Source organism: Micromonospora globbae, assembly GCF_003610785.1.
GTDB classification, from domain to species: domain Bacteria; phylum Actinomycetota; class Actinomycetes; order Mycobacteriales; family Micromonosporaceae; genus Micromonospora; species Micromonospora globbae.
In genome coordinates, this window is sequence record NZ_RAQQ01000027.1 from 1 (window position 1) to 57,188 (window position 57,188).

A 57,188-nucleotide genomic window follows, 5' to 3' on the forward strand; every position below is an offset into this window, starting at 1 on the left:
CCCTGAACCCCACAGATGCTCCAACACCTGCCGATGCCCGAACGTCAACACACCCGGCCTCGCCACCAGCACCCCCAACCCAACCAAGATCAGTTGCACTGAAGCCTAGAAACCACCCGGCGTGTCGCAGCGATAACGTCATGATCAACCGGAGGTGACCGGGGGGCCGGGGGCGGTCGGGGTGGTCGGGGGTGGGGTCAGAAGAACAGGCCGCGGCGCTGGAGGGACTGGCGCAGCCAGCCGTCGAGCTGGGCGGCCCAGTCCACCTGGTCGACCGTGGCGTGGTCGACGGTGAACCGGCCGAACGCGTCCCGCCCCTCGGTGAACAGGCCACCCCGCTTGTCCAGCTCCAGCACCACCTGCATCTGCCGCGGGTCGGCGATGAAGGTGACCTCCAGCTGGTTGATGGCCCGGGCGTACTGCGGGGCGGGGTGGAACTCGATCTCCTGGTAGAACGGCAGCGTCTGCCGTACGCCGTAGATGTGGCCGCGCTCCACGTCGGCCCGCGCGAACCGGAAGCCGAGCCGCAGCAGCGCGTCCAGCAGGCGCTCCTGGGCGGGCAGGGGGTGTACGGCGACCGGGTCCAGGTCGCCCTTGTCCACCGCCCGGGCCACCTCCAGCTCCGTACGCAGCCCCATGGTCATCCCGTGCAGGTGCTGCCCGTACAGCTCGGTGACCGGGGTCTCCCACGGCACGTCGAAGCGGAACGGGATGTCGTAGCGCTGACCGGGCTCCAGCCGGAACGCGCCCGTCACCCGCTGACGGTGGAACTCCTGGTTGGTGTCGTACTCGTTGTCGCCGCTCTCCACCTCGACGCGGGTGAGCAGCCCGAGCGCCACGTACTCGATGTCGACCTGGTGGTCGCCGCCCATCACCTGGATCCGGCCCTCGAGCTGGCCGCCCGGACGGCAGTTCGGGTTGGCCAGCACGGTTTCCACCGACGGGCCGCCGACGCCCATCGCCTGCATCAGCCGCTTGAAGACCACAACATCCTCCGTCGCCTCTACCGGGCCGGCCACGCCGGCCGGTCGCTGGCACCGTAACCGGGACGGGCAACACGACCCGTCCGACACACCCGCCCCGGCCGGCCGCGCCACGGCGATCCGACCGGATTCCTGTCGGGTCCCCGATCGCCTCACTCCCGTTTAACGCCCCGCCCGCCAAGCTGTGTGTCACCGGCACCACTGGGGCCGGGATGGCACGACACGGGGAGAGACGAGAGATGGCCCTGCAGATGACGGAGCACCGGATGCGCCCGGCCGCGGGCACGGACACGAACCCGGGCGCCGAGGTCGTCACCGACCTGGACGCCACCGACGAGCGTGGTGTCTCCACGGACCTGGTCCGGGCGTACCTCAACGGGATCGGCCGCACGAAGCTGCTCACCGCGGCGCAGGAGGTCGAGCTCGCCAAGCGGATCGAGGCCGGCCTCTTCGCCGAGGAGAAGCTCGCCACCTGCACCCCCGTCTCCCCCGAGCTGCGCGCCGACCTCGAACTGATCGCGGCCGAGGGCCGGGCGGCCAAGGACCACCTGCTCGAGGCGAACCTCCGGCTGGTGGTCAGCATCGCGAAGCGCTACACCGGGCGCGGCATGGCCTTCCTCGACCTGATCCAGGAGGGCAACCTCGGCCTCATCCGCGCCGTCGAGAAGTTCGACTACGCCAAGGGCTACAAGTTCTCCACGTACGCCACCTGGTGGATCCGCCAGGCCATCACCCGCGCCATGGCCGACCAGGCCCGCACCATCCGCATCCCGGTGCACATGGTGGAGCAGGTCAACCGGATGGTCCGGGCCCGCCGGGAACTGTCGGTGACGCTGGGCCGCGAGCCCACCGTGGCCGAGGTGGCCCGGGCCCTCGACATCCCCGAGTTCCAGGTCATCGAGCTGATCTCGTACGACCGGGAGCCGGTGAGCCTGGACCAGGCGGTCGGCGAGGACGGCGAGAGCGCGCTCGGCGACTTCGTGGCCGCCGTCGACCCGCGGGACGAGCCGGGGGACGCCTCGGCGCAGGGCGAGCTCCGCAACGAGGTCCGGATCGTCCTCGCCACCCTGTCCCAGCGGGAGCAGGCGGTCATCCGGCTGCGGTTCGGCCTCGACGACGGCCGGCAGCGCACGCTGGACGAGGTGGGTCGGGAGTTCGGCCTGTCCCGCGAGCGGATCCGGCAGATCGAGAAGGTCACGCTGCTGAAGCTGCGCGCCCCGGAGCGGGCGCAGCGGCTGGAGGCGTACGCCTGCTGACCAGGGCGTTGACGGCTTCGGGCCCCGGCGGTTCGCCGGGGCCCGTCGCGTGCGCCGGCGCGGCGGTGGTTGACCCGGCCGACGGGGTGGGCTAACAAGGCGTGACCGGCTCCACCGGCAGCGTGAGGGGACGCAGCATGAACTGGACGTTGGAAGTCGTGGTGGTACCCGTGTCCGACGTGGACCGGGCCAAGGCGTTCTACGCCGACCAGGTCGGGTTCACCGTCGACCACGACACGGCCATCGGCGGCCTCGGCCGGGTCGTGCAGCTCACGCCCCCGGGATCGGGCTGCTCCATCGTGTTCGGCACGGGGGTGATCCCGGAGATGACGCCCGGGTCGCTCAAGGGTCTGCAACTGGTGGTGCCCGACATCGAGCGGGCGCGCGCCGAGCTGGTCGGCCGGGGCGTACCGGTCAGCGAGATCCAGGTGCTGGGAAGCAACGCCAACCCCACCCCGCACCCCCTGGACAACGTCGGGTTCGTCTTCTTCTCGGACCCGGACGGCAACTCGTGGGCCGTCCAGCAGATCTCCAGCCGCGCCTGACCCGCCCCGCCGTCACAGGCGGCGAGGGCCGGTGTCGGGGCGGTCGAGGGCCGCACCGAGGCGGACGGTGGCGTGCAGCACCGACAGGCCGTCGGGCCGGGCGAGCACCGGGTTGAGCGTGAGCGCCCGCACCCGCGGCTGCTCGTCGGCGAGCCGGCCGACCCGCAGTAGCAGGTCGGCGAGGGCCGCGCGGTCCACCGGCGCGGCGCCCCGGTGGCCGCGCAGCAGCGGGGCCGCCCGCGGCTCGTCGACCAACTCCGCGGCGTCCCGATCGGTCAGCGGCACGGCCCGCCAGGCCCGGTCGCCCAGCAGTTCGGTGGCCACGCCGCCGAGCCCGAAGCCGACCACCGGCCCGAACGCCGGATCCTCGACCAGCTCGACCACGCAGGCAACCCCGGGCGGGACCATCGGCTGGACCAGGACGTCCGCGCCGAAGGCCGCGGCCATCTCGGCGTACGCGCGGCGGACCGTCGCGGCGTCCGGCAGGTCGAGCCGGACGGCGCCGAGGTCGAGCCGGTGCCGCAGCCCGTGCGCCGCAGCCTTGAGCGCCACCGGGAAGCCGAGCCGCCGCGCCGCGTCGACCGCCTCGTCCGGCGTACGCGCCGGCACCGACCGCACCAGGTCGATGCCGTACGCGGCCAGCAGGGCGGGCACGTCGGCACCCTCGGGACGCAGCGCGGCCTGACCGGCGGCACGGTCGACGCCGGGCAGTTCCGGCAGGGTGCCCGACGGGCGGCGCAGCCACTCCGCGTACCGGTGCACCCGGCCCAGCGCCCGGACCGCCTCCTCGACGCCCCCGTACGCGGGCAGCCCGGCCGGGGCGCGTCCGGCCAGCACGGTGGCGACGACCGGCTTGCCGGCGTCGAGAGCGGCGGGCAGCGCGGCGGTGACGTCGGCGTCGGCGGGCTGACCGGGCAGCGGCGGGGCGAGCGTCACGGCGAGCGCGTCGACCCGCTCGTCGCCGGCCGCCGCGGCCAGCAGGGCGGCGAGTTCGGACGCCGTGCCGTTCGGCCCGACGTCGCGGGGGTACCCGTCGGCCAGCGTCAGCCCCTGAGCGGCCAGCGCGGCGGCGGCCAGCCCGGTGAGCGCCGAGGAGTTGCCGACCACCGCGACCCGCGGACCGGCGGGCAGCGGCTGGTGGGCCAGGAGCACCCCGACGTCCAGCAGTTCGGCGACCGTGTCGACCCGGATCACCCCGGACTGGGTGAAGAGGGCGGCCACCGCGACGGCGTCCGGGCCGGCGGAGTCGCCCACGCCCGGTGGCCGGGCCGGCGAGGCGAGCGCCACCACCGGCTTCGTCCGCCCGATCCGGCGGGCCAGCCGGGCGAACTTGCGCGGATTGCCGAACGTCTCCAGGTGCAGCAGGATCACGTCGGTGCCGGGGTCGTCCTGCCAGTACTGGAGCAGGTCGTTGCCGGAGACGTCGGCCCGGTTCCCCGCCGAGACGAAGCGGGACAGGCCGAGCCCGCGCCGGTCCGCCTCGGCCAGCAGCGCCACCCCGAACGCCCCGGACTGGCTGAAGATCCCCACCCGTCCCGGCGGCGGCAGCGCCGGCGCGAGCGTGGCGTTCAGGCGTACGGCCGGGTCCGTGTTCGCCACCCCGAGGCAGTTCGGGCCGACCACCCGCATGCCGGCGGCGTGCGCGGCCCGGACCAGGGCCCGCTGCGCGGCGGCGCCCTGGGCGCCCGCCTCGGCGAAACCGGCCGAGATCACCACGAGGCCGTGCACCCCGGCGGCCGCGGCGTCGGCGACCACGGCGGGCGCCGCCTCGGGCGGCACGGCCACCACCGCCAGGTCCACCGGCACGCCGGCGTCGGCCGCGCGGGGGTACGCGGGCAGCCCGGCGACGGTCGCGGCGGTCGGGTGCACCGGGACCACCGTGCCGGTGAAGCCACCGTCGCGCAGGTGCCCGAGCACCGCGGCGCCGACGCCCTGCCCGGTGGCGCTGGCGCCGTAGACGGCCACGCCCCGCGGCGCCAGGAGTCGGGCGATCGAGCGGGCCTCCGTCCGGTGCTCGCGGCCACGCTGCACCTCGAGGGTCGCCTCGGTGGGCGCGATCGGGAAGGTGAGGTGGACCACGCCGTCGGCGAACTGCCGCTGCAGCTGGTAGCCGAAGTCGGAGAAGACCCGCAGCATCGCCCCGTTGGCCGGGAGCACCTCGGCCACGAAGTGCACGATGCCGACCCGGCGGGCCGCGTCGGCGAGGTGCTCCAGCAGCACCGACCCGATCCCCCGGCCCTGGTAGGCGTCCTCCACCACGAAGGCCACCTCGGCCTCCGGCGCCTCCGGCCCGAGCCGCTCGTACCGGCCGACGGCCACGATCCGCCCGCCGGCCAGCACGACGAGCGCCTCCCGGTCCCGGTGGTCGACGGTGACGAAACGCTGCAGGTCCCGCTCCGGGATCCGGGGGTACGGCGAGAAGTAGCGCAGGTAACGGGTGCGCTCGGAGAACCGGGCGTGCATGGCCACGATGCCCAGCGCGTCGTCGGGCCGGATGGGTCGCAACTGGACGGTGGTGCCGTCGCTGAGCAGCACGTCCACCGGCTGGTCCACGGTCGTCACCGGCCGCCCTCCCCCGGCCGGCTCAGTCGCGCGGGTCGTGCGGGTCGAGCCCGAGCAGCGGGAAGACCGTCTTGCGGGTGGCCGCGATCGACCGGTCCACCGCGGTCGGCTCGCCGCTGGGCTGCCACGGCTCGTACGCGGGGTCGACGTCGTCGGTCATCCGCAGCGGCACCTCCCGCCCGGGGCAGCGGGTGGCCGCCAGTTCCCGCCACGACGGCGGAGTCAGCGTCGCCGGGTCCAACGGCTCGCCGGTGGCCACCGCCAGCAGGTGCGTCCAGGCCCGCGGCACCGCCTCGACCAGCGCGTACCCGCCGCCGCCGGTGGCCACCCAGCGGCCGTCGCACAGCTCGTCGGCGAGCGCCCGCAGGGCGAGGTACGTGGCGCGCTGCCCGTCGACCGAGAGGTGCAGGTCGGCCAGGGGGTCGCGCCGGTGCGCGTCCGCGCCGCACTGCGTCACCAGCAGCTGGGGCCGGTACGCGCGCAGCACCGACGGGACGACGGCGTGGAACGCGCGCTGCCAGCCCGCGTCGTCGGTGCTCGGCGGCAGCGGCACGTTGACGGCGCTGCCCTGGGCGTTCGGTCCGCCGGTCTCGTCGGGGAACCCGGTGCCCGGGAACAGGGCGAGCGGCGTCTCGTGCAGGCTGACCGTCAGCACCCGGGGATCGTCCCAGAAGATCTGCTGCACCCCGTCGCCGTGGTGCACGTCCACGTCCACGTACGCGATCCGCTCCGCCCCGAGGTCGAGCAGGCGGGCGATGGCTACCGCCGGGTCGTTGTAGACGCAGAAACCGGAGGCCCGGGCCGGCATGGCGTGGTGCAGCCCGCCGGCCACGTTCACGGCCCGCCGCGCCTCGCCCCGCCAGACCGCCTCGGCGGCGGCGACGCTCGCCCCGGCGATCAGCGCGCTGGCCTCGTGCATCCCGTCGAAGATCGGGTTGTCCGAGGTGCCCATCCCGAACCCGGCGAACAGCGGGTCGGACGGCGCGGCGCGGACCGCCGCCAGGTAGCGGGGCTCGTGCACCCGCGTGAGCAGCGCGTCGTCGGCGGGTTCCGGCTTGACCAGGCGCACCCCGGGCCGGTCGAGGACGCCGAGTTCCCGGGCGAGCGCCATGGTCAGCTCCACCCGGACCGGGTCGAGGGGATGGTCACCCATGTCGTAGGCGAGCAGTGACTCGTCCCACACCACCACCGTGTCGTCGGACATGGGCCCATCGTCGCACGTGGACCGGTGGACGGCAGCGTACGTCCTGCTCACGCCCCGGGTGTCGGCCCGGTGGCCACCGGACGGTCCGGGTCGGCCACCCAGTTGCTCCACGAGCCGACGTACAGCGCGGCGTCCGGCCGGCCGGCGAGGTGCAGGGCGAGCACCGCCTGGGCGGCGGTCACCCCCGACCCGCAGTACGCCCCGACCGGTGTGCCCTCGGTCACCCCGGCGGCGGCGAACCGCTCCCGCAGCACCTCGGCGGCGGGGAAACGGCCGTCGGCGACGTACTCCGGCGCGGGCAGGTTGACGGCGCCGGGCACGTGCCCGGCGACCGGGTCGATCGGTTCGGTCTCGCCGCGGTAGCGCGCCGCCGCGCGTACGTCGAGCAGCAGCCCCTCGCCGGCGGCGAGCCGGGCCGCGGCGGCCGCGTCGAGCACGGGCAGCGCGCCGGGGTTCACCTCGACGTCGCCCGGCGCCGGCCGCGGCACCTCGGCGGTGGTGGGCAGGCCGGCGGCCAGCCAGGCCGGGTACCCGCCGTGCAGCAGGCGGACCGGACGGTGCCCGGCCCAGCGCAGCGTCCACCAGGCGCGGGCCGCCGCCATGCCGTCACCGCCGTCGTACACGACGACGGGGTGGCCGCTCCGGACGCCGGCGGCCCGCAGCGCGGCCTGCAACGCCCCGGGATCGGGCAGCGGGTGCCGTCCGGCGTGGCCCGGGGGTCCGCACAGCGCCGTGTCCAGGTCGACGAAGACCGCGCCGGGCAGGTGACCGACGGCGTAGTCGTCGCGTCCGGGCGGACCGGTGAGCCGCCAGCGGACGTCGAGCAGGGTGGGCGGGGTGGCGGAGTCGATCTCGGCGGCGAGCCGGTCGGGCTCGACGAGGAGATCCTCGGTACCGGACATGCCGTCCAGTCAACACCATCCGGGCAGCTGGCTCGCGTTTCGGCCTCGGTCGTTACAGCGGGGGCGCGGTAACATCGATCACTGGAGGGCCGCTGACGTGAAACACGACCTGGTCGACACGACGGAAATGTACCTACGCACCATCCTCGAACTGGAGGAGGAGGGTGTGCCGCCGCTGCGTGCCCGGATCGCCGAGCGGCTGAAGCAGAGCGGTCCCACGGTGAGCCAGACGGTCGCCCGGATGGAACGCGACGGGCTGCTGACCGTCGAGGGCGACCGGCACCTGACGCTCACCCCGCAGGGTCGCAGCGCCGCCGTCTCGGTGATGCGTAAGCACCGGCTCGCCGAGCTGCTGCTGGTCAACGTGATCGGGATGCCCTACGAGGAGGCCCACGACGAGGCCTGCCGGTGGGAGCACGTGATGAGCGACGCCGTGGAGAAGCGCGTCTACGACCTGCTCAACCGGCCGACCCGCTCGCCGTACGGCAACCCGATCCCGGGTCTGGAGGAGTTGGGCTCGCCGGGGCCGGAGGAGACCGCGGCGGCCGACGGCGAGCGCAACCTGGCCTTCCCCGGCCTGTCCGGGACGGTGGTCGTGCGCCGGATCTGCGAGAGCGTCCAGACCAACGCGGACGTGCTGCGCCAGCTGCACGCCGCCGGGGTCGACCCGGGCGCCACGGTGACGGTGGCCCAGGAGCGCGACGGGGTGTCGATCGACCGCTCCGGCGACCGGATCCGGCTGCCCCGCGAGGTCGCCTCCCGAGTCTTCGTCGCCGCCCCCTGACGGCGCACCGTCACAACGCCCTGGTGTTCACCGTCTTGGCCAGGGCGGTCAGCCCGGCCACGAGCTTCTCGGCCGCCGACCTGGCGGTGCCCTTCGGGGTGGTCCAGCGCAGGGTCGCCAACCGGCCGTCCGTGGAGAGCCAGCCCACCTCGGCCGCCGGCCCGTGGCCGCCGGCGGCGCCGGTGGTCCGCCGGTAGGCCTGCTGACCGAGCCCGGTGACCTTGCCGGCCGAGTCCGGCACCACGTCGGCCGCGAAGGTGGCCTTGTCCATCGACGTCTCGGTCACCGTGAGCGTCAGCTCGGGCAGGGTGGCCTGCCCGGCCCGCACCACGCAGGTGTGGGTGTCGCCCCGCTCGCTGGCCGCCGCCACGTCGAAGCGTACGTTCACGTGCTGTTCGATCACGGCGAAGTCGAGCAGCCGGCAGGCGCCGCCGGAGGACGCGGCGGGCACGTCGAGGGCGATGGGCGCGGGCGGCGGCAGCGCCACCGGCTCGCGCTCCGAGGCGCAGCCGGCGGTCAGCAGTACGGCCGAAGCGGCGAGCCAGGTCCGGGCGCGCACTCTCATCCCTCCACCTCGCCGGCGGGTGGCCCGCCGGATGTCCGTCGGACACCGTACGGGCAACCGGGCCGATGCGGAAGACCGGGAACCGCCGCCCGAGGGGACGGACGCCACACGACCCGGCGCAACCAGGGGCGTCGCCGCACGCGTCTCCTCCACATGGGTTCCCGATCTTCACTGCCGGGCGGCGGACGGGCCACGAACGCCTCCCCGCCGGCCGTCACCCGCCGCGCTCTCCTGGGCACCGGCGCGCTCCTTCCGCTGGCGGCCTGCACCACGGAGGCGACGCCCTCCCCCGGCCCGTCGGCCGCCTCTCCCGCCCCCACGGCCCCCTCGGCGTCCGCCCCCTCGGCGTCGGCGCCGCACGCCGGCCTCGTCGCGCTGGAGCGCCGGTTCGACGCGCGGCTCGGGGTGTACGCCCTCGACACCGGCACCGCCGCCACGATCGCCCACCGGGCGGACGAGCGGTTCGCGTTCTGCTCGACGTTCAAGGGGCTGGCGACGGCGGCCGTGCTGCACCGCCACCCGCTGTCGTACCTGGAGACCGTCGTGCGGTACACGCGACGGGACCTCATGGAGAGTTCCGCCATCACGAGGCGGCACGTGGACACGGGGATGACGCTCCGCCAGGTGTGCGACGCCGCGGTCCGCTACAGCGACGGCACGGCCGGCAACCTGCTGCTCCGCGAGCTGGGCGGACCGGCCGCGCTGACCGCGTACGTGCGGAGCCTCGGCGACACGGTGACCCGGATGGACCGGATCGAGCCGACCATCGTGGAGGCCACGCCGGGCGACCCCCGGGACACGACGTCGCCCCGGGCGATCGGCACCACCTACCGGGCGATCCTGCTGGGCGACGCGCTGGCCGACGACCGCCGCGCCTTCCTGCGCGACCTCATGGAACGCAACGCCACGGGCGCGGGCGCCGCACGCATCCGGGCCGGCGTGCCGCGGGGGTGGACGGTGGCCGACAAGACCGGGACCGGCGACTACGGCACCCTCAACGACATCGGCGTCGTGTGGCCTCCGGGAGCCGCGCCGCTCGTGATCGCGATCATGTCGAGCCGGGCCGAGCGGGACGCCGCCTACGATCAGGCCCTGATCGCCGAGGCCGCCGCGTACGTGGTCAGAACGCTGACCTGAGCGACACGACCACGTGGAACAGACCGACGTGCCGTAGGGAGAGAGTCCATGCCCGAGTCCGCGACGACTCACGTGACCACCGCAACGCCGCCGCCTCCGGTCCGGCGTCGTACCGCCAGCGTCTGGCTGCTCGTGACCGGCCTGCTCGTCGTACTCCTGGCGGGTGCCGCCCTCGTGGCGATCGAACCGCTGCACCGCCCCCTGCCGGCGCCGGCCGTCACACGGACCCTGCCCGCGTCCACGGTCGTCCCCGGGGCGGCCCCCGCGTTGCCGTGGCCGCAGGCCGGCCAGGCCGCCCTCTCCGTCGACGGGCTGGGCCCGCTCGGCACGTCGGGCGGCAACCGGCCGGTGCCGATCGCGAGCGTCGCCAAGGTGATGACCGCGTACGTCATCCTGACCGCGCACCCACTCGACCGCGGCGAGCAGGGACCGACGCTCACCGTCAGCGCGGCGCAGGCCGCCGCGTACCCGAGGGAACGGGCGCGCGGGGAGTCGCTCGTGCCGGTCGTCGCCGGGGCGGTCTTCACCGAGCGTCAGGCGCTCCAGGCCGTGCTGCTCCCGTCGGCCAACAACATGGCGCGGATCCTCGCGGCCTGGGACGCCGGGAGCGTCGACGCCTTCGTCGCCAAGATGAACGACACGGCCGCCGCGCTCGGCATGACCGACACCCACTACACCGACCCGGCCGGCCTCGACCCGGGCACCGTGAGCACGGCCGTCGACCAGGTGATCCTGGCGCGCAAGGCGATGGAGCTGCCGGCGTTCGCGGAGATCGTGGCGCAGAAGGAGGCCACCCTCCCGGTCGCCGGGACGGTCCGCAACTACAACTCCCTCGTCGGCCGCGACGGCGTCGTGGGAATCAAGACCGGATCCACCGACGAGGCGGGCGGCTGCCTCGTCTTCGCCGCCGTCGCCACGGTGGCCGGCCGGAAGGTCACCGTCGTGGGCGCCGTCCTGGGGCAGCCCGGCGCCGACACCCCCGTGCAGCTGGACCGGGTGTTCCGGGCGACCCGACCGTTGATCCGCACCGCGGTGGCCGCGATCGCGGAGCACCCGGTCGTGAAGGCCGGCGAGCCGGTCGCCACCGTACGGGGGCCGCTGGGCGCCGGCACGACCCTCCACGCGGCGCAGGACGTACGCGTGCTGGGGTGGCCCGGCATGCCGGTGCGGCTGGACGTCGACGTCCCTCCGGTGCCGCAACGGCTGCCGGCCGGGACGGAGACCGGCCGGATCAGCGCGGTCGCCGGTGAGGGCGCTACCGTGACCGTCGCGATCGAGAGCGGCGTACGCCTCGAACCGCCGTCCACGTGGGACCGCATCCGGCGGCACCGCTGAGCTCAGTCGTCGACGTACGGGCAGTGCCGGCAGCCGCGGCCGCAGCACGTACCGCGGCGGGCCAGGAAGCCGGCGGTCAGCACGAACAGCCCGCTGCCCGGGTCGAGGTAGCCGGCCTCCCCCGCCTCCAGTGCGGCGGCGTGCGCCGCGAGGATCCGCTCCCGGTCCGGGTGGTCCGCCGGCAGCCGTGACGGGTGCGGCTCGGTCAGCGGGCGGGCCGCCAGCGGTCGTCGTTCACCGGTCACCGCCGCAGTCTAGGAACAGCGACCCCGGCGCCCCGGGCCGGGCGAGCGGGGCGGGGCGAGCGGGGCGGAGCGAGCGGCGCCGGTTGGGCGGGGCCGGGCGAACGGCGCCGGTTCGGCGGGAAAATGCCGCGCCCGGTCGCGGCCGCCCCACTACGGTTCGCGACGTCCCGTGTCCGTGCCCACAGACAGGCCTCCCGGTGAGCCAGCACGTCGCCGATCCCCCGGCGTCACCCGTCGTCCGACCGCCGTCGCTGCTGCGCGACCGGAACTTCGTGCTGCTGTGGAGCGGCCAGACGGTCAGCGAGCTGGGCACCCGGATCGCCGGGGTGGCGGTTCCGCTGCTCGCCGCGGACACCCTGCACGCCAGCGTCTTCCAGGTGTCGCTGCTCACCTTCCTGGCCTGGCTGCCGTACCTGCTCGTCTCGCTGCCGGCCGGCATCCTCGCCGACCGGACCGACCAGCGGAAGCTGATGATCCTCTGCGACCTGGGCCGGGCCGCGCTGATGCTGTCGCTACCGGTGGCCGCGCTGGTCGGGCAGCTCACGCTCGGCTTCCTGTACGCGGTGGTGGGGCTCTCCGGCGTGCTCACCGTGCTGTTCACGGTCGCGTACAAGAGCATGCTGCCCGCGTTGATCCCGGCGGCGCAGCTCGTGGACGGCAACGCCAAGCTCACCATGAGCCAGGACGCCGCGGAGCTGGTGGGGCCGACGCTCAGCGGTGTGCTCATCGGGCTGGTGGGCGCCGCGCGGACGTTCCTCGCCAACGGGCTCGCCTTCCTGGTCAGCGCGCTGACCCTGCTACTGATCCGGCCCGGCCCGAGAGCGGGGTCCGCGACGGGACCGTCGTCGGGGCCGTCGTCGGGACCGGACCCGGCCGCGCCGGCGGAGCGGGTGCCGCTGCGGGTGCAGATGACCGACGGACTCGCCTTCGTCCGCCGCCAGCGGATCCTGCTGAGCATCCTCGCCTGCACGACCACCTCGAACTTCTGGGTGATGGCGGCCAGCTCGATCGAGGTGACGTTCATGGTGCGTGAGCTGCACGCCTCCTCGGTACAGGTGGGCGTGGTCTTCTCGGTCAGCGCCGTCGGCGGCCTCGTGGTCGGGGCTCTCGCCGCGCGGCTGTCGGCGTCGATCGGCTCGGCCCGGGTCATCTGGGTGTCGATGGCCACGCCCGGCCCCCTCTACCTGCTGATGCCCCTGGCGCGGCCCGGCTGGGGCGTACTCCTCTACGGCATCGGGCTGGCCGCCTTCTCCGCCAACGCCGTGCTGTTCAACGTGGCGTCGACGACCTACCGGCAGCGGATCACCCCGCCGGCCATCCTCGGCCGGGTCAACGCCGCGTTCCTGTGGATCTGCTTCGGGGTGATCCCGCTCGGCGCGCTGGTCGGCGGTGCCCTCGGCACGGCGCTCGGGCTACGTACGGCGCTGTTGGTCTGCGTGCTCGGCACGTGGAGCGCGTGCCTGTTCGTGGTGTTCTCTCCACTGCGGAGGATGCGGGACACGCCGGAGCCGGCGTAACGCCGCCGGACCGGCTCGCAGCGCCGGCGGAGCGTGCGTGTCGCTGCTGGACCGGCTCGTAGCTGCCGGACCGCGCATAGCGCTGGCGCTGCCGGCGGCGGGTGGTTCAGCCGAACCAGACCATCGACTGCCCGTGCCCCCGCGACCAGGCGAGCGGCCGGCCGTCGAGCGCGAGCACGTTGTGCAGCGCCTCGCTCGGCGGCTCCGGCAGCCCGTCGTACGGCAGCACCTCGGGGGCCTCGTTGGAGATCCAGTGCCCGGGCAGCTCGCGGACGACGTCGACGAACGCGTCCCGCCGTGCGCGGGGCACCTGGTAGAGCACCGAGGTGTGGAACACCACGAGCGTCGCGCCGGCCGGCGCCCGGGCGGCCAGGGCCGGCAGGTCGTCCACCAGGTCGCCGCGTACCAGCAGCGGCGGGTCGGCGGCGGCGATCCGGGCGGCGGCGCGCAGCCGCTCGCGGCGGTGGCTGTGCTCCGGCCAGACGAGGGCGTCCAGCCACGCCACGTCGGCGGGGTCGGTCACGTCGAGCGGGTTCAGGTCGAGACCGGCCCGCCACACCACCCGCGGCAGCCGGGTCGGGGGCATCAGGCCGGTGGCCGCGCAGTCGAGCACCGGCGTGCCCGAGCCGACCCGGTGGTCGCCGTAGCGGTAGGCGTACCGGTCGGGGTAGAGGCAGAGACCGGCAGAGGCGCCGACCTCCAGCAGAGCGAGCGGCTGCGGCAGGGCGGCGAGCACGGGCAGCAGGACGGCGCAGCGGCCGGCCTCGTTCGTCTGGGTCGCCCGGACGCGCATCTCCGCGGCGATCGCCGGCCAGTTCGCCACCGCGAACCCGCGGAACGCCGCCGGGTCGTCGACGGGGCCGCCGAGCAGCCGTACGACGCCGAACAGCAGGTTCGGTTGCCGCTTGCCGGGCGGCAGCTCGCCGAGCCGGGCGAGCAGCTCGTCGTCGCGGGAGACGGCGAGCGCCAGCCGTTCGTACGTGGGTGACACCCCGCGTAGCTCGCGGACGGCGAAGTCGACGTAGTCGGCGGCGATCGTCATGAGCCGATGATCGCCGATGTCGGCGCCGCAGGGCTGATCCTGACCCCGCGATCTTGCAGTTTCGGCCCGCGATTCGCGGCATGTGTCCCCGTTTGCCAGGGCAGAAAGTGCAAGATCGCGGAGGGGCCCGTCAACGGTGAGCCTGTCCTCTAGAGCCACCGGGTCAGGTTGAGCATGTTGCCGTCGGGGTCGAGCACATGCGCGACCCGCTGGCCCCACGGCATGTCGTTGGGCTGTCCGGGCACGGTGCCGCCGGCCGACTCGACAGTGGGCAGCAGCGCGTCGACGTCGGGAACCTCGGCGCTGAGGATGATCCGCACCGGCGCGCCGATCTGGGTGTCGTCCCTCTGGACGAGGCCGAGCACGGTCTCCCCGATCCGCAGCTCGACGTAGAACTCCGGGCCCTCGTCGGGCACGCGGAAGGTCTGCGTCGCACCGAGCACCGTCTCGTAGAAGGTGCGCAGGCGGGGAAGGTCGGGCGTGCTGACGACGGGCTGGATCGAGGGCATTCGCGTCTCCTGAGCGGTCGGTTGTCAGTAGGACCGACCGGAGACCCGGAACTCATCGGTGGCACCGCGTGCCGGACGGGCGATACGACTCGGAGGCAGTGAGTCGTCCCGTCGCCAGACGCGCGCTGCCCCGACCCCGTGACCGGGATCGGGGCAGCGTGTGGCGCGTACGTCAGCTGCAGCCGCTGGTGGAGCCGCAGCCCTCGCAGACGTAGCAGCTACCGGCGGGGCGCATCTTCGTACCGCAGGTGAAGCAGAGCGGCGCGTCGGCGGCCTTGCCCATCACGGCCTCCAGCAGTTCGGTGCTGGAACCGACCGACGGGGCCGGCTTGGCGGCGGCCACGTCGGCGGTCTCCTGCGCCGGCTGGGCGACCGGGCCGGTCTTCGGCTCCTCCGGCTTGGTCTCGACCGGGGCGGAGGCGGCCATCGCGGTGAGGTCCGCACCGTTGGCCTCCGCCTCCGCCTCGGCCGCGAGCTGGGCGGCCCGCTCCTTGGCCGTGAAGATGCCCAGCTCCGCGCGGCGCTCGTACGGCAGGAAGTCCAGTGCCAGCCGCCGGAAGATGTAGTCCATCACCGAGGCGGCCATGCGCACGTCCGGGTCGTCGGTCATGCCGGCCGGCTCGAAGCGCATGTTGGTGAACTTGCTGACGTACGTCTCCAGCGGGACGCCGTACTGGAGACCGATGGAGATGGCCACCGAGAAGGCGTCCATCACGCCGGCCAGGGTCGAGCCCTGCTTCGACATCTTGAGGAAGACCTCGCCGAGGCCGTCGTCCGGGTAGGACGACGCGGTGAGGTAGCCCTCGGCGCCGCCGACCGAGAAGGAGATCGTCTGCGACGGGCGCTTCTTCGGCAGGCGCTTGCGCACCGGGCGGTACTCGACGACCTTCTCGACGACCTTCTCCGGCTCGGCGGTCTCGGTGGTCTCCGTGGTCGCCTTGTTCGACTTGGCGACCGAGAGCGGCTGGCCGACCTTGCAGTTGTCGCGGTAGATCGCCAGGGCCTTGAGGCCGAGCTTCCAGCCCTCGAAGTAGATCTTCTCGACGTCCTCGACGGTGGCCTGCTCCGGCATGTTGACCGTCTTGGAGATGGCGCCGGAGATGAACGGCTGGATGGCCGCCATCATCCGTACGTGCCCCATCGGGGCGATCGAGCGCTCACCCATCGCGCAGTCGAAGACCGCGTAGTGCTCCGGCTTGAGGCCGGGGGCGTCCACCACGTGGCCGTGGTCGGCGATGTGCTCGACGATCGCCTCGACCTGCTCCTCGGGGTAGCCGAGGCTGCGCAGGGCGCGCGGCACGGTCTGGTTGACGATCTGCATGGAGCCGCCGCCGACCAGCTTCTTGAACTTGACCAGCGCCAGGTCCGGCTCCACACCGGTGGTGTCGCAGTCCATCATGAGGCCGATGGTGCCGGTGGGCGCCAGCACGCTGGCCTGCGAGTTCCGCCAGCCGTACTTGTCGCCGATCTTGTTACCGAGGGTCCACTGCTTCGTGGCCTCCCGCTGGATGGCGGTGGCCACGGTGCCGGCCGGCTTGATCTCGTCGTTGGCGGCCGCGTGCTTGCGCATGACCCGCTTGTGCGGCTCGGCGTTGCGGGCGTAGCCGTCGTACGGGCCGACGATGCCGGCCAGCTCCGCCGAACGGCGGTACGCGGTGCCGGTCATCAGCGAGGTGATCGCCGCGGCGAGCGAGCGGCCCTGGTCCGAGTCGTACGGCAGGCCGGAGGCCATCAGCAGCGCGCCCAGGTTGGCGTAGCCGATGCCCAGCTGCCGGTAGGCCCGCGTGGTCTCACCGATCTTCTCGGTCGGGAAGTCGGCGAAGCAGATCGAGATGTCCATGGCCGTGATGACCAGCTCGACCGACCTCACGAACTTCTCCACCTCGAAGCCCCCGTCGGCGCGGAGGAACTTCATGAGGTTGAGCGACGCCAGGTTGCAGGAGGAGTTGTCCAGGTGCAGGTACTCCGAGCACGGGTTCGACGCGGTGATCCGCCCGGTCTCCGGGCAGGTGTGCCAGTCGTTGATCGTGTCGTCGTACTGGAGGCCGGGGTCGGCGCACTCCCACGCGGCCTGGGCGATGGTGCGGAAGAGCTTCTTGGCGTCGACGGTGTCGATGACCGCGCCGTCGAGCCGGCCGCGCAGGTCGAAGGTGCCGCCGTTCTCCACGGCGTTCATGAACTCGTCGGAGACGCGGACGGAGTTGTTGGCGTTCTGGTACTGGACGCTGACGATGTCGGCGCCGCCCAGGTCCATGTCGAAGCCGGCGTCCCGCAGCGCGCGGATCTTGTCCTCCTCGCGCGCCTTGGTGAGCACGAACTCCTCAATGTCCGGGTGGTCCACGTCGAGGATGACCATCTTGGCCGCCCGCCGGGTCGCGCCGCCGGACTTGATGGTGCCGGCGCTCGCGTCGGCGCCCCGCATGAAGCTCACCGGGCCGGAGGCGGTGCCGCCGGAGGAGAGCAGCTCCTTGGAGGAGCGGATCCGGGACAGGTTCACGCCGGAGCCGGAACCGCCCTTGAAGATCAGCCCCTCCTCCTTGTACCAGTCGAGGATCGAGTCCATCGAGTCGTCGACCGAGAGGATGAAGCACGCGCTGACCTGCTGCGGCGACGGCGTGCCCACGTTGAACCAGACCGGCGAGTTGAAGCTGAACACCTGGTGCAGCAGCATCCAGGTCAGCTCGTGGGCGAAGATCTCCGCGTCGGCCGGGCTCGCGAAGTAGCCGTACTCCTCGCCGGCCGTCCGGTAGGTGGTGACCACCCGGTCGATCAGCTGCTTGAGCGACCACTCCCGCTCCGGGGTCCCCACCGCGCCCCGGAAGTACTTGGTGGTCACGATGTTCGCCGCGTTGACGCTCCACGACTCGGGGAACTCCACCCCGCGCTGCTCGAAGTTGATCGAGCCGTCCCGCCAGTTCGTCATCACGACGTCCCGGCGCTCCCACGTGACCTCGTCGTACGGGTGGACCCCCTCCGTCGTCCAGACCCGCTCGATCTTCAGGCCCGCGCCTGCCTTGCTCCGCGACCTGCTTGTCGTCACGCCGTCGCCCCCCTCGTCTGCGCGGTCACCCACCGCGCGTCCCAATCTGACAGAAACCGAAGAATCAGTGCGCGCGGGCGGCGGCCTCGACCGCGTCCGCCCCGCCGTTCTCGCGGGCGCGCGCCGCGGCCCGCAACGACTCGATCTCGCGCTCGAAGTCGGCGAGCGAGTCGAAGGACCGGTAGACGCTGGCGAACCGCAGGTACGCCACCTCGTCCAGGTCCCGCAACGGGCCCAGGATCGCGAGCCCCACCTCGTGGCTGGGGATCTCGGCGGCGCCCTTGGCCCGGATCGTCTCCTCCACCCGCTGGGCGAGCAGCGCGATGGCGTCCTCGTCGACGGGCCGGCCCTGGCACGCCTTGCGCACCCCACCGATGATCTTCGTCCGGCTGAACGGCTCGGTCACCCCACTGCGCTTGACGACCGCCAGGACGGCCTCCTCGACCGTGGTGAACCGCTTGCCGCACTCCGGGCAGGCGCGCCGCCGCCGGATGAGCTGGCCGTCGTCGGCCTCCCGCGAGTCGACCACGCGAGAGTCGGCGTGCCGGCAGTACGGACACCGCATCGCTGACCTCCTTGATCGCCCGCGCTCGACCCGAGCCGTTCCCGGGCAACGCGAGACCGCGGCGTCGCCATCGTCCGATGGCCCCCGCCGCGTCACTGTACGGGAGTGCGGTCGGTAGTCGAACCCAACCTATAGGCAACTTACGCCCATGTGACTACTACATCTAGGGGTCGACCGTATGCCCCCGGCGGACCCCGGTCAAGTCGACGGCGTGTCCCGCGTGTCACTCCCGATCCCGGTCGATCCCCGCCCGTCCGACCCGCCGTCCGACCCCGCCGGCACGCCGATCCACCCCCGTCCGGCCCGGCGGGCCGAGCCCGCCGACCCGCCGGTGAACCCAACGGGCGGACCGGCCCGTGGTTACCGCTTCGCCGGCCAGGCTCGCCCGATCGGCCGGTCCCGCCGACCACGAGCATTCGAACACGCGTGCCAACCGACGTACCATTTATCAGAACGGGAGTACGAACGTTTCGGTTTTCCCCGCGACACGCCGGTGAGAGGTCGTACAGATGTTTGAAAATGACCGATCTCACCTATACGGTCAGGAACAACCGGTCGCGGCGGGATCCGCCGCACCAGAAAGCACACCGGCATCACCGCACGCAACAGGGGGCGCCGGGGGCACCCAGCGCCGACAGGGAGGACGGACGTGACCGAGGACCGGGCCAGCCGGCCGAAGAACCCGCAGCAGCTCGCCGAGGCGGGTCCGCCGGCCACTCGGCGCCGGGGCACCGCGCGCACCCGGGCGGCGCAGCCCGCCGTACGCCCGGTCACCCCGGTGGTCAGCACCTTCCCCGATCCGGCGACGGTCGACCTGACCGCCCGGCAGCGGCGGATCCTGGAGTTCATCCGCACCTGGGTCGACCGGCACGGCTACCCGCCGAGCGTGCGGGAGATCGGCGAGGCGGTCGGGTTGGTGTCCCCGTCCAGCGTCGCCTACCAGCTGAAGGAGCTGGAGAAGAAGGGCTTCCTGCGCCGCGACCCCAACCGGCCGCGCGCCGTGGACGTCCGCGCCCCCGGCGACCTGGTCGACGACGAGCTGGCCCGCGCCCAGCGGCCCACCCCGGCGTACGTGCCGATGCTCGGCCGGATCGCCGCCGGCGGCCCGATCCTCGCCGAGCAGGCGGTGGAGGACGTCTTCCCGCTCCCCCGCGAGCTGGTCGGCGAGGGTGAGGTCTTCATGCTCCAGGTCAAGGGCGACTCGATGCTCGACGCGGCCATCTGCGACGGCGACTGGGTCGTCGTGCGGCAGCAGCCGACCGCCGAGTCGGGCGACATCGTGGCGGCCATGCTCGACGGCGAGGCCACCGTCAAGACCTACCGCCGCCGCGACGGGCACGTGTGGCTGATGCCCCAGAACCCGGCCTTCGACCCGATCCCCGGCGACGACGCGACCATCATGGGGCGTGTCGTGGCGGTGCTGCGGCGCATCTGACCACGGGCGGGTGGCCACGCCCGGTGGTCACCCGCACCGAGGGCTCCACGGGCGAACCCGCGCCCGCACGCGGCGATCAGTATCGGTCGCCCCGGTAGCCGCGGCCCCCACCCGGGTACTGGCCGTACGGGTCGATGTCGTCGTCTCGCCGGCGACCGCCCCGCTGGCCCCGATAGTCCGGCTCCGGCCCGGGCCCACCCCGTCGGGGCGGCGGCTCCGCACGGCCTCCGCCGTACACGCCACCGCCGCCGGGCTGGCCACCGCCGTAGACCCCACCGCCCGCGGGGCGCCCACCGCCGCCGGCAGGCCGCCCACCGCCACCGGCGGGGCGACCGCCGCCCGCCGGCCGGCCGTTGCCGCCGTAGACACCACCACCGCCGCTCGGGCGGCCACCGCCGCCGCTGGGCGGCCGCGCACCGCCGTACACGCCTCCCGTGCCGCCGGCCGGTCGACCGCCGCCGTAGACGCCTCCACCGGCGGGCGCGCCGCCGCGGGCCGGGCCCCCGGCGGGCGGAGCACCCCCGCGCGCCGGGCCTCCGCCGTACACGGCGCCGTTGCTCGGGGCACCGCCGTAGACACCGCCCCGCGGACCGTCGCTCACGGGAGCGTCGGCCTCCACGAAGCCGCTCGGCCGGTCGTCGACACCGTCCGGGCCGTCCGGATCCTCACCGGCCGCCCGCTTGCGGCGGGTCCGGAGGATGCCGAAGATGCCGATGCCGACCAGCACCACACCGATCACGCCGACCGCGGCGATCAGGTAGGTGATGTCCTGGAGACTCAGCTCGTCGAACCACGACCGGCCGGCCGCCTGCCCGCCCTCGTGGTCGTCGGCGATCGGCGCCGCCGTGCTCGTCGACGGCGTGTAGGCGAGGATGTTCACGTCGAGCTCGTCGTCGCCGAGCTGCGCGACGTCCGAGACGGTGAGGAAGGTCTTCCCGTCGGGCGTGTAGGCGATCGCCTCGCCGAACGGGTCGGACAGCGGGGTTACCCGCGGCTTGCCGGTGGTGAGCGCCCCGACGATGTCACCGCCGGTGACGTCGAACTCGAAGGCGTCGGCGTACGTGCGCAGCACCACCCTGCTGCCGTCCGGGGAGCGGGCCGCACCGGTGATCGCGACCCGGCCGAACGTGTTGAGCGGGTTGTCCGTCTGCGTCTTCGGCAGCGTGATCTCGCCGACCTTCTCCATCGGCACCGGCTCGGTGGCGCCGTTCTTGAGCGCCGCCGTCGGACGGTAGATCTCCGCCTTGCCCGAGATCACCTTCGTGATGATCAGCGGTAGCTTGTCGTCGCCGACCAGCAGTGCCTCGGCGTCGTGCGGCTTCCCCTCCGGGTACGAGAGGCGGTGCAGGACGGGCTCCTTGGAGCCGCTCACCGGCATGGTCCAGACCGCCACGCGCTTGCGGCGCTCCTCCGACATGGGGTTGTCACCGGTGTCGGCGATCCACAGCGTCTTGCGGTCGGGCGAGAGCGCCAGGTCCTCCGTGTCGAACGGGCCCTCACCGGAGTAGGGCACCGGATCCTTGGAGATCTTGCACTTGTTGTCCAGGTAGAAGACCCGCTTACGCGACTCGACCTCGGTGCCGTCGTTGATCACGATGTAGCCGCTGTTCGTCGCCACGAGCCCGGAGATCTCGCGCAGCCGCTCGTCGGTGATGGTGCACCGCTTCTTGCCGGGCTGCGGTTCGCCGGGAGCGGGAGCTGCCGGAGCGGGGGCCGCCAGGGCGGCGGCTCCGGTGAGTGCCACGGTGACGCCGACGAGCCCGAGGGCGACCGTGACCGAGGAAACAGCGCGGCGCATTGCGCAAGTGTCGCATGCCCGGGGTTTCCGGCGGGTCACGCCAGCCGGCTCAGGCCGGTACGCCGGCCGGGGGGCAACCCCGGCACGCCGGGCTCACGCCGGTGGTGTCAGGCGGGTACGCGGGGCTCACGCCGCCCGGGTCAGGCCGGCACGCCAGGCTCACGCCGGCGATGTCAGGCCGGCACGCCGGCCGGGGTCAGGCCCCGGCGACGGCCGCCTGCGCGTACGGGGCCAGCTCGGCGGCGAGCGGCTGGTTCACGCGCACGTGCAGCAGCGTGCCCTCGGGCAGGTGGGCCGTGCTGAGCACCTCGCCGAGGCGGTGCACCCGGGCGACCAGGTCACCCCGGTCGTACGGCAGCACCGCACGCACCTCCACCGCGGGCCGCGGCAGCCGCGTCTCGATGACGTCGCGCAGGTCGTCGATCCCCCGCCCGGAGCGGGCCGAGACGAAGACCGCCTCCGGCCAGAGCCGCTTCAGCCGCAGCAGCGTCTCCTCGTCCGTGGCGTCGATCTTGTTGACCACCAGCAGCTCGGGAAGCCGGTCGGCGCCCACCTCGGCGAGCACCTCGCGTACCGCCCGGACCTGCTCCTCCGGATCCGGGTGGGTGCCGTCGACGACGTGAACCACCAGGTCGGCCTCGGCGACCTCCTCCAGCGTCGAGCGGAACGCCTCGACGATCTGGTGCGGCAGGTGCCGGACGAAGCCCACCGTGTCGGAGAGCGTGTAGACACGCCCGTCGCTCGTGGTCGCCCTGCGGGTGGTCGGGTCGAGGGTGGCGAACAGCGCGTTCTCGACCAGCACACCCGCGCCGGTCAGGCGGTTGAGCAGGCTCGACTTGCCGGCGTTGGTGTAACCGGCGATGGCCACGGCCGGCACCGCGTTGCGGGAGCGGCGGGCACGCTTGGTCTGGCGTACGGTGCGCATGCCCTTGATCTCGCGACGCAGCCGGGCGATCCGCGTGCGGATCCGGCGCCGGTCGGTTTCGAGCTTCGTCTCACCGGGACCACGCAGACCCACACCGCCGCCGGCGCCGCCCACGCGGGCGCTACCGCCGGTCTGCCGGGAGAGCGTCTCGCCCCAACCGCGCAGGCGGGGCAGCAGGTACTCCAGCTGGGCCAGCTCGACCTGCGCCTTGCCCTCCTTGCTCTTCGCGTGCTGGGCGAAGATGTCGAGGATCAGCGCCGTACGGTCGACGACCTTGACCTTGGTCCGCTGTTCGAGGTTGCGCAGCTGCGACGGGGAGAGCTCACCGTCGCAGATGACCGTGTCGGCGCCGGTGGCGAGCACGACGGAGCCCAGGTCGTCGACCTTGCCCCGACCGATGTACGTCGCCGGGTCGGGACGGTCGCGCCGCTGGATGAGCCCCTCGAGCACCTGGGAGCCGGCGGTCTCGGCCAGCGCGGCCAGCTCGGTGAGGGAGTTCTCGGCGTCGGTCTGCGTGCCCTCGGTCCAGACGCCCACGAGCACCACCCGCTCCAGGCGGAGCTGGCGGTACTCGACCTCGGTGATGTCGGTGAGCTCGGTGGAGAGGCCGGGGACCCGCCGCAGCGCCTGCCGCTCCGACAGCTCGAACTCGCCGGTGGTGGCGTCGAGCTCCTCGTCCTCAACGGGGACGACGACGGTGTCCTGGTCGCGCAAGCCGATCTCCTGTCCGTTCTGCCGGTTACCGAGCAATCCTGACATGTGACAACGCGCGGCGCACCTGCGTTATGCCCGTGGTCGTACCCACCGGTAGCGGGGCCGGATGCCGGCCGAGCCGGGTGGGCGAGTAGAAATGCCAGTCGAGCCGCTCAGCGCTGACGGAGGAACCTGTGGCCATCACCCGACTTCCGAGTGCCGGATTCTCGATCACGATCCGGATCGCCGTACCGGCGGACGCGTCGTCGATCGGGCGGCTGACCACCTCCGTCGGGGAGGCCGGGGCGATCGTGACCGCGCTGGACGTGGTCGACTCCGACCCGACCAACGTGATCGTCGACCTCACCTGCGACACCGCCGACGCGAGCCACGCCGACCAGGTCGTCCAGGCGCTCAGCGCCCTCGACGGGGTGGACGTGCGCAAGGTCTCCGACCGCACGTTCCTGCTGCACCTCGGCGGGAAGATCGAGGTCAGCTCGAAGGTCGCCCTGCGGACCCGCGACGAGCTGTCCCGCGCGTACACCCCCGGTGTGGCCCGTGTGTGCCAGGCCATCGCCGAGAACCCGGCGGACGCGCGGCGGCTGACCATAAAGCGCAACACCGTGGCGGTGGTCAGCGACGGTTCGGCCGTGCTGGGCCTCGGGAACCTCGGCCCGGCCGCGGCGCTGCCCGTCATGGAGGGCAAGGCGGCGCTGTTCAAGCGCTTCGGCGGCGTGGACGCCTGGCCGGTGGTGCTCGACACCCAGGACACCGACGAGATCGTCTCTATCGTCAAGGCGATCGCCCCCGCGTACGGCGGGATCAACCTGGAGGACATCGCCGCGCCGCGCTGCTTCGAGATCGAGGCGCGGCTGCGTGAGGCGCTCGACATCCCCGTCTTCCACGACGACCAGCACGGCACCGCGATCTGCGTGCTGGCCGCGCTCACCAACGCGCTGCGGGTGGTGGGCAAGCAGCTCACGGACGTCCGGGTCGTGGTCTCCGGCGCCGGCGCCGCCGGCACGGCGATCATGAAGCTGCTGCTGCGTCAGGGCGTGGGCGACATCATCGCGTACGACCGGCAGGGCGCCCTGCACCGCGGCCAGACCGGGCTGAACCCGGCCTGGCAGTGGCTGGCCGAGAACACCAACAAGGAGAACTACTCCGGTGACCTCGCCGGCGCCATCCAGGGCGCGGACGTCTTCATCGGGGTGAGCGCCCCAAACCTGCTCACCGGCGAGGACATCGCCACCATGGCGAAGGACGCGATCGTGTTCGCGCTCGCCAACCCCGACCCGGAGGTCGACCCGCGGGAGGCGCGCAAGCACGCCGCGGTGGTCGCCACCGGCCGGTCGGACCAGCCCAACCAGATCAACAACGTGCTGGCCTTCCCCGGTGTGTTCCGCGGCATGCTCGACGCGCACGCGGAGGAGTTCACCGAGGAGATGGCGATCGCGGCGGCGCAGGCCATCGCGGACGTCGTCGGCGAGGACAAGATCAACCCGACGGTAATCGTGCCGAGCGTCTTCGACGCCCGGGTGGCCCCCGCGGTGGCCGCCGCCGTACGCGCGGCCGCGCAGAACCCGGCCGCGGCGCCCGCTCCGGCCGGTGACGCCGGCCCGGCCGACCTCCCCGAGATCGCCGCCGAAGCCTCCGCCACGCCGTAAATCCCGGGCCCCGCGCGGACCCCTCCCCGGGGGCCCCGGGCCCCCCGGGGACCCCTCCCCGCGATCTTGCACTTTCTGCCCCGGCAAAAGCCGCATTCCACGCGATCCAGGGGCCGAAAGTGCAAGATCGACGGGGTGACCCGGCGGGGTCAGGGCATGGGTCAGGGGTGCAGGGTTGGGGCGGTGACCTGGCCGGTGGCGACCAGGACGGCGGGGCCGGAGAGCCAGCAGGAGTCCTCGGTCACCGTCACCGTGAGGCGGCCCCCGGGCACGTCGACGGCGACGACCCCGGTGTCACGCCCCGCGTCGCGCAGCGCCACCGCGCCCACCGCGCACGCGCCCGTGCCGCAGGAGAGCGTCTCCGCCGAGCCCCGCTCGTAGACCCGCATCAGCACGTGCCCGTCGGCGCCCGCCACCGGCGCGCCGGGGGCGGTGAACTCGACGTTCACGCCGGCGGGGAAGACCGCGGCGTCCACCTCGGGCGCCCGGCCCAGGTCGAGCGCCGGCAGGTCCAGCCCGGCGGGCAGCGGGCACACGAGGTGCGGGTTGCCCACGTCCACGGCGGTGCCGGCCAGGGTGAGCCCACCGAGGGTGGCCGTCGACGCGTCGTACAGCCGGGGGCGGCGCATCTCGACGGCGACGTCCTCCCCCTCGATCCGGGCCCGCACCACGCCGGCCCGCGTCGCCACGGGCAGCGCGGCCTCCGAGGGCTCGGCCAGCCCGGTGTCGAGGAGGTAGCGGACGAACACCCGCGCGCCGTTGCCGCACATCTCGGCGAGCGAGCCGTCGGCGTTCCAGTAGTCCATGAACCACTCGGCCTCGCCGGCCAGCGCGGCTCCCTCCGGGTGCTTGGCGGCCCGGACGACCCGCAGCACGCCGTCCGCGCCGATCCCCCGCCGCCGGTCGCACAGCGCCGCGACCAGCCCCAGGGTGAGGTCGAGCGCGCCGTCCGGGTCGGGCAGGATCACGAAGTCGTTGCCGGTGCCGTGCCCCTTGGTGAACTCCACGCCCCCATCATCGCGCAGCGGACGTCGCCACCCGCACGGCCTCGGCCACCAGGCCGGGGTCGGCCGAGTCGAGCCAGTGGATCCGGGGGTCCCGGCGGAACCAGGAACGCTGCCGTCGGACGAAGCGCCGGGTGGCGCGGATCGTCTCCTCGTACGCCTCGGTCTCGGTCAGCTCGCCGGCGAGGAACCGCAGCACCTGCTGGTAGCCGAGCGCGCGGCTCGCCGTACGCCCGTCGGGCAGGCCCCGGCCGACCAGCTCGCGGGTCTCGGCGACCAGGCCGTCGGCCCACATCCGGTCGACCCGCCGGGCGATCCGCTCGTCCAGCAATTCCGTGTCGAGGTCCACGCCGATCTGCACCGACGGGTAGTACGGGGTGGGCTCCGGCAGCGACGCCGTGAACGGCGCCCCGGTCAGCTCGATCACCTCGAGCGCCCGGACGATGCGCCGGCCGTTGCCGGGCAGGATGCCCGCGGCGGCAGCGGGGTCGGCGGCGCGCAGCCGCGCGTACAGGGGGGCCGGGCCGACCTCGGCGAGCTCCCGCTCCAGCCGCTCCCGGATCGCCGGGTCGGTGCCGGGAAACTCGAACTGCTCCAGCACCGCCCGGACGTAGAGCCCCGAGCCGCCGACCAGCAGTGGCACCCGCCCCCGGGCCAGGATGCCGTCGACGGCCGCGCGGGCGAGCCGCTGGTACTCCGCGACGCTGGCCGGCTCGGTGACGTCCCAGATGTCCAGCAGGTGGTGCGGCACCCCCTCCCGCTCGGCCGGGGTGAGCTTGGCGGTGCCGATGTCCATGCCCCGGTAGAGCTGCATCGAGTCGGCGTTGACCACCTCGCCGTCGAGGGCGTGCGCGAGGGCGATGCTCAGCGCCGACTTGCCCGCCGCGGTCGGCCCGACCACGGCCACGACGGTGCCGGTCATCCGCGGGTCCAGGTCGCCACGAGGTAGGCGACGCCGTACGGGGCCGTGTGGTGGAGCAGGTCACCCCGCCAGTCGCCCCCCGCCGCGCGGGCGGCGGCGGCGAGCACCTGCCAGGTCGCGCGACCCGCCACCCGCAGCTCCGCGGACAGCGCCGGGTCCAGGTCGAGGAGGGCGTCGGCGTCCGCCGCGGCCAGGGCCGCCGCCACCGATTCGTCGTACGCCTGCGCGCGCGGGTCGTGGTAGCCGGGCGCCTTCTCGCCCCGGCAGGCCGTCCCGTCCCCCATGGCCAGCAGCGCGACCCGCGTGCCGCGCTCCGACACCCGCGCGGCGAGGTCGCGCAGCCCGGCCCCGGCGGTGTCGGCGGCGACCTGGGCGGCGGCGACCGGCACCCGCACCTCGTGGCGGGCGAGCAGCCAGGCGCCCAGGGTGAGGCTCAGCGGCAGCACCGCGCCCCGGTCCGGCTGGCCCGGGCTCAGGGGGACGGCCAGGTCGACACCCCACGGCTGCAACGAGCCGGTGGCCGGCGACGGGACCCAGCCGGTCTCCGGCCCGTCCCCGACCAGCACCACGGTGTCCGGTCCGGCGGACAGCAGCCGGGCCACGGCGGCGTCGCAGGCGGCCCGGAGGTCGTCCAGCTCCGGTGCGGCGGCACCGGCCACCTCGGGCACGAGCAGGGGCGGGTGGGGGCAGACGGCGGCGGCGACCAGTGGCACCCGTTCACGGTAGCGGGACACCCCGGTGCGTCCACGCGCCGATCCGGTCACCCGGGCGGTAGGACACCGTATGGTCACGGTCGGCGATAGGCGCTCGACGGGGACGGGGTCGTACCTGTGACAATGCCGGGGAGAAACTTGGCTGCGCCGTGGCGGCGCTCGGGGGACGGTTCCCCCGACGCCGGGAGAACGAGGATGGGCACATGAGCGACTGGACTGCCTTCGGACGGGTGGACGCGGACGGCACCGTGTACGTCAAGACCGCCGAGGGCGAGCGGGTGGTCGGATCCTGGCAGGCCGGAGCACCGGAGGAGGGGCTGGCACACTTCGCGCGCCGCTTCGCCGATCTGGTGACCGAGGTGGACCTGACCGAGGCCCGTCTCAACTCGGGCGCGGCGGACGCCGGCCACTCGCTGAGCACGATCCGCCGGATCCGGGCCTCCCTCGCCGAGGCGCACGTGGTCGGCGACATCGACGGGCTGGCCGCACGGCTGGACCGGCTCGCGGCCCTGGCCGAGGAGAAGGCCGGCGAGGCCCGCGCGGCGCGGGACGCGGCACGCGCCGAGGCGCTGGCCCGCAAGACGGCGCTGGTCGAGGAGGCCGAGAAGCTGGCCGCCGAGTCGACGGGCTGGAAGACCGCCGGGGACCGCCTCAAGGAGATCCTCGACGAGTGGAAGACCATCCGGGGCGTCGACAAGAAGACCGACGGCGAGCTGTGGAAGCGTTTCGCCGCCGCCCGCGACGGCTTCACCCGCCGCCGGGGCGCCCACTTCGCGTCCCTGGACGCGCAGCGCAAGCAGGCGCAGGCCGTCAAGGAGGAGCTGGTTACCGAGGCGGAGAAGCTGAAGGACTCCACCGACTGGGCGGCCACGGCCAACCAGCTCAAGGACCTGATGTCGCGCTGGAAGGCGGCGCCCCGCGCCTCCAAGGAGGCCGAGCAGCGGCTGTGGGAACGGTTCCGGGCCGCGCAGGACGAGTTCTTCACCCGCCGCAGCGAGGTGTTCTCGGCGCGGGACAACGAGCAGCGCGCCAACCTGGAGCGCAAGCAGGCCCTGCTCGCCGAGGCCGAGGCGCTCGACGTCGAGGGCGACCCGAAGGGCGCCCAGGCGAAGCTGCGGGAGATCCAGGCCCAGTGGCACGAGGCGGGCCGGGTGCCCCGCGAGGCGGCCGCCGGGCTGGAGCGCCGGCTGCGGGCCGTCGACGAGAAGGTCCGCGAGGTCATGGACTCGGCGTGGCGGCGTACGTCCAAGGAGGACAACCCGCTGCTCGCCCAGATGCGGGCGCAGGTCGCCGAGGCGGAGGACCGGCTGGCGCGGGCGCAGGCCGCCGGCGACGCCCGGCGGATCCGGGAGGCCGAGCAGGCCCTCGCGACGAAGCGGCAGTTTCTCCAGCTGGCCGAGCAGTCGGGCTGACCCGAGGTGTGGGAGCCCCGGTCCCGGACGGGACCGGGGCTCCGTCGTCTCCGCGCCCGGTTCGAGGGCCCAAGATCGTGCACGATCCACGAAGTAGTGGCCTCCGCGCGCTGGCGAAGGCACTACATCCTGCTTACAGCGCGATCTTGCGCCGGCGGGTCAGTGCGCGGCGCAGCCCGAGGTGGGTGCGGGCGTGGCGGCCGGCGCGCCGATCGTGGGCAGCCCCAGCAGCACACCTGGCGTACGGGGCGTACGCCCCGCCTCGGCGGCGTCGCCGGCCCGGGTACGCCGGTGCGACAGCGGCTCGCCGTCGGCGTTGAGGTGGTGCGGGGCGGCGTACGTGACGGTGGTGTGCACGACGTCGCCGGGGCGGATCTGCCCGGCGAGGGAGCCCGCGTCGAAGTGGACGAGCCGTCCGTCCCGGGCCCGGCCGGACATCCGCCCCGTCCGCTCGTCCTTGCGGCCCTCACCGACGGCCACGAGCACCTCGACGGTCTCGCCGACCAGCTTCCGGTTCTCCGCCCAGGTGATCTCCTCGACGCAGGCGATGAGCCGCTCGTACCGCTCCTGCACGACCTGCTTGGGCAGCTGGCCGTCCATCGTGGCGGCGGGGGTGCCGGGGCGCTTGGAGTACTGGAAGGTGAAGGCCGAGGCGAAGCGGGCCTCGCGTACCACGTCGAGGGTGCGCTCGAAGTCGGCCTCGGTCTCGCCGGGGAAGCCCACGATGATGTCGGTGGTGATGGCCGCGTCCGGCATGGCCGCCCGGACCTTCTCGATGATCCCGAGGTAGCGCTCGGCCCGGTACGACCGGCGCATGGCGCGCAGCACGGCGTCGGAGCCGGACTGCAACGGCATGTGCAGCGAGTGGCAGACGTTGGGCGTCTCGGCCATGGCGGCGATCACGTCGTCGGTGAAGTCCTTCGGGTGCGGGCTCGTGAACCGCACCCGCTCCAGGCCGTCGATGTCGCCGCAGGCCCGCAGCAGCTTGCCGAACGCGAGCCGGTCGCCGAACTCGACGCCGTAGGAGTTGACGTTCTGCCCGAGCAGGGTCACCTCCAGCACGCCCTCGTCGACCAGCGCCCGCACCTCGGAGAGGATGTCCCCGGGGCGGCGGTCCTTCTCCTTGCCGCGCAGGGAGGGCACGATGCAGAACGTGCAGGTGTTGTTGCAGCCCACCGAGATCGACACCCAACCGGCGTACGTCGACTCGCGGCGGGTCGGCAGCGTCGAGGGGAAGACCTCCAGCGACTCGAGGATCTCCACCTCGGCGGCGGTGTTGTGCCGGGCCCGTTCGAGCAGCACCGGCAGCGAGCCGATGTTGTGCGTCCCGAAGACCACGTCCACCCAGGGCGCCTTGCGGACGATGTCGCCGCGGTCCTTCTGGGCCAGGCAGCCGCCCACGGCGATCTGCATCCCGGGGTGCTTCTCCTTGACGGGGCGCAGATGACCGAGGTTGCCGTAGAGCCGGTTGTCGGCGTTCTCCCGGACCGCGCAGGTGTTGAACACCACCACGTCCGGGTGCTCGTCGGCCTCGGCGGCCCGGACGTATCCGGCCTGCTCCAGCAGCCCGGAGATGCGCTCCGAGTCGTGCACGTTCATCTGGCAGCCGTACGTCCGCACCTGGTAGGTACGCGGGCTGCCCGCCGCTGCGGTAGTCATGACCAGGACAGCGTATCCGGGCCCACCGGATCGACCGGAACCGAGGAGGAGCCGTGTGCCGGAGCATCAAGACCCTGCGTGAGCCGTACACCGAGCAGGTGACCGACGAGGACGTCCGGGCCGCGGCGTTGCAGTACGTCCGGAAGATCTCCGGTTTCCGTACGCCCGCCGCGCACAACGCCGCCGCGTTCGAGGCGGCGGTGGCCGCCGTGGCGGAGGCCACCGCGACCCTGCTCGACCAGCTCGTCGTGCGCGGGGGCGCGGCGCCGCGCGCCGGTCAGGCCGCCGCGAGCGCCGGCGCGACCGTGTCGGGGGCCCACCGGGAGCGGTGACACTGGGACCAGCCGCGGCAGCCGGGGTCGGCCTCGGTGCAGAGGCGCTGGTTGCGCAGCTCCTCGCCGTCGTCGGTCTCCCGCACGTCGAAGTGCACCGGCCGGATGGTGCCGTCGGGGGAGACGAGCAGGTGCCGGCCGGCGTCGAGGGTGTCGTCGCGCAGCAGGCAGTTGCGGTCCAGCAGCCGGGCGAGCGCGGCGATGCTGGCGTGCTCGGAGAGCTGGTCCGGCACGCCGTAGCAGTCCACGATCGTGGCGAACTCCCCGGGCGCCTGCCAGACGTCGCAGACCACCGCGTACGCCGGCAGGCGAGCCGGGTCGGCGATCGCGAGGGGCATCACCACCCGGCCGAGCGCCTCGGCCAGTGCCGGGTAGACCTCCACGGGTCGTACCTGGTCGATTCTCCAGTTCCACAGCTCGGTCATGCCGCCTCCTCGCTGCGTTCGTCCCACCGGCCTCCGGATCGGGCCTTACTGACGATGGTGCGGTGCATTTGACCTCAGCCGGGGGCAAGTTACCGGTCTGTGACCATTCCGGGCAAATTTTCCCGCCCCCACATCGCTGGGAGTAGCGGGAAAGTGACAGTTTATCGGGTATGGTGCCACAAATCACGCAGCGGGATCCCCGGGCGCGGCGCGTGCGCCCCGCCACCCGTCCCTCAGCGGACGACCACCAGGTGCTCGCCGCGGGGCAGGAGTTCCCCCACCACCGGCGCGCCCGGCAGCTCCCCGGCCACCAGCAGCCCGCCGGAGGTCTGCGCGTCGGCCAGCAGCAGCCGTTCGTCCTCCCCCACGGCACCGAAGTCGGTCCACGGGGTCACCCAGTCCAGGTTGCGGCGGCTGCCGCCGCTCACGTACCCGTCGCGCACCGCCTCGCGGGCTCCGGCGAGGTACGGCACCCGGGCCGCGTCGATCGCCACGGTCAGCCCGCTGGCCCGGGCCAGCTTCGAGGCGTGACCCAGCAGTCCGAAGCCCGTCACGTCGGTGCCGCAGCGGATCCCCGCCGCGACCGCGGCGCGGGCGGCGTCCCGGTTCAGGGCGCTCATCGTGGCCACCGCCTCCGGGAAACGCTCACCGGTGGCCTTGTGCCGGGTGTTCAGCACCCCGACGCCGAGCGGCTTGGTGAGCGAGAGCGGCAGCCCGGGCCGGCCCGCGTCGAGCGTGATCAGGTCCTCGGGGCGGACCACCCCGGTGACCGCGAGCCCGTACTTGGGGCCGTCGTCGTCGACGCTGTGACCTCCCGCCAGGTGGCAGGCGGCGTCGCGGGCCACGTCCTGCCCGCCCCGCAGGACCTCCCGCGCCAGCTCCATGGGCAGCACGTCGCGGGGCCAGCAGAGCAGGTTCAGGGCCACCAGCGGGGTGCCGCCCATGGCGTACACGTCGGAGAGCGCGTTGGCCGCGGCGATGCGCCCCCAGTCGTACGCGTCGTCCACGACGGGGGTGAAGAAGTCGGCGGTGCTCACGACGCCGGTCCGCTCGTCGAGGCGGACCACCGCGGCGTCGTCACCGTGGTCGAGTCCGACCAGCAGGTCCGCGTCACCGGTGGCGGGGCCGAGACCGGAAACCATCGCCTCCAGCTCGCCCGGCGGGATCTTGCAGGCGCATCCGCCACCGCGGGCGTACCGGGTGAGGCGTACCGGTTCGGTCATTCCCCCATGATCGCCCCGATGGGCGCAGAGCCGCCACCATCACGCGCCCGTTTCGGGGTCGAAATCGGACTCTCCGCACCCGGCACCGTGGGTGTTACCGCTCCGTGACCAACCGAGTTGCATTCCGCCACAACCGGCCGCCTACAGTTGCCCAACCAGGGGTCGACAGACCCGATCCGCGAGACGACAGGGACGGTGGACGACGTGACGACGGGCGAACCGCTCATCGTGCTGGACTCGGTCAACAAGTGGTTCGGGCCGCTGCACGTGCTGGACGACGTCTCACTCTCGGTCGGCCGCGGTGAGGTCGTCGTGGTGATCGGCCCGTCCGGCTCCGGCAAGTCGACGCTGTGCCGGACGATCAACCGCCTGGAGCCGATCAACTCGGGCACGATCACCTTCGACGGGCAGCCGCTGCCGGCCGAGGGCAAGGCCCTCGCGAAGCTGCGCAGCGAGGTCGGCATGGTCTTCCAGTCGTTCAACCTCTTCGCGCACAAGACCATCCTCGAGAACGTCACCCTCGGCCCGATCAAGGTCCGCAAGGAGAAGCCGGCGGCGGCCCGCGAGCGCGCCATGGCGCTGCTCGACCGCGTCGGCATCGCCAACCAGGCGGACAAGTTCCCGGCCCAGCTCTCCGGCGGTCAGCAGCAGCGGGCGGCCATCGCCCGCGCGCTGGCCATGCAGCCCAAGGCGATGCTCTTCGACGAGCCCACGAGCGCCCTCGACCCCGAGATGGTGGGCGAGGTGCTCGACGTGATGACCTCCCTGGCCCGCGACGGCATGACGATGGTCGTCGTCACCCACGAGATGGGCTTCGCGCGGCACGCGGCCAACCGGGTCATCTTCATGGCCGACGGCCAGCTGGTGGAGGACGCGCCGCCGACCGAGTTCTTCGCCAACCCCCGCAGCGAGCGGGCCAAGGACTTCCTCTCCAAGATCCTCACGCACTAGGCGTCCACCAGGAGCGCGCCGTCCCCCGGCGGGTTTCGTCCAAGAAGGAGATGAGTATGCGTATGAAGCGCATGGCGGCGGTCGCGGCGGCCGCCACCCTGGCCCTCGGGCTGGTCGCCTGCGGCGACAACGGGTCCGACGAGGGCACCGGCAGCGGCGGGGAGACCAAGTCGTTCGCCGCCGGCAGCACCATGGAGCGGCTGAACAAGGCCCAGGCCATCAAGGTCGGCACCAAGTTCGACCAGCCGGGCTTCGGCCTCAAGGGCCTGTCGGGCAAGCCGGAGGGCTTCGACGTCGAGGTCGCCAAGATCATCGTCAAGGAGCTCGGCATCCCCGAGGACAAGATCGAGTGGGTGGAGACCCCGTCGAAGGTCCGTGAGGACGTCATCGTCAACGGCACCGTCGACTTCGTGGCGGCCACCTACACGATCAACGACAAGCGCAAGGAGCGCATCGCCTTCGCGGGGCCGTACTACGAGGCCGGCCAGAACATCCTGGTGAAGAAGGACGACACCACCATCACGGGCCCGGACTCCTTCAAGGACGGCACCAAGAAGGTCTGCTCGGTGACCGGCTCGACCCCGGCCGAGGAGATCAAGAAGTACGTCAAGGACGTCGCCACCCAGTTGGTGCTCTTCGACACCTACGACAAGTGCCGGGACGCCCTCAAGGGCGGCCAGGTGGACGCCGTCACCACGGACAACGTGATCCTGCTCGGCTACATCGCCAAGGACGAGGCGTCCTTCAAGCTGGCCGGTGAGAACTTCACCAAGGAGCCGTACGGCATCGGCGTGAAGAAGGAAGACACCGACTTCCGTAACTTCATCAACGACACGCTGGAGAAGGCCTACTCCGACGGCAGCTGGAAGAAGGCCTGGGACGACACCGCTGGCAAGTTCGGCGCCGAGCTGGGCGACCCGCCGGCCGTCAACCGCTACTGATCTGACCCGTTGATCTGGAGGGTGGGGAGGAAGTCCGACCCGTGAGTGTGCTCATCGACAAGTTCGACGTCTTCGCGGGGGGCTTCTGGCTCACCCTCCAGATCTGCGTACTCGCCGCGATCGGCGCCCTGATCCTGGGCGCCGTCGTGGCGGTGCTGCGCATCTCCCCGGTGCCGCCGTTGCGGGCGGTCGGCACGGCGTACGTGACCGTCTTCCGGAACATGCCGCTGACCGTGGTCATGTTCTTCGCGGCGTTCGGCCTGCCGGCCCTCGGCTCGAACGCGGACTTCCTCCGGATCCCCGGGCTCGATGCGATCTTCACCCGGCTCGGCACCGACCTGCCGTACTTCCGGTTCGCGCTGATCGCCCTCGTGCTCTACACCGCGGCGTTCGTCTGCGAGGCGCTGCGCTCCGGCGTGAACGCCGTTCCCGCCGGCCAGGCGGAGGCCGCCCGGTCGCTGGGCCTCACCTTCGGTCAGAACCTGCGGTACGTGGTGCTGCCGCAGTCCTGGAAGGCCTCGGTCGTGCCGCTCGGCTCGGTGATCATCGCAATGATCAAGAACTCGGCGCTCATCGGCTTCTTCGGCGTCGTCGGCGACCTGTCGGCGACCGCCGACCAGCTCACCTCGGCCGAGGGCTACGCCTTCGTGCCGGTCGCCATCGGCATCTCGATCGGATACCTGATCATGACCGTTCCCCTCGGCGCCCTTCTGGACCGGATCGAGAAGCGGCAGGCGGTGGCCCGATGAGCCAGCAGAACAGCGTCCTCTACGACGTTCCCGGCCCCCGGCAGCGCCGGATCACCCTGATCAGCAGCGTGGTGGCCGCCGTCCTGGTGCTGGTCGGCGTGTACTACCTGATCTACCGTCCGCTCGACGAGAAGGGCCAGTTCACGTCGGAGCTGTGGGGCCCGCTCGTCGACCCCGGCAACGAGAACTTCTCCCTCGTCTGGGACCGGATCGGCATCGGCCTGAAGAACACGCTGATCGCCGCGGTGCTGGCCATCATCTCCTCGCTGGTGGTCGGCACGCTGATCGCGGTGCTGCGGATCCAGCTCAAGAGCCTCACGCGGCGCCGGTTCACCGGGCTCGCGACGCCCGTGTCGTACCTGCTGCGCGGCCTGAGCGTGCTGCTGTCGGCGGTCACGCGCTTCTGCGTCGAGGTGTTCCGCGGCCTGCCCGTCGTGATCACCATCTTCTTCGTGGCCCGGGGCTTCCCCGAGTTCGGGATCACCTTCGACACGCTCTGGTACCTGGTCATCGGCCTGACCATCTACAACTCGGTGGTCATCGCCGAGATCCTCCGCTCCGGCATGGAGGGCCTGCCGGGTGGGCAGGCCGAGGCCGCGGCGGCGATCGGTCTCTCACCGTTCCAGACCACCCGGATGATCCTGCTGCCGCAGGCGTTCCGGATCATGCTGCCGGCGCTCATCAGCCAGCTCGTGGTGGTGCTCAAGGACACCTCGCTCGGCTTCATCATCAGCTACGAGGAGACCCTGAACATCGGCAAGCAGATCATCGGCGCCCTGGACAACCCGATCCAGGTCTACGCGGTGATCGCCGTGCTGTTCATCGCCGTCAACTACTCGCTGTCGAAGCTGGCCCAGTACGTCCAGCGCCGGCTCTCCCGCGGCCGGAGGACCGCCGGCACCCCGGCGCAGAACCCGCCGCCGGCGGCGCTCATGTCCCAGGCCGAGAGCAGCGGCCAGGGCGTCTGACCCGGACCGTACGACGAAGGGCCGCCCCCCGGTCGGGGGCGGCCCTTCGTCGCGGTCGGCCTCAGCGGGCGATCTCGGTGACCCGGGACTCGCGGACCACGGTCACCCGGATCTGACCGGGGTACGTCAGCTCCTCCTCGATCTGCTTGGCCACGTCCCGGGCCAGCACGGCCGCGCCGATGTCGTCGACGTCCTCCGGCTTGACCATCACCCGGATCTCGCGGCCCGCCTGCATGGCGAAGACCTTCTCCACGCCGAGCTTGCCGGCCGCGATCTCCTCGATCCGCTCCAGCCGCTTGACGTACGCCTCGAGGCTCTCCCGCCGCGCGCCCGGCCGGCCGCCCGAGCAGGCGTCGGACGCCTGGGTGAGCACGGCCTCGACGGTCTGCGGCGGCACCTCGTTGTGGTGCGCCTCGATGGCGTGCACCACCTCTTCGCTCTCGCCGTACTTGCGGGCCAGGTCCGCGCCGATGATGGCGTGGCTGCCCTCCACCTCGTGGGTGAGCGCCTTGCCGATGTCGTGCAGGAACGCCGACCGCTTGATGAGGGGCACGTCCAGGCGCAGTTCGGCGGCCATGACGCCGGCGATGTGGGCGGTCTCGACGAGGTGCTTGAGCACGTTCTGCCCGTACGACGTCCGGTAGCGCAACCGGCCGAGCAGCGTGACCAGCTCCGGGTGGATCTCGGTGATCCCCACCTCGACGAGCGCGTCCTCGGCGGCCCGGCGGCAGAGCTGCTCGACCTCCTGCCGTGCCAGGTCGTAGACCTCCTCGATCCGGTGCGGGTGGATGCGCCCGTCGAGGACGAGCTTCTCCAGGGTGAGCCGGCCGACCTCGCGGCGGACCGGGTCGAAGCAGGAGAGCAGGACCGCCTCGGGGGTGTCGTCGATGATGAGGTTCACCCCGGTCACCGACTCGAAGGCGCGGATGTTGCGCCCCTCCCGGCCGATGATGCGGCCCTTCATCTCGTCACCGGGCAGGTGCAGGACGCTGACCACGCTCTCCGCGGTCTGCTCGCTCGCCACCCGCTGGATGGCGTCCACCACGATGTGCCGGGCGCGCTCCTCGGCGGTGCTGCGGGCGTCCGCCTCGATGTCGCGGACCAGCAGCGCCGCCTCCCGCTTGGCCTGGGACTCGATGGCCTCGATCAGCTCGGCGCGGGCGGCCTCGGCGGTGAGCCCGGCCACCCGTTCCAGCTCCCGGCGGCGCCGCTCCTCCGCCTCGGCCAGCTCGGCCTCCCGCTGGTCCAGCGCGGCCTCCCGGGCCGCGAGGGCGGCGCTGGCGGCGGTGAGCTGCCGCTCCCGCTCGGCGAGCCGCTCCACCTCCTCGGTGTGCAGCCGTTCCCGCTCGTCCATCCGGGCGGCCCGCCGCTCCACCTCGGCGGCCTGCTCACGGGTGGTCGCGGCCAGCACGGCCACCTCCCGCTCGCCGCTGCGCCGCGCGGTCGCCCGCAACTGCTCCGCGTCGGCCTCGGCCTGCTTGTGGGCCCGCTCCAGGATCGTGTCGGCCTCGGCGCGCGCGTCGTCGAGCATCCGGCGAGCCTCGGCCCGGGCGGCCTTCGCCTCCGCCTTCGCGGCGGCGGCCTCCGCGCGTGCCGCCGCGGCCGCCGACTTCGCCACGTCGATGGTGCTGTTCGCCTCGTCGGCCGCACTGCGTAACGCGGCGAGGGACTGCTCCTGCCGGTCCTTCTCGGCGATGAAGGCCGGGTCGGCCGCCGCGGGGGCCGTGCCGATGCGGCGCAGCGTCCGGAGGCCGACCACCATCGCGCCGGCGACCACGAGGGTCAGGAGCAGCACGGCGACGAGCAGTACGGTGTCGAAGGCGCTCATGCCCGGACTCCGCGCGGACCACCGGTGAACCTGTGCCGTCCCGCCATGGCCGCCTCCCCTGAACGTCGGCGCCGCAGGGACCGTGCCGACGGCACGCTCCTGCGGCTCTGGACGCCCGACCGGAGCGACTGGCCGTGGGTAGCTTTCTCCGTCGGCGGTGCCCTGGTTGGCATCGTCGACGGCCGGGTGCAGTTGTCGCGCCGGCTCCGGACCGGCCTGTCCGGAGCTGGTGCCAGAGGCCGTCTGAACGGCCAAAGTGATGCTGTTCTGTTACGCGATCTATGTTGTGCGCTTAGCCTGCGCTGGTCGGGCAATGTGAGCCTGTATGGCGAGGCTAGGTCTCCGGGGGCGGTCTGGTCAAGAACTCATGATCAAACCCCCCGAACGGAGAGAAGTTGCGCCGTCACCGAGGGCTCAGCAGGACGCGGACACGGCAGGACAAAGTCCCCAGCGAGTGAGGTGCCTCGGCCGCCGGGGCCGGCGGCGCTCCGGGCCGGCACGGCCTCACGCGGGCCGACGGACCAGGCCCACGGCCTCACGCGGGCCGACGGACCAGGCGCACGGCCTCACGCGGGCCGACGGACCAGGCGCACCCCCTCACGCAGGCTCACGGCGTCACGAAGGTTGACCGTGTGCCGGCCACTCGCGGAGGGGCCCGGGGTCAGTGGGCGCCCGCGGCGCGGGCGGCGACGACCAGCGCCGCGTTGTCGGGGGCCGGGGAGCCGTCCGGCATCCGGAGCGTGTCCTCGAGACCGATGCGGGTGTGCAGGCCCCGCCGGACGGCCTCGGCGAGCACCTGCCAGGTGGCCGGGCCCTCGGCGTGCAAGAGGACCGGAGGCGTCGCGCTCCCGGCCGCCGTGCCCGGCGCCTCTGCGGCCGTGGGGGCCAGCGCGGCGAGGACGCGTGCCGCGTCGGCCAGCGCCACCGTCGGCTCCTCGGCCATGCACTCGACGAGGATCCTGCCGGCCGGCACCCGCCAGCGCCGGTACGCCTCGACCGCCTCCACCGTCCAGAGTCCCGCCTCGACCATCACGCCCCGCTCGTGCAGGGCGGCGGCCACCGCCTCGGCGCCCTCCTCGTGGGCGTTGACGGACGCGAAGTCGGGCAGGTGCGTCCAGGCCCGGACGGCGGCCACCCGGGCGGCCGGGTCCGGCTCGATCCACGCCCCGGTGCTCACGCCCACGGGCAGCCCCGGGCGGGCGGCCCGGACCGCGACGATGGCCTCGGCGATCACCTCCGGACGCAGCGACTCGACACCGCCCTCGCCGCGCGGGTGCACGTGCACGGCGGCCACGCCCAGCGCGGCGCAGCGGGCCGCGTCGGCGGCCAACTCCGCCGGAGTCAGCGGCACGGCGGGATGCTCGTCGCGGCCCCGCCCGCCGTTGAGACACGCCTTCAGCACCTGACAGCTCCTTCCGGTGGGCGGGGCGGTCCGCAGGGGTGCCGCGCCCGGCGGTCACCCCGCCAGCCAGCCCGCGGCTGGCCCGACGCGACCCCAGGCGGGTCACCCCCACCCGGCCCACGCCTCCCCACACAAGCCGGGCCGATTACGCCACCAGCCGGCCCGCGCATCCCCCGACAAAGCCAAGCCGGTCACGCCACCAGCCGGCCCACGCCTCCCCGGCGCAAGCCGGACGGATGACCCGACCGCCCCGCCCCACGAGCCACCCGGCGCGTGGTCAGCCGCCCGCTCGGCCGTCGCGTTCCAGCTCGTTCTCCGCCTCGGCGAGAGCGTCCGCGTCGATCTGCTCGGCGAACTCGGCCGCCTCGGCGCTCTGCGCCGCGAGCGCGTCCTTCACGGCCCGGATGGCCACACCGGGCGGGTAGCCCTTGCGGGCCAGCATGCCGACCAACCGGCGGAAGACCGCGTCCGGCTCACCGCGGACCGTCCGCAGCTTGCGGTCCACGAGCGCGCGGGCCGTCTCCGCCTCGGTCTCCTCGCTCAGCTCACCGAGCGCCTCGCTGGCCGTGTCGCCGTCCACGCCGCGCCGGCGCAGCTCGTCGGCGAGCGCCCGGCGGGCCAGGCCGCGCCCGGCGTGCCGGCTGCTCACCCAGGCCCGGGCGAACGCGGCGTCGTCGATGATGCCGACCTCGTCGTAGCGGTCGAGGACCTGGGCGGCGACCTCCTCGGAGATGCCCCGCCGGGCGAGGGCGCCGGCCAGTTCGGCCCGCGTACGCGGCCGCACGGCGAGCTGCCGCAGACAGATCTCACGGGCCAACTCGGCCTCGTCGCGAGGCGGGGCGGGCGCGGCGTCCGGGTCGGCCTCCGTGGCACCCCCTCGGCGACCACGGCGGGGCCGGGGCGTGGTGGCGTCACCCGGGCGGGGTGGGCTGGCGTCCCAGCCTCGCCCCGTCCGGGCTCGTCGTCCTGCCATGGATCAGGTCAGAAGTCGACCGGCGGCAGCTCCGGGCCACCGGCCGCGTCGCTCGCGGCGACCCCGACGCCGAGCTTCTCCAGGATCTTCTTCTCGATCTCGGCGGCCACGTCCGGGTTCTCGCGGAGGAACTCGCGGGCCTTCTCCTTGCCCTGGCCGAGCTGGTCACCGTCGTACGTGTACCAGGCGCCGGACTTGCGGATGATGCCCTGCTCGACGCCCACGTCGATCAGCGAGCCCTCGCGGGAGATGCCCTTGCCGTACATGATGTCGAACTCGGCCTGCTTGAACGGCGCGGCCACCTTGTTCTTCACGACCTTGACGCGGGTGCGGTTGCCGACCACGTCGGTGCCGTCCTTGAGACTCTCGATCCGCCGGACGTCGAGCCGGACCGAGGCGTAGAACTTCAGCGCCCGACCACCGGTGGTGGTCTCCGGGCTGCCGAACATCACGCCGATCTTCTCGCGAAGCTGGTTGATGAAGATCGCCGTGGTGCCGGTGTGGTTGAGCACACCGGTGATCTTCCGCAGCGCCTGGCTCATCAGCCGGGCCTGGAGGCCGACGTGGCTGTCGCCCATCTCGCCCTCGATCTCGGCGCGCGGCACCAGCGCGGCCACCGAGTCGATCACGATGATGTCGAGGGCCCCGGAGCGGACCAGCATGTCGGCGATCTCGAGTGCCTGCTCGCCCGTGTCCGGCTGGGACACCAGCAGCGCGTCGGTGTCGACACCGAGGGCCTTCGCGTACTCCGGGTCGAGCGCGTGCTCGGCGTCGATGAAGCCGGCGATGCCGCCGGCCCGCTGCGCGTTGGCCACCGCGTGCAGCGCGACCGTCGTCTTACCGCTGGACTCGGGACCGTAGATCTCGACCACCCGGCCCCGGGGCAGACCGCCCACGCCGAGCGCCACGTCGAGCGCGATGGAGCCGGTCGGGATCACGGCGGTCTGGATGACCGGCCGCTCCCCCAGACGCATCACCGAGCCCTTGCCGAACTGCTTGTCGATCTGAGCGAGAGCGAGGTCGAGTGCCTTCTCCCGGTCTGGCGCTGCCGCCATCGTTGCCACCCCTGCCTTCGCCGGCGTCTTTGCTGAGCTTCGCGTCACGCGGACACGCTAGGCGCTGGGTCCGACAGAAAACCAGCCGACGGGCCGCGAGCTGTGGACGAGCACCCCGCTGTGGACAATAGCCGAACAGGTGTACGACTCGGCAAGCGACACGCGGATCGGCGGAAATCGCTGCTCAGCGTAGTCGCGCCGGCACCCGGTCGGGATAGGCCGCGCAGACCGCCCGCCACACCACCTGCGTCTCCTCACCGGCGGCGAGGGCCTGCGCGATGGTCCGCCCGCCGAGCTGCGAGAGCACCTGGTCGGCGGCGATGCTGGCCGCGTAGCCCGGCCCGAACGCCTCCTCCAGCCGCGCCCAGAAGTCGGTCAGCCGCACGTTCAGTCCTCCTCGTCCGGTGCCCCCGCCGGCACCGGCCGCAACGCTAGCGCCACCAGGGGCACCACGGCGACCGCGGCGAGCAGGGTGAGGACCGGATAACCGGCGGCCCGCATGACAAACCCGCTCACGGCGGCCGCGGCCGCGCCGGCCAGCCCCATCATCAGGTCGGAGAAGCCCTGCACGCTCGGGCGCACCGACGTCGGCACCGACTCCGACAGCAGCGTCGAGCCGGCCACCATCGTGCCGGACCAACCCAGCCCGAGCAGGACCAGACCCACCGAGAGCCGCGGCGTGTGGTGCCCGGCCGTACCGGCGACCGCGCACGCGGCGAGCAGCAGCGCGACGCCGCCGAGGATCACCGCCCGCCGGCCGAGCCGGTCGGTGAGCCACCCCACCACCGGGGAGAGCGCGTACATCCCGGCGATGTGCAGGCTCAGCACGATGCCGACCACCCGCAGCACGTCCGCGTCGCCGTGCGACTCACCGAGCCGGACCGGCGTCATCGACATGACCGCCACCATCACCACGTGACCCACCGCCACCGCGGCGATGCCGAGCCGGGCGGCGGCGCGGACGCGTACCACCTGCCACGCCGCCCGCATCCCGTCGCCGCGCCGGTCGCGCGGAGCCGGCGCGGCGACGGCCTCCGCGGGCGGGGTGACCTCGGGCGCGGCGCCGGCCTCCACCGGGGCGGGGGCCGCCGCGAGCCGGCGCGCGGTGAGCAGTGGGTCGGGCCGCAGCAGGGCGAGCAGTACGCCGGCGACCAGCACGAACGCGACCGCGCTGAACGCGAACGGGCCGGCCAGCGGCGGCAGGCCCCAGCCGGCGGTGGTGCGGTCGGCGAGCGCCGCGAAGTTCGGCGCGGCCACCGCCCCGATGGTGGTGGCCCAGACGACCAGGGAGAGCTGGCGGCCCCGGCGGGCCGGCTCGGCGAGGTCGACGGCCGTGTAGCGGGCCTGGAGGTTGGCCGTGGTGCCCCCACCGAAGAGCAGCATCCCGAGGAAGAGCAGCGGCACCGACCGGTTGACCGTCGCGAGCACCACCAGCACCGCGCCGACCGCGCCGGCCAGGTACGCGAACGCCAGCCCCGGCCGGCGGCCGTGCCCGTTCATGATGCGGGTGACGGGCACCGCCAGCACCGCACCGCCCACCACGGCGGCGCTCTGCGCCAGGCCGGCCATGGCCGTGCCGGCGACCCGCTCGGCGAGCAGCGCCCCCACCGCGATGCCGATGGTGACGCCGATGCCGCCGACGATCTGGGTGCCGAAGAGCAGCCGGAGGGTACGCCGCTGGATGGGCGCGACGTCCGGGCGGACCGGGGTCGACGCGGTCAGGTCGGTGGCCATGCGGGCTCCTCGCGGTAAGGGATGCCGAGGGCCTCCATCCTTGCGCAGCCGTCCCGGGCGGCGGCACCCCGTTTCGCCGAGGGGAGAAGCCCGTCAGGTGGCCAGCGCGCGGGCGGCCACCGTGAGGTCTTTGACCAGCCCGTCGTACGCCTTGTCCTGGTCGTCGGCGCGCAGCACCGCCGACGGGTGGATGGTGGCGAGCAGCTGGGCCGGCGGGGTGTCGGCCACCTTCCCGGCGCTGTCCACCGGTACCCGCTGGAAGTCCTCCGGGTGCTGGGCGGACGCCGGCCAGGGCATCAGCTCCCCGCGCTGGCGGGTCACCCGGAAGGTCGGGCCGAGCAGCGCCTTGGCCGCGGTGGCGCCCAGGACGACGACGATCTCCGGGTGCAGCCGGGCGAACTCGGCCACCAGCCACGGCCGGCAGGCGGTGATGTGCACGCGGTCCGGGGTCTGGTGGATGCGCCGCTTGCCGCGCAGCTCGAAGCGGAAGTGCTTGACCGCGTTGGTGAGGTAGATGTGCGCGGGATCGAGGCCGGCGTCGTCGACCGCCTTGCGCAGGAGCCGCCCGGCGGGCCCGACGAAGGGCAGGCCCTTCTGGTCCTCCATGTCGCCGGGCTGTTCGCCGACGAAGACCACCCGGGCGCTCGCGTCGCCCCGACCGAAGACGGTCTGGGAGGCGTCCCGGTACAGCTCGCAGCCGCGGCAGCCGGCGGCCGCCGCCCGCAGGTCGTCGAGGGTGTCCGCGTCGGGCGGGATGAACCGCTGGGCGCCGGGGGCGCTCTCGGGCTGCTCGGCCATGCCGACTGTTATATACCCCTTCGCGGATCGGTGCCGGGTACGCGACGACCGGCACCGCCCCGGGACGCGGGATCAGTAGCCGCCACCACCGCCGCCACCTCCGGACATCAGCGCGATGATCACGATGATGATCACGATCACCGCCACCGCGATCGCGATCCAGATGCCTCTCCTGGTCCTCGACGACGCCATGGCCGCTCACCTCCGGCGCGCGGCATACCCACACCACCCGCGGTCACGCCCCGCCCCTGGTCCCCGCGATCTTGCACTTTCCGCCCCGGCAACAACGACATTCCGGGGCATTGCGCGGGCACAAACTGCAAGATCGCGGAGGTCAAGGGGGGCGCGGGGGTCAGGCTGTCAGGGTCGGGGGTGGGGTGGGGTTCGCGGCTTGGGACAGGGCTTCGGCCAGGGGTCCCGTGTCGGCGTCGGTCAGGGGGCTCACGGTGATCCGCAGCCCGGGCCCGGCGGCGATGCGGTAGAGCGCGCCGGGCGCCACCGACCAGCCGGCGTCGCGCAGGGCGGTCACCGCGCTGGTCTCGTCCGGCACGGGCACCCAGACGTTGATCCCGCTGCGCCCGTACGCCGTGACCCCCCGCTCGGCCAGCGCGGCGAGCAACGCGCCCCGCCGCCGCTCGTAGCTCTCCGCCGCGCGGTCGACGAGGGCGGCGACCTCCGGATCCCGCCACAGGGCGAGCAGCAGCCGTTGCAGCACCGTGGACACCCAGCCGGCGCCGACCCGCGCCCGGCCGGCCACCCGGGCCACGGTGGTCTCGTCCCCCACGAGGACCGCGAGGCGCAGGTCGGGGCCGAAGGGCTTGCTCGCCGAGCGGAGGAAGGCCCAGCTCCCGGTCGCCCCGGCCAGAGGGTGCAGGGGTACGCGGGCCAGCTCGGCGGCGTGGTCGTCCTCGATCAGCAGCAGCTCCGGCCAGCCGGCGAGGAGGTCCCGCAGCGCCGCGGCGCGGGCGGCGGAGACGGCCGCGCCCGTGGGGTTCTGCGCCCGGCTGGTCACGATCAGCGCGCGGGCGCCCGCGGCGAGTGCGGCGGCCACCCCGGCCACCATCGGACCCTCGTCGTCGACGGGTACGCCGATCGGGCGCAGCCCGAGCGCCGCGACCAGGTCGAGCAGGTTCGCCCAGCCCGGGTCCTCCACGGCCACCGCGTCACCGGGCCTCAGGTGCGCGCCCAGCAACCGCTCGATGCCGTCGAGCGCCCCGCCGGTGAGGGTCAGCTCCCCGGCCGGTACGGCGTCGGCGGCCAGCCGTGCGCGGGCGGCCTCGGCCAGCTCGGGGAGCACCCCGGCGCCGGAGTAGCTGACCGGCGGGCCGGCCTCGGCGGCGAGGGCGGCCAGGTGCGGGCCGAGCGAGGGCAGCAGGCGCGGGTCCGGCTCGCCGGCGGAGAGGTCCCGCAGGCCGGGCGCGGGCGGCGGTCGCAGCGCCGAGCGGCGGGCCGCCACGGGCGGGCGGGGACGGACGCGGGTGCCGTGCCGGCCGGCGGTGGCCACGAGCCCGCGCTGGCGCAGCTCCTGGTAGGCGCGGGCCACGGTGGCCGGGCTGACCGCCAGCTCGGCGGCGAGCGCCCGTACCGGCGGCAGGGCCGCTCCCGGTGGCAGGGCGGCGGTACGGATGCCGGACTCGATGCTGGCCGAAATCTCGGCGGCCGTCGCCCCGGTGACCTGATAGCGTGCTGACACAAATCAGGGATTGTACTAGAACAAAGGGCGACGCGATGACCACCACCCCTGACGCCGAGCGCACCACGTACCCCCCGACCGGCCGGACGACGGCGAGCCGCTCCCGCGACCGGATGAGCTACGACCGCGCCGCCGCACACGCCGTGCTGGACGAGGCGTACCACTGCGCGCTCGCGTTCACCGTCGACGGCGAACCGCGCGTGCTGCCCACCCTGCACGTCCGCGTCGGTGACACGCTCTACCTGCACGGCTCCACCGGCAGCCGTCCCCTGCTCGCCGCCCGGGGCGCCGGCCTGCCCGTGTGCGTGTCGGTCACCCTGCTCGACGGTCTCGTCCTCGGCCGCTCCCAGTTCCACCACAGCGCCAACTACCGGTCGGTGGTCGCGCACGGCACGGCCCACCTGGTCACCGACGAACGGGAGAAGGCCGACGTGCTCACCGCGCTGGTCGAGAAGGTCGCCGCCGGGCGCAGCGCGGACAGCCGCCCGCCGACCCGCAAGGAACTGGCCGAGACCGCCGTCCTGGCGCTGCCGCTGCGCGAGGTCTCGCTACGCGCCCGCACCGGGGGCGTACGCGAGGAGGAGGCCGACCTCGCCCTGCCGTACTGGGCCGGCGTGGTGCCGCTGCGGCTGACGGCCGGCGTGCCCGAGCCCGACGCCGGCGTCCGCGCGCCGCTGCCCGCGTACCTGCGGACGCCGCCCTCGCCGTGGCACGACCCGGCGGTGCTGCGCGGGGAGCACGTCGTGCTGGAACCCCTCGACCTCGCCCACGCCGACGAGCTGCACGCGGCCACCGCCGACCCGGAGGTCTGGCGGCACCTCGGCAACCGGCAGCCGGTCGACGCGGCCGAGACGCGCCAGATCGTCGCGTCGGCCCTGGCCGCCCACCACCGGGGCGAGCGGGTGCCGTGGGTGCAGCGCTGCGCGGTGACCGGCGCGGTGGTCGGCACGACGTCGTACTACGAGGTGGATCCCGAGCGCCGGTCGGTGGCCATCGGCTACACGTTCCTGGGCCGGCCGTGGTGGCGCAGCGGCATCAACACCGAGGCGAAGCTGCTGCTGCTCACCCGCGCCTTCGAGGAACTGGGCGCGGTCCGGGTGGTCTGGCACACCGACATCCGCAACGAGCGCTCGCAGCGGGCGATCGAGCGGCTCGGCGCGACCCGCGAGGGGGTGCTGCGGCGGCACCGGCAGCGCCCCGACGGATCGTGGCGGGACACCGTGCAGTACGCCATGACCGTCGACGAGTGGCCGACGGCACAGGCCGCCCTGCGGGAAAGGCTTCGCCCGGCGGCACGGGTGGCGTGATGATGTCCGGCGTGCTGGGGATCACCGACATCGGAACGTACGTGGTGGGCACCGTGGCGATCGTGCTGCTGCCCGGGCCCAACTCCCTCTTCGTGCTGTCCACCGCCGCCAAGCGCGGGGTGGGCGCCGGCTACCGGGCCGCCGGTGGGGTCTTCCTCGGCGACGGGGTGCTCATGTTCCTCTCCGCCGCCGGGGTGGCGTCGCTGCTCAAGGCGTACCCCCCGCTGTTTCTCGTGATCAAGTACGCCGGCGCCGCGTACCTCGGCTACGTGGGGCTCACGATGCTCCGCGGCGCCTGGCGGCGCTGGCGCGACCGCAACGACCCCGGCACGCCGCGCCTCATCGACGCCGCGCAGCCCGCGGAGCTGCGCAGCCCGTTCCGCAAGGCGCTCGTGATCAGCCTGCTCAACCCGAAGGCGATCCTCTTCTTCGTCTCGTTCTTCATCCAGTTCGTCGACCCGGCGTACCCCTGGCCGGTGCTCTCCTTCGGCCTGCTCGGGCTGATCGCGCAGGTGACCAGCGCGCTGTACCTCACCGCGCTGATCTTCACGGGTACGTTCCTGGCCGCGCAGTTCCGCCGGCGCCGGCGGCTCGCGGCGGGCGCCACCACGGGGGTGGCCGCCCTCTTCCTCGGCTTCAGCGTCAAGCTCGCCACCGCGAGCATGTGACCGGCCGGGCGGCCCCGCACGGGTCAGGTGCCGTCGCCTCCGCCGCCGCCCACGCCGGCGCTGCCGGCGGTGCCGCCCAGGCCGAACCCCGGCGGCACCGGATCGTCGGGCGGTCGGCTGACGTGCGCGGACTCCGTGATCTGTGCGGACCAGTCCGCGTGGGCGGCGGTCGCGGCGTGCCGGTTGATGGCCTCGCGTAGCCAGCCGTCCACCGTGGCCACCCAGTCCCGCCGGTCCGCGCCCGCGTGCCAGACGCGGAACCGGCTGATGCTCTGGTGGGTCACGCCGGCCAGCGCGAGCCGGCGGTCCATCCAGAGGATCACCTCCAACCCCGCCGCGTTGGTCACGAAGACCAGTTCGAGTTCGGTGATGGGGCCCGCGTAGAGCGGGGCGACCCAGTAGCCGATCCGCTGGTGCAGCGGCAGCGTCTGCTCCACGCCCGGCAGCCGGGCGTCCACGAGGCCGGCCTGGCGCAGGCTGAAGCCCAGCGTGTCGAGTGCCGCCAGCACGTGCGCCTGGGTGGGCAGCGGGTGCACGAACACCGGCACGAGGGCACCCTGGTCGAGCTGCGGTTCGATGGCCACCTCCGTCCGCAGGCCCATCCGGAGGCTGAGCAGCGGCACGCCGCCGAAGACCGTCACCGGGGTCTCCCAGGGCACCGGGAACTCGAACGGGATGGTCCGGCCGCGTCCGGCCCGGAGCACGAACGCGCCCGTCAGCGCCGCCTCGTGGAACTGCACGAGGCGGCGGGGCGCCGACGGGTCCTCCGACTCGGCGGTGGTCACCAGGCCGAGCCGGACGTGCTGCACCGGCACGTCCACGGAACCGGCGGTCACCGTCACCCGGCCGGGCAGCTTCAGGCCCGGCCGGGTGCTCGGATTGGTCAGCGCGGTACGCACGGTCAGGCCGGTCCAGCTGGACTCCGGCGACACACCCGTGAACCGCACCGGACCGCCTCCCGCCGTGAGATCGCCCCTCGCGGACCGGTTCCCCGATCCGCGAGGCACCTCAACTGTCGCGGAGCACCGGCCGGCTCACCACGACTTCGACGAAGCGAAAACACCCCTCCGCTTCAGCGCAGCCGACGTCCGCGCGGCACCGGGTCGGTCTCGTCGTCGAACTCGCCGATGACCTCCTCCAGCAGGTCCTCCAGCGCCACGAAGCCGACCGGTCGGGCCGGGCCGCCACCGTTGCGCACCAGGGCCAGCTGGGACTGGCGGGCCCGCATCGCGGCGACCGCCTCGGTCACCGACGCCTCCGCCGGGAGCGTGAAGGCGGTGCTCATCAGCTCGCCGGCGGTGGCGTGCTGACCCGTGGTGACCGCGCGCACCGCCTCCCGGACGTGCACCAGGCCGCAGACGTCGCCCGCCGCGTCCAGGACCGCCAGGCGGGACCGGCCGCTCTCGCGGCTGACCTGCTCGATCCGCTCGGCCGAGTCGTCCCGGTGGACCGTGACCATCGTCGAGAACGGCTCCATCACCTGGGCCACCGTGGTGCCCTGCAGCTCCAGCATGCTGGTGAGCAGCTGGTGCTGCTCGGCGCCGAGCAGCCCGTGCTCACGGGACTGCTCCAGCAGGATCCGCAGCTCGTCCGGCCCGTGCACCTGGGCGAGCTGGTCCTGGGGGTTCACCCGGGCCAGCCGCAGGATCGAGTTGGCCAGCGCGTTGAGCGCGGAGAGCACCGGCCGGGACACCCGCGCGAACGCGCGGAACGGCAGCGCCAGCAGCATGGCCGACCGCTCGGCGTCGGTGATCGCCCAGGACTTCGGCGCCATCTCCCCCACCACCAGGTGCAGGAAGGTGACCAGCGCCAGCGCGAAGACCAGCGCGATCGCGTGGCTGGCGGCCTCCGGCAACCCGACCAGGTGCAGCGCCGGGCTCACCAGGTGCTCGATCGCCGGCTCGGCGAGCGCACCGAGGCCCAGCGTGCACAGCGTGATGCCGAGCTGCGCGCCGGCCAGCATCAGCGACAGTTCGCGTACGCCGTCCAGCGCGGCCCGCGCGGCCCGCCCGCCGCCGGCGGCGGCCTGCTCCAGCCGGTACCGCTTGCTGGCCACCAGAGCGAACTCGGCGGCCACGAAGAAGCCGTTCAGGGCCAGCAGCACCACGGAGGTGAACAGCGCGATGCCCGGGCTCATCGGCGCACCCCTCCTGCCGTCATGCCGGACCCACTGTTCGCGAGCGCGGGGCTCTTCGGTTCATTCCTCGCGCTCACGCCGACACCTCCGGGCGCTTGCCCGGCTCGGTGAGCCGCAGCCGCACGGAGTCCGCCACGTGGCGGTCGACGGCCAGCACCTCGACCAGCGCGCGGGGCTCGACCTCGCCGTCCTCCCCGTCCGTGGGGAGGGTGATCTCCAGCCGGTCGCCCACCTCGGGCACCCGGCCCAGTTCCCGCATCACGAGGCCGGACAGGGTGTCGTACTCCGGCGCCTCGGGCAGGGCGATGCCCGTGCTGTCGGCCACCTCGTCGATGCGCCAGCGGGCCGGCACCACCCAGGAGCCGTCCGCCTGCCGGGCCGGCGCCCGCTCCGGCGGGTCGTCCTCGTCCCGGATCGGGCCGACCAGCTCCTCGGCGATGTCCTCCAGGGTGATCACCCCGGCGAAGCCGCCGTACTCGTCGACCACGCAGGCCATCTGCCGGTGGCCTGACCGCAGCCGGTCGAGCACCGTGGGCAGCGGCAGCGTCTCGGGCACCAGCAGCGGCGGTACGGCCACCGCGCTCACCGGGGTGGTGGCGCGCTCCTGCGGGGGTACGCCGAGCACGTCGGCGATGCCGACGACGCCCACGAGGTCGTCCACGCCCTCGGCTCCCCGGACCGGGAAGCGCGAGTGGCCGGTGTCCAGCAGCTCGACCACCCGGCTGACCGGGTCGTGGGCGCGGACGCTGTGCACGTCCACCCGCGGGACCATGGCCTCGCCGGCGGTCAGCTCGCGGAAGTCCAGCCCGCGGTCGAGCAGCGTGGACATCTCCACGTCGAGGTGCCCCTCCTGGCGGGACTCGGCGATGATCTGCTCCAGGTCCTCCGGGGTGGCGCCGCTGGGCAGCTCCTCGATCGGCTCGATGCCGACCCGGCGCAGCAGCCGCACCGCGGCCCGGTCGAACAGCCGGACCACCGGGCCGGCCACCTTCAGGTACATCAGGGTGGAACGCGCCAGCACGCGGCTCACCGACTCGGCGCGCGCGATGGCGAGGTTCTTCGGGGCGAGTTCGCCCAGGACCATCTGCACCACCGTGGCGATGATCAGGGCCAGCGCGACGGACAGCGGAAGGCTGACGGACTCGGCGACCCCGGCCAGGCCGAGCAGGTCGGCCAGACCGGCGCCGAGGTACGGCTCGGCGGCGTAACCGACCAGCAGGGCGGTCACGGTGATGCCGAGCTGGGCTCCCGAGAGCATGAAGGAGAGCCGGCCGGTCACCTCGAGTGCCCGCGCGGCGGCCTGGTCGCCGTCCTCGGCGAGCTGGCGCAGCTTGCCGCGGTCCACGGCGACGTAGCCGAACTCCTGAGCCACGAAGTAGCCGGTGAGTGCGGTGAGAACAATGATCAGGACCAGGCCCAGGACGATCAACACGGGAGGCTCAGGGCTCCCCGCAACGGCGTCGGGGCCATCGGATGCCGGGCATGACCCGGCTGGCTACTGCTGCCCTCCGGGGCAGAAGAGTCGATCATGCGGCCATTTTATCGGCGCTGGCTGTACGTCCGCTGAGGGTGGCCGAAGGCTCCCGCTTATCCGGTTTGCCGGAAGGTGCGGCCGGCACTGCCTGTGTGCCCGATCAGCGGTCGGCGAGTTCGTCGACGACGAGCAGGTCACGGTCGACCCGCCCGGAGCGGTACGCGGCCCGGCCGATCATCTGGGCGGCCACCGGGGCGGTGGCCAGCTGGAAGATCGCGACGAGCGCCACCATCCCGAGGTCGCTCGGGGACCGCAGCCGCAGCGCCACCCCGGTCAGGACGAGCAGCACCCCGAGCGACTGTGGTTTGGTGGCCGCGTGCATGCGGTCCAGCACGTCGGGGAAGCGCAGCACGCCGATCCCGGCGGCCAGGGCGAGCAGCGCGCCGGCCACCAGGAACAGGGCACCCAGCCAGTCGGCGACGACGGTGACCATCAGGCCTCCGTCCGCACGGCGAACCGGACCAGGGAGACCGAGCCGACGAAGCCGAGCAGGGAGAGCACGACGAGCACGGGCAGCGTGGTCGCGTGCCGGTTGACCGCCGCCTCGGCGGCGACCGAGCCGACCATGGTGGCCAGCAGCATGTCGGCGGCGACCACCCGGTCGACCAGCGACGGGCCCCGGTACAGCCGGACCAGGACGAGCAGCGCCGTCACCGAGAACAGCGCGGTGAGGACGACGACGAGGAACGTGGTCACGAGGTGTTCTCCTTCTCGACGGGATCGCTGTGCACCCGGCGCAGTTCGTCCGCCGAGCCGATGGCCCGGACGATGCGCCGTTCGATGTCGAGCACCCGCTGACGGTTGTCCGCGAGGCCCTGCGGCCCGCGTACGTCCAGCACGTGCAGGTAGAGGATCGCGGCCTCCCGGTCCACCTCGAGGATCAGCGTGCCGGGGACCAGCGAGACCAGTTCGGCGGTGAGCGCCAGGTTCAGGTCGGTGCGTACCCGCAGCGGAACTCCGATGACGGCGCTGCGCGGGACGAACCCGGGCCGCACCGCGACGGCGGCCACGTGCACGCTCGCCACGACCAGCTCGGCGACGAACCGGCCGGCGAGCGCCAGCAGGGCCCGGGGGCGCACCCGACCGGCGAACGTGACCGGTGGAAGCGGGAAGAAGACCAGCACGGCCATGCCGGCGAGCAGCCCGCCGAGCAGGTTCCCCCAGGAGAAGTCCCCCCAGAGCAGGTTCCAGATCAGCACCAGCCAGCCGAGCGCCGCCGCCTGGTCCCGCCACCGCCCCACCCGGCTGCGTACCCGGCCGACCGGCGGCTCCTCGCCGGTCACGGCGTGCCGCCGGGGAACACGGCCCGGATGTACGGGGTGCGGTCGCGCAGGTCGGTGGCGGCGTCGGCGGTCACGTCGAAGAGCGGCCCGGCGGCCACGGTCAACGCCAGCCCGAGCACGATCAGGGCGACCGTGGCGCCCACCATCGTGGCGGGCAGCCGGACGGCCGGCTCCTCGGTGGCCAGCCGGGGTTCGCGCCAGAACGCGATGTTCCACACCCGGGAGGCCACGTACAGGGTGAGCAGGCTGGTCAGCGTGCCGGCGGCGACCAGCGCCAGGGGCAGCGCGCCGCCGGCCGTGACGCCGGCCTGGAGCAGGCCGAGCTTGCCGAGGAAACCGGAGAACGGCGGCACACCGGCGAGGTTCATGGCCGGCACGAAGAAGAGCACGCCGAGCAGCGGCGCCATCCGCGCCAGCCCGCCGAGGCGGCGCAGGTCGGTGCTGCCGGCCCGCAGCTCGACCAGACCGGCCACCAGGAAGAGGGTCGTCTGGATGGTGATGTGGTGCACCACGTAGAAGATCGCCCCGGCGAGCCCGGCCACGGTGCTCAGCGCCACGCCGAAGATCATGTAGCCGATGTGGCTGACGAGCGTGAACGAGAAGAGCCGCTTCATGTCCGACTGCGCCACCGCGCCGAGGATGCCGACCAGCATGGTCAGCCCGGCCACCACCATGAGCAGCCGGGACACCTGACCTCCGGGGAAGAGCAGCGTCTCGGTCCGGATGACCGCGTACACGCCGACCTTGGTGAGCAGGCCGGCGAAGACCGCGGTGACGGGGGCCGGGGCGGTCGGGTAGCTGTCCGGCAGCCAGGCCGAGAGCGGGAAGACCGCCGCCTTGACCCCGAACGCGAGCAGCAGCGCCACCTGCAACGCCAGCCGTACGCCCTCCGGCAGCGCGTCCAGGCGCTGGGCGAGCTGGGCCATGTTCAGCGTGCCGGTGGCCGCGTACACCAGCCCCACGGCGGCCAGGAAGACCATCGACGAGAGGATGCTGACCACCACGTACGTCGAGCCGGTCCGGATCCGCACCTCGGTGCCGCCGAGCGTGATGAGCACGAAGCTCGCGGCGAGCAGGATCTCGAAGGCCACGAAGAGGTTGAACAGGTCGCCGGCGAGGAACGCGTTGGTCACGCCGGCGGTCAGCACCAGGTACGTCGGGTGGTAGATCGTCACGGGGGCGTTCTCGCCGATCTCCGCCTGCCGCTGCCCGATCGAGTAGAGCAGCACGCAGAGGGTGACGGCCGAGGACACCACCAGCATCAGCGCCGCGAGCTGGTCGGCGACCAGCACGATCCCGACCGGCGGCGGCCACGCCCCGACGGCCAGCACCACCGGCCCGTGCCGGTACGCCTGCACGAGCAGCACCGCGGCGACCACCAGCGTGGTCGAGAGCCCGGTCACGCTGATGGCGCGCTGCAACCGGGGCCACCGGCCCAGCACCAGGGTCAGCGCGGCGCCGAGCAGCGGCACCACCACCGGCAGGGGCAGCAGCCGGCTCATCGGGGCGCCCGCCGGGTCATGCGACGCCGTCCCCGCGCCGCAGCCGCCGCCGCGCCGGTTCCGGGTCGACCTGCTCCGGGTCGGCGCCCGGGCCCTCGCCGCCGAGGTCCGCGGTGGCCACCTCGTCACGCTCGGCCCGGCGGACGATCTGCCGGTCCTCCACGTCGTCGGGCACCTCGTCGTCCCCCGTCAGGTACCAACTGCGGTAGGCGACCGCGAGCAGGAACGCGGTGAGCCCGAAGGTGATGACGATGGAGGTGAGCACCATGGCCTGCGGAAGCGGGTCGCTCATCCGGTCGACGGGACCGGTGCCCACCACGGGGGCTCCGCCGGAGCGGCCGCCCATCATGATGAGCAGGTTGACGCCGTTGCCGAGCAGGACGATCCCGAGGAGGATCCGGGTCAGGCTGCGCTCCAGCAGCAGGCGCACCCCGCAGGAGACGAGCACGCCGACGGCGACGACCAGCACGGCCGTCGGGCCCGCCCCGCCGCCGTTCACCGGCCCTCCCCCTGGTCGGCGGCCACGCGGGCGTCGGCGGCCTCGATGTGCCGGTCCACCTCGGCGCCGAGGCGGCGCAGGATGTCCAGCATCAGCCCGACCACCACGAGGTAGACGCCCACGTCGAAGAAGAGGGACGTGACGAGGTAGAAGTGCCCGATCCCCGGCACGTACAGGTCGACGCGGGCACTCTGGAGCACCGAGCCGCCGGCCAGCAGCGCGATCACCCCGGTGCCCACCGAGACGGCCAGCCCGGCGCCGAGCACGGTGCCCGCCCCGATCGGCGCGGCGTCGGCCAGTTCGTACCGGCCGCCGGCCAGGTAGCGGACGACCAGCGCGAGGCTCGCCACCAGCCCGCCGGCGAAGCCGCCGCCGGGTGCGTTGTGGCCGGAGAAGAGCAGGAAGAGCGAGAACAGCACCACCGTGTGGAAGAGCAGCCGGGTGATCACCTCCAGGACGATCGACCGGCGCCGCTCGTGCAGGCGGGCGCCGCCCCGCAGCCAGACGGGCTGGCCGGGGCGCTGCGGGCGGGTCTCCCGCTGCGGCCGGCGGGGCCGGGGTCCGGTGCGGGACCGCTCGAAGATCAGGCTGGCCACGCCGGTGGCGGCCACCACGAGCACGGAGATCTCACCCATGGTGTCCCAGGCTCGGATGTCGACCAGCGTCACGTTGACCACGTTGCGGCCGTGCCCCTCGCTGACGGCCAGGTCGGCGAAGGCCGTCGAGATGCTGGTGCTCTGCCGGGCGGCACCGGCGACCAGCGCGAGGCCGGCGGCCGCCAGGCCGGCCCCCACGGCGACCGCCCGGCGCAGCCACCGGCTGCGGCGCAGTGGACGGGCCGAGAAGCGCGCCGGCAGGCGGCGCAGCACGAGGACGAAGACCGCGATGGTCGCGGTCTCCACGAGGAACTGGGTGAGCGCCAGGTCCGGTGCGCCGGAGAGGACGAACAGCATCGCGGTGCCGTAGCCGGTGACCCCGACCAGCAGCATGGCGGTCAGCCGGCGGCGTACGCGTACCGCCAGCACCGCCGCGACCGCGAGGACCACGACGACGACCAGTTGCAACGGGGTCTGCCAGAGGGCGATCCGCTCCTGCCAGGGCCGGGAGGCCAGCATCGCGCCGCCGGGGAGCAGCACGAACACGACGAGGATGATGCCCAGGTACTGCGGCAGGGAGCCGCGCTGGGTCGCGCCGGTCACCTCGACGGCGAGCCGGTCGAAGCGCCCGACCACCCACTCGTAGCCGGGATTCCCGCCGACCGGGGCCCGCAGCCGGGCCAGGACCGGGGCGAGGGGGCCGCGCAGCGCGAAGAGCGCGCCGCCCGCGAGCAGCGCCAGCGCCGACAGGCCGAGCGCCGGGGTCGGCCCGTGCCAGAGCGCCAGGTGCGCGTGGAGCGTGCCGAGCAGTTCGGCGTACGGGCGCAGGAGAGGGTCGAGACCACCGGCGAGCGGCCCGGCGACCAGCCCCGCGACGGCGAGCAGGGCCGGCGGCAGCAGCAGCGGCGGCGCGACCCGGCCGAGGCGCGCCGGCGCGACGTCCGGCCGGTCGGCGAACGCCCCCCACAGGAACCGCACGCTGTACGCCACGGTGAGCGCGGTGCCCGCCACGAGCCCGGCGAGGACCACCGGCCGGTCGGTGAACGCGGCGAACGCCGCCTCCTTGGCGACGAAGCCGATCAGCGGCGGCACCCCGGCCATGGACGCGGCGGCCAGCAGCGCCACGGTCACGAGCGGCGCCGCGCCGTGCCGCAGCCCGGAGAGCTCGCGCAGGTCCCGGGTGCCGGCACCGTGGTCGATCACCCCGACCACGAGGAAGAGGGTCGCCTTGAACAGGGCGTGCGCGAGCAGCATGGCGACCCCGGCCAGGGCGGCGTCCGGGGTGCCCGCCCCGACGAGCACCACGAGCAGGCCGAGCTGGCTCACCGTGCCGTACGCCAGCAGCAGCTTCAGGTCGGTCTGCCGCAGGGCGGCCCAGCCACCGACGATCATGGTGGCCACGCCCGCGACCAGCACGACCGGTCGCCACGGCCCCACGGTGGCGAGCGCCGGCGCGAGCAGCCCGATGAGGTAGACGCCGGCCTTCACCATGGCGGCCGCGTGCAGGTACGCGCTCACCGGTGTGGGCGCCGCCATCGCCACCGGCAGCCAGGCGTTGAACGGCAGCACCGCCGACTTGGACAGCGCGCCGGCCAGGATCAGCAGCACCGCGGCGACGAGGTGGCCGCCGTCGGGCAGCCGCCCGGCCCCGATCTCCGACCACCGGTAGGTACCGGCGTGCTGGCCGAGCAGGATGAACCCGACGAGCATGGCGAGCCCGCCGAGCGAGGTGACGATCAGCGCCTGCGCGGCCGCCCAGCGGCTGGACCGCCGCTCGGTGCTGTGCCCGATCAGCAGGTACGAGAAGATCGTGGTCAGTTCCCAGCCGACGTACAGCAGCAGGAGGTCGTCGGCGAAGACGACACAGAGCATGGCCCCGGCGAACGCGACCAGGACGGCGGCGAACCGGGCCAGCCCGAGGGAGCCGGGGCCGAAGTACCGGGCGCAGTAGACGAGCACGAGCGCGCCGACGGCGCCCACCAGCAGGGTCATCAGCCAGGAGAGCGTGTCGAGCCGGAACGCGAGGTCGAGGCGGAGCTGGCGGATCCAGGCGTACGTCTCGACCACCGCGCCGCCGTGCCGGACGGCCGGCGTCTGCGCCAGCGCCCAGCCGAAGGCGGCGGCCGGCGCCAGCGCCAGCGGGTAGAAGGCGCGCGGACCCCACCACCTGA

Annotated in this window: 51 protein-coding genes (1 of these 51 running past the window's edge); 16 read left to right on the forward strand and 35 right to left on the reverse strand. The window is 73.6% G+C overall.

Annotated elements, in window-relative coordinates:
* Positions 1-197: 197 nt before the first annotated feature.
* A complete protein-coding gene (locus D7I43_RS27685) occupies positions 198-986 on the reverse strand; it encodes a sporulation protein (protein ID WP_120331525.1) in 789 nt (262 codons plus the stop codon).
* Between the two features lie 236 nt (positions 987-1,222).
* Here D7I43_RS27685 and sigB point away from each other — a divergent pair, with 236 nt between their 5' ends.
* Positions 1,223-2,239: an RNA polymerase sigma factor SigB gene (gene sigB, locus D7I43_RS27690; protein ID WP_396843392.1), complete on the forward strand. Its 1,017-nt coding sequence runs from the start codon at positions 1,223-1,225 to the stop codon at positions 2,237-2,239.
* A gap of 137 nt (positions 2,240-2,376) precedes the next feature.
* Positions 2,377-2,784 (forward strand): VOC family protein, encoded by a 408-nt coding sequence (locus tag D7I43_RS27695; protein ID WP_120331526.1) that lies wholly within the window; start codon positions 2,377-2,379, stop codon positions 2,782-2,784.
* A gap of 12 nt (positions 2,785-2,796) precedes the next feature.
* Here the strand turns inward: D7I43_RS27695 and D7I43_RS27700 are convergent, their stop codons facing one another.
* From D7I43_RS27700 to D7I43_RS27710, 3 genes are read right to left on the reverse strand one after another with little or no spacing between them, the layout of a single operon-like run.
* Complete coding sequence (locus tag D7I43_RS27700; RefSeq protein WP_120331527.1) at positions 2,797-5,346, reverse strand: bifunctional acetate--CoA ligase family protein/GNAT family N-acetyltransferase; 2,550 nt, start codon at positions 5,344-5,346, stop codon at positions 2,797-2,799.
* 22 nt (positions 5,347-5,368) lie between these two features.
* Positions 5,369-6,550: an acetoin utilization protein AcuC gene (locus D7I43_RS27705; protein ID WP_120331528.1), complete on the reverse strand. Its 1,182-nt coding sequence runs from the start codon at positions 6,548-6,550 to the stop codon at positions 5,369-5,371.
* Between the two features lie 47 nt (positions 6,551-6,597).
* Positions 6,598-7,452, reverse strand: a complete 855-nt coding sequence (locus tag D7I43_RS27710; protein ID WP_120331529.1) for a sulfurtransferase — start codon at positions 7,450-7,452, stop codon at positions 6,598-6,600.
* A 97-nt stretch (positions 7,453-7,549) separates the two neighbouring features.
* On the opposite strand from D7I43_RS27710, the gene D7I43_RS27715 reads away from it, so the two are divergent.
* The gene (locus D7I43_RS27715) at positions 7,550-8,236 is read left to right on the forward strand and encodes an iron-dependent transcriptional repressor DtxR (RefSeq protein ID WP_120331530.1); all 687 of its coding nucleotides are present in this window, start codon (positions 7,550-7,552) and stop codon (positions 8,234-8,236) included.
* Between the two features lie 10 nt (positions 8,237-8,246).
* On the opposite strand, the gene D7I43_RS27720 is transcribed toward D7I43_RS27715, so the two are convergent.
* Positions 8,247-8,801, reverse strand: a complete 555-nt coding sequence (locus D7I43_RS27720; RefSeq protein ID WP_240033197.1) for a hypothetical protein — start codon at positions 8,799-8,801, stop codon at positions 8,247-8,249.
* Between the two features lie 153 nt (positions 8,802-8,954).
* Here D7I43_RS27720 and bla point away from each other — a divergent pair, with 153 nt between their 5' ends.
* Positions 8,955-9,938 carry a class A beta-lactamase gene (gene bla / locus D7I43_RS27725; protein ID WP_120331532.1) on the forward strand — a complete coding sequence of 328 codons (984 nt, stop codon included), beginning with the start codon at positions 8,955-8,957 and terminating at the stop codon, positions 9,936-9,938.
* Between the two features lie 48 nt (positions 9,939-9,986).
* Entirely contained in the window at positions 9,987-11,273 is a 1,287-nt protein-coding gene (locus D7I43_RS27730) for a D-alanyl-D-alanine carboxypeptidase family protein (RefSeq protein WP_120331533.1), read from the forward strand.
* A 2-nt stretch (positions 11,274-11,275) separates the two neighbouring features.
* Here D7I43_RS27730 and D7I43_RS27735 read toward each other — a convergent pair whose 3' ends face one another.
* On the reverse strand, positions 11,276-11,518 hold the full coding sequence (locus D7I43_RS27735; protein ID WP_120331597.1) for a DUF5522 domain-containing protein: 243 nt from the start codon (positions 11,516-11,518) through the stop codon (positions 11,276-11,278).
* Between the two features lie 197 nt (positions 11,519-11,715).
* On the opposite strand from D7I43_RS27735, the gene D7I43_RS27740 reads away from it, so the two are divergent.
* Positions 11,716-13,035, forward strand: a complete 1,320-nt coding sequence (locus D7I43_RS27740; RefSeq protein WP_158610161.1) for an MFS transporter — start codon at positions 11,716-11,718, stop codon at positions 13,033-13,035.
* Positions 13,036-13,141: 106 nt separating this feature from the next.
* Here D7I43_RS27740 and D7I43_RS27745 read toward each other — a convergent pair whose 3' ends face one another.
* From D7I43_RS27745 to nrdR, 4 genes are all read right to left on the reverse strand, one after another.
* Positions 13,142-14,077, reverse strand: coding sequence for a DUF2332 domain-containing protein (locus D7I43_RS27745; protein ID WP_120331535.1), 936 nt, complete (start codon positions 14,075-14,077; stop codon positions 13,142-13,144).
* Between the two features lie 149 nt (positions 14,078-14,226).
* Entirely contained in the window at positions 14,227-14,586 is a 360-nt protein-coding gene (locus tag D7I43_RS27750; protein WP_120331536.1) for a VOC family protein, read from the reverse strand.
* Positions 14,587-14,758: 172 nt separating this feature from the next.
* Entirely contained in the window at positions 14,759-17,659 is a 2,901-nt protein-coding gene (locus tag D7I43_RS27755) for a vitamin B12-dependent ribonucleotide reductase (RefSeq protein WP_120331537.1), read from the reverse strand.
* 31 nt (positions 17,660-17,690) lie between these two features.
* Positions 17,691-18,191: a transcriptional regulator NrdR gene (gene nrdR, locus D7I43_RS27760; protein ID WP_120331538.1), complete on the reverse strand. Its 501-nt coding sequence runs from the start codon at positions 18,189-18,191 to the stop codon at positions 17,691-17,693.
* A gap of 649 nt (positions 18,192-18,840) precedes the next feature.
* Between nrdR and lexA the strand changes: the two genes are divergently transcribed.
* Complete coding sequence (lexA, locus tag D7I43_RS27765) at positions 18,841-19,626, forward strand: transcriptional repressor LexA (protein ID WP_120331539.1); 786 nt, start codon at positions 18,841-18,843, stop codon at positions 19,624-19,626.
* A 76-nt stretch (positions 19,627-19,702) separates the two neighbouring features.
* Here the strand turns inward: lexA and D7I43_RS32840 are convergent, their stop codons facing one another.
* Together D7I43_RS32840 and hflX are read right to left on the reverse strand one after the other, a co-directional pair.
* Positions 19,703-21,424 carry a hypothetical protein gene (locus D7I43_RS32840; protein WP_158610162.1) on the reverse strand — a complete coding sequence of 574 codons (1,722 nt, stop codon included), beginning with the start codon at positions 21,422-21,424 and terminating at the stop codon, positions 19,703-19,705.
* A 196-nt stretch (positions 21,425-21,620) separates the two neighbouring features.
* Entirely contained in the window at positions 21,621-23,108 is a 1,488-nt protein-coding gene (gene hflX, locus D7I43_RS27775) for a GTPase HflX (protein WP_396843396.1), read from the reverse strand.
* Between the two features lie 128 nt (positions 23,109-23,236).
* Here hflX and D7I43_RS27780 point away from each other — a divergent pair, with 128 nt between their 5' ends.
* Positions 23,237-24,709, forward strand: coding sequence for an NAD-dependent malic enzyme (locus tag D7I43_RS27780; RefSeq protein WP_120331540.1), 1,473 nt, complete (start codon positions 23,237-23,239; stop codon positions 24,707-24,709).
* Between the two features lie 161 nt (positions 24,710-24,870).
* Here D7I43_RS27780 and dapF read toward each other — a convergent pair whose 3' ends face one another.
* From dapF to D7I43_RS27795, 3 genes are read right to left on the reverse strand one after another with little or no spacing between them, the layout of a single operon-like run.
* Positions 24,871-25,716, reverse strand: coding sequence for a diaminopimelate epimerase (dapF, locus tag D7I43_RS27785; protein ID WP_120331541.1), 846 nt, complete (start codon positions 25,714-25,716; stop codon positions 24,871-24,873).
* A gap of 7 nt (positions 25,717-25,723) precedes the next feature.
* Entirely contained in the window at positions 25,724-26,635 is a 912-nt protein-coding gene (gene miaA / locus D7I43_RS27790) for a tRNA (adenosine(37)-N6)-dimethylallyltransferase MiaA (RefSeq protein ID WP_120331542.1), read from the reverse strand.
* Complete coding sequence (locus tag D7I43_RS27795) at positions 26,632-27,348, reverse strand: class III extradiol ring-cleavage dioxygenase family protein (RefSeq protein WP_120331599.1); 717 nt, start codon at positions 27,346-27,348, stop codon at positions 26,632-26,634. Before D7I43_RS27795 ends, miaA begins: the two co-directional genes overlap by 4 nt.
* Before the next feature lie 203 nt (positions 27,349-27,551).
* Between D7I43_RS27795 and D7I43_RS27800 the strand changes: the two genes are divergently transcribed.
* The gene (locus tag D7I43_RS27800) at positions 27,552-28,760 is read left to right on the forward strand and encodes a DUF349 domain-containing protein (protein ID WP_120331543.1); all 1,209 of its coding nucleotides are present in this window, start codon (positions 27,552-27,554) and stop codon (positions 28,758-28,760) included.
* Between the two features lie 159 nt (positions 28,761-28,919).
* On the opposite strand, the gene miaB is transcribed toward D7I43_RS27800, so the two are convergent.
* A complete protein-coding gene (miaB, locus tag D7I43_RS27805) occupies positions 28,920-30,419 on the reverse strand; it encodes a tRNA (N6-isopentenyl adenosine(37)-C2)-methylthiotransferase MiaB (protein ID WP_120331544.1) in 1,500 nt (499 codons plus the stop codon).
* A 53-nt stretch (positions 30,420-30,472) separates the two neighbouring features.
* Between miaB and D7I43_RS27810 the strand changes: the two genes are divergently transcribed.
* Positions 30,473-30,751: a DUF2277 family protein gene (locus D7I43_RS27810; RefSeq protein ID WP_120331545.1), complete on the forward strand. Its 279-nt coding sequence runs from the start codon at positions 30,473-30,475 to the stop codon at positions 30,749-30,751.
* On the opposite strand, the gene D7I43_RS27815 is transcribed toward D7I43_RS27810, so the two are convergent.
* Together D7I43_RS27815 and selD are read right to left on the reverse strand one after the other, a co-directional pair.
* The gene (locus D7I43_RS27815) at positions 30,697-31,176 is read right to left on the reverse strand and encodes a hypothetical protein (protein ID WP_120331546.1); all 480 of its coding nucleotides are present in this window, start codon (positions 31,174-31,176) and stop codon (positions 30,697-30,699) included. The two genes, D7I43_RS27810 and D7I43_RS27815, sit on opposite strands and share 55 nt — an antisense overlap.
* Positions 31,177-31,409: 233 nt before the next feature.
* The gene (selD, locus tag D7I43_RS27820) at positions 31,410-32,399 is read right to left on the reverse strand and encodes a selenide, water dikinase SelD (RefSeq protein WP_120331547.1); all 990 of its coding nucleotides are present in this window, start codon (positions 32,397-32,399) and stop codon (positions 31,410-31,412) included.
* A gap of 195 nt (positions 32,400-32,594) precedes the next feature.
* Between selD and D7I43_RS27825 the strand changes: the two genes are divergently transcribed.
* From D7I43_RS27825 to D7I43_RS27840, 4 genes are read left to right on the forward strand one after another with little or no spacing between them, the layout of a single operon-like run.
* Complete coding sequence (locus D7I43_RS27825) at positions 32,595-33,350, forward strand: amino acid ABC transporter ATP-binding protein (protein WP_120331548.1); 756 nt, start codon at positions 32,595-32,597, stop codon at positions 33,348-33,350.
* A 56-nt stretch (positions 33,351-33,406) separates the two neighbouring features.
* The gene (locus D7I43_RS27830; RefSeq protein ID WP_120331549.1) at positions 33,407-34,291 is read left to right on the forward strand and encodes a glutamate ABC transporter substrate-binding protein; all 885 of its coding nucleotides are present in this window, start codon (positions 33,407-33,409) and stop codon (positions 34,289-34,291) included.
* A 41-nt stretch (positions 34,292-34,332) separates the two neighbouring features.
* Positions 34,333-35,040 carry an amino acid ABC transporter permease gene (locus D7I43_RS27835; RefSeq protein ID WP_120331550.1) on the forward strand — a complete coding sequence of 236 codons (708 nt, stop codon included), beginning with the start codon at positions 34,333-34,335 and terminating at the stop codon, positions 35,038-35,040.
* Complete coding sequence (locus tag D7I43_RS27840) at positions 35,037-36,008, forward strand: amino acid ABC transporter permease (RefSeq protein ID WP_120331551.1); 972 nt, start codon at positions 35,037-35,039, stop codon at positions 36,006-36,008. The genes D7I43_RS27835 and D7I43_RS27840 overlap by 4 nt, the downstream gene beginning before the upstream one ends.
* Before the next feature lie 61 nt (positions 36,009-36,069).
* Here D7I43_RS27840 and rny read toward each other — a convergent pair whose 3' ends face one another.
* The 8 genes from rny to D7I43_RS27880 form a co-directional block, all read right to left on the reverse strand.
* Positions 36,070-37,836 carry a ribonuclease Y gene (rny, locus tag D7I43_RS27845; RefSeq protein WP_120331552.1) on the reverse strand — a complete coding sequence of 589 codons (1,767 nt, stop codon included), beginning with the start codon at positions 37,834-37,836 and terminating at the stop codon, positions 36,070-36,072.
* A gap of 661 nt (positions 37,837-38,497) precedes the next feature.
* A complete protein-coding gene (locus D7I43_RS27850; protein WP_120331553.1) occupies positions 38,498-39,238 on the reverse strand; it encodes a 3-keto-5-aminohexanoate cleavage protein in 741 nt (246 codons plus the stop codon).
* Positions 39,239-39,515: 277 nt separating this feature from the next.
* Positions 39,516-40,211, reverse strand: a complete 696-nt coding sequence (locus tag D7I43_RS27855) for a regulatory protein RecX (RefSeq protein WP_120331554.1) — start codon at positions 40,209-40,211, stop codon at positions 39,516-39,518.
* 8 nt (positions 40,212-40,219) lie between these two features.
* Complete coding sequence (gene recA, locus D7I43_RS27860) at positions 40,220-41,266, reverse strand: recombinase RecA (protein WP_120331555.1); 1,047 nt, start codon at positions 41,264-41,266, stop codon at positions 40,220-40,222.
* A gap of 184 nt (positions 41,267-41,450) precedes the next feature.
* Positions 41,451-41,651 carry a DUF3046 domain-containing protein gene (locus D7I43_RS27865; RefSeq protein ID WP_120331556.1) on the reverse strand — a complete coding sequence of 67 codons (201 nt, stop codon included), beginning with the start codon at positions 41,649-41,651 and terminating at the stop codon, positions 41,451-41,453.
* A 2-nt stretch (positions 41,652-41,653) separates the two neighbouring features.
* A complete protein-coding gene (locus tag D7I43_RS27870; RefSeq protein WP_120331557.1) occupies positions 41,654-43,000 on the reverse strand; it encodes an MFS transporter in 1,347 nt (448 codons plus the stop codon).
* Between the two features lie 93 nt (positions 43,001-43,093).
* Positions 43,094-43,798 carry a UdgX family uracil-DNA binding protein gene (locus D7I43_RS27875; RefSeq protein WP_120331558.1) on the reverse strand — a complete coding sequence of 235 codons (705 nt, stop codon included), beginning with the start codon at positions 43,796-43,798 and terminating at the stop codon, positions 43,094-43,096.
* A 352-nt stretch (positions 43,799-44,150) separates the two neighbouring features.
* The gene (locus D7I43_RS27880) at positions 44,151-45,491 is read right to left on the reverse strand and encodes an aminotransferase class I/II-fold pyridoxal phosphate-dependent enzyme (RefSeq protein ID WP_120331559.1); all 1,341 of its coding nucleotides are present in this window, start codon (positions 45,489-45,491) and stop codon (positions 44,151-44,153) included.
* Between the two features lie 35 nt (positions 45,492-45,526).
* Between D7I43_RS27880 and D7I43_RS27885 the strand changes: the two genes are divergently transcribed.
* Both D7I43_RS27885 and leuE read left to right on the forward strand, forming a co-directional pair.
* Positions 45,527-46,798, forward strand: coding sequence for a bifunctional pyridoxamine 5'-phosphate oxidase family protein/GNAT family N-acetyltransferase (locus D7I43_RS27885; protein ID WP_120331560.1), 1,272 nt, complete (start codon positions 45,527-45,529; stop codon positions 46,796-46,798).
* Positions 46,798-47,466, forward strand: coding sequence for a leucine efflux protein LeuE (leuE, locus tag D7I43_RS27890; protein ID WP_120331561.1), 669 nt, complete (start codon positions 46,798-46,800; stop codon positions 47,464-47,466). Before D7I43_RS27885 ends, leuE begins: the two co-directional genes overlap by 1 nt.
* 23 nt (positions 47,467-47,489) lie before the next feature.
* On the opposite strand, the gene D7I43_RS27895 is transcribed toward leuE, so the two are convergent.
* The 9 genes from D7I43_RS27895 to D7I43_RS27935 form a co-directional block, all read right to left on the reverse strand.
* Positions 47,490-48,413: a sporulation protein gene (locus tag D7I43_RS27895; RefSeq protein ID WP_120331562.1), complete on the reverse strand. Its 924-nt coding sequence runs from the start codon at positions 48,411-48,413 to the stop codon at positions 47,490-47,492.
* A 125-nt stretch (positions 48,414-48,538) separates the two neighbouring features.
* Positions 48,539-49,603 carry a hemolysin family protein gene (locus D7I43_RS27900; RefSeq protein ID WP_120331563.1) on the reverse strand — a complete coding sequence of 355 codons (1,065 nt, stop codon included), beginning with the start codon at positions 49,601-49,603 and terminating at the stop codon, positions 48,539-48,541.
* 73 nt (positions 49,604-49,676) lie between these two features.
* Positions 49,677-51,035: a hemolysin family protein gene (locus tag D7I43_RS27905; RefSeq protein ID WP_120331564.1), complete on the reverse strand. Its 1,359-nt coding sequence runs from the start codon at positions 51,033-51,035 to the stop codon at positions 49,677-49,679.
* Positions 51,036-51,237: 202 nt separating this feature from the next.
* Positions 51,238-51,570, reverse strand: coding sequence for a monovalent cation/H(+) antiporter subunit G (gene mnhG, locus D7I43_RS27910; RefSeq protein ID WP_120331565.1), 333 nt, complete (start codon positions 51,568-51,570; stop codon positions 51,238-51,240).
* Entirely contained in the window at positions 51,570-51,833 is a 264-nt protein-coding gene (locus D7I43_RS27915; RefSeq protein WP_120331566.1) for an MrpF/PhaF family protein, read from the reverse strand. Before D7I43_RS27915 ends, mnhG begins: the two co-directional genes overlap by 1 nt.
* Entirely contained in the window at positions 51,830-52,420 is a 591-nt protein-coding gene (locus tag D7I43_RS27920; RefSeq protein ID WP_120331567.1) for a Na+/H+ antiporter subunit E, read from the reverse strand. The genes D7I43_RS27915 and D7I43_RS27920 overlap by 4 nt, the downstream gene beginning before the upstream one ends.
* On the reverse strand, positions 52,417-53,922 hold the full coding sequence (locus tag D7I43_RS27925) for a Na+/H+ antiporter subunit D (RefSeq protein ID WP_120331568.1): 1,506 nt from the start codon (positions 53,920-53,922) through the stop codon (positions 52,417-52,419). The genes D7I43_RS27920 and D7I43_RS27925 overlap by 4 nt, the downstream gene beginning before the upstream one ends.
* A gap of 16 nt (positions 53,923-53,938) precedes the next feature.
* Complete coding sequence (locus D7I43_RS27930) at positions 53,939-54,421, reverse strand: Na(+)/H(+) antiporter subunit C (RefSeq protein ID WP_120331569.1); 483 nt, start codon at positions 54,419-54,421, stop codon at positions 53,939-53,941.
* A protein-coding gene (locus D7I43_RS27935; RefSeq protein WP_120331600.1) for a Na+/H+ antiporter subunit A crosses the window boundary here: on the reverse strand, positions 54,418-57,188 show its 3' portion. Its footprint extends 55 nt past the window's final position; 2,771 of the gene's 2,826 nt are visible here — the last part of the coding sequence; its start codon lies off the right edge, out of view — the gene reads right to left on this strand; it ends in the stop codon at positions 54,418-54,420. Before D7I43_RS27935 ends, D7I43_RS27930 begins: the two co-directional genes overlap by 4 nt.

What these genes read in the sequence shown, in the direction of transcription:
- mnhG (WP_120331565.1), bottom strand. Translation starts at nt 51,570, where the DNA reads ATGGTCACCGTCGTCGCCGACTGGCTGGGTGCCCTGTTCCTGGTGGCC.
- rny (WP_120331552.1), bottom strand. Translation starts at nt 37,836, where the DNA reads ATGAGCGCCTTCGACACCGTACTGCTCGTCGCCGTGCTGCTCCTGACC.
- D7I43_RS27875 (WP_120331558.1), bottom strand. Translation starts at nt 43,798, where the DNA reads ATGGCCGAGCAGCCCGAGAGCGCCCCCGGCGCCCAGCGGTTCATCCCG.
- recA (WP_120331555.1), bottom strand. Translation starts at nt 41,266, where the DNA reads ATGGCGGCAGCGCCAGACCGGGAGAAGGCACTCGACCTCGCTCTCGCT.
- bla (WP_120331532.1), top strand. Translation starts at nt 8,955, where the DNA reads ATGGGTTCCCGATCTTCACTGCCGGGCGGCGGACGGGCCACGAACGCC.
- D7I43_RS27695 (WP_120331526.1), top strand. Translation starts at nt 2,377, where the DNA reads ATGAACTGGACGTTGGAAGTCGTGGTGGTACCCGTGTCCGACGTGGAC.
- miaA (WP_120331542.1), bottom strand. Translation starts at nt 26,635, where the DNA reads ATGACCGGCACCGTCGTGGCCGTGGTCGGGCCGACCGCGGCGGGCAAG.
- miaB (WP_120331544.1), bottom strand. Translation starts at nt 30,419, where the DNA reads ATGACTACCGCAGCGGCGGGCAGCCCGCGTACCTACCAGGTGCGGACG.
- D7I43_RS27745 (WP_120331535.1), bottom strand. Translation starts at nt 14,077, where the DNA reads ATGACGATCGCCGCCGACTACGTCGACTTCGCCGTCCGCGAGCTACGC.
- D7I43_RS27830 (WP_120331549.1), top strand. Translation starts at nt 33,407, where the DNA reads ATGCGTATGAAGCGCATGGCGGCGGTCGCGGCGGCCGCCACCCTGGCC.
- D7I43_RS27925 (WP_120331568.1), bottom strand. Translation starts at nt 53,922, where the DNA reads ATGAGCCGGCTGCTGCCCCTGCCGGTGGTGGTGCCGCTGCTCGGCGCC.
- D7I43_RS27885 (WP_120331560.1), top strand. Translation starts at nt 45,527, where the DNA reads ATGACCACCACCCCTGACGCCGAGCGCACCACGTACCCCCCGACCGGC.
- D7I43_RS27870 (WP_120331557.1), bottom strand. Translation starts at nt 43,000, where the DNA reads ATGGCCACCGACCTGACCGCGTCGACCCCGGTCCGCCCGGACGTCGCG.
- sigB (WP_396843392.1), top strand. Translation starts at nt 1,223, where the DNA reads ATGGCCCTGCAGATGACGGAGCACCGGATGCGCCCGGCCGCGGGCACG.
- D7I43_RS27705 (WP_120331528.1), bottom strand. Translation starts at nt 6,550, where the DNA reads ATGTCCGACGACACGGTGGTGGTGTGGGACGAGTCACTGCTCGCCTAC.
- D7I43_RS27840 (WP_120331551.1), top strand. Translation starts at nt 35,037, where the DNA reads ATGAGCCAGCAGAACAGCGTCCTCTACGACGTTCCCGGCCCCCGGCAG.
- D7I43_RS27815 (WP_120331546.1), bottom strand. Translation starts at nt 31,176, where the DNA reads ATGACCGAGCTGTGGAACTGGAGAATCGACCAGGTACGACCCGTGGAG.
- D7I43_RS27800 (WP_120331543.1), top strand. Translation starts at nt 27,552, where the DNA reads ATGAGCGACTGGACTGCCTTCGGACGGGTGGACGCGGACGGCACCGTG.
- D7I43_RS32840 (WP_158610162.1), bottom strand. Translation starts at nt 21,424, where the DNA reads ATGCGCCGCGCTGTTTCCTCGGTCACGGTCGCCCTCGGGCTCGTCGGC.
- D7I43_RS27720 (WP_240033197.1), bottom strand. Translation starts at nt 8,801, where the DNA reads ATGAGAGTGCGCGCCCGGACCTGGCTCGCCGCTTCGGCCGTACTGCTG.
- D7I43_RS27750 (WP_120331536.1), bottom strand. Translation starts at nt 14,586, where the DNA reads ATGCCCTCGATCCAGCCCGTCGTCAGCACGCCCGACCTTCCCCGCCTG.
- D7I43_RS27730 (WP_120331533.1), top strand. Translation starts at nt 9,987, where the DNA reads ATGCCCGAGTCCGCGACGACTCACGTGACCACCGCAACGCCGCCGCCT.
- hflX (WP_396843396.1), bottom strand. Translation starts at nt 23,108, where the DNA reads ATGTCAGGATTGCTCGGTAACCGGCAGAACGGACAGGAGATCGGCTTG.
- D7I43_RS27710 (WP_120331529.1), bottom strand. Translation starts at nt 7,452, where the DNA reads ATGTCCGGTACCGAGGATCTCCTCGTCGAGCCCGACCGGCTCGCCGCC.
- D7I43_RS27855 (WP_120331554.1), bottom strand. Translation starts at nt 40,211, where the DNA reads ATGGCAGGACGACGAGCCCGGACGGGGCGAGGCTGGGACGCCAGCCCA.
- selD (WP_120331547.1), bottom strand. Translation starts at nt 32,399, where the DNA reads ATGACCGAACCGGTACGCCTCACCCGGTACGCCCGCGGTGGCGGATGC.
- leuE (WP_120331561.1), top strand. Translation starts at nt 46,798, where the DNA reads ATGATGTCCGGCGTGCTGGGGATCACCGACATCGGAACGTACGTGGTG.
- nrdR (WP_120331538.1), bottom strand. Translation starts at nt 18,191, where the DNA reads ATGCGGTGTCCGTACTGCCGGCACGCCGACTCTCGCGTGGTCGACTCG.
- D7I43_RS27900 (WP_120331563.1), bottom strand. Translation starts at nt 49,603, where the DNA reads ATGAGCCCGGGCATCGCGCTGTTCACCTCCGTGGTGCTGCTGGCCCTG.